The organism is Suilimivivens sp., assembly GCF_037359455.1.
In the GTDB taxonomy this organism is placed as follows: Bacteria; Bacillota; Clostridia; order Lachnospirales; family Lachnospiraceae; genus Suilimivivens; species Suilimivivens aceti.
Genome location: NZ_JAXXXI010000030.1, coordinates 57,672 through 98,656, shown reverse-complemented (window position 1 = coordinate 98,656; position 40,985 = coordinate 57,672). Strand labels below are relative to the sequence as shown.

Sequence of the window (40,985 nt, the reverse complement as noted above, 5' to 3'; positions counted from 1 at the left end):
ACTCTTTAACCTTTACTGCACGGAAATCTGACTTGCTGAATGTATCAAAATCAACAAATTCCTCAAATAAAGGCTCTACCTTTACCTTAGAAAAATCAATCTTTTCAGACTCAGTTTTTACATTTTTTTCAGGTGCTTCAGAAGCTGTATTATTTACATCATTTTTCTTATTTACACCATCTAAGGACTTCATTGTCGGGAACAACAATACATCGCGGATCGCCTGACTGTCTGTAAGCAGCATTACCAGCCGGTCAATACCATAGCCAATACCACCTGTCGGAGGCATACCGATGCTCAGTGCATTCAGGAAGTCCTCATCGGTATGGTTTGCTTCCTCATCACCGGCTTCAAATGCAGCATCCTGAGCAGCGAAACGCTCTCTCTGGTCGATAGGATCGTTCAGCTCGGAATACGCATTACACATTTCCCATGTATTAATAAATAACTCGAAACGTTCTACCTTATTCGGGTCATCCGGTCTCTTCTTGGTCAGAGGAGAAATAGCAAGTGGATGGTCAGTCACAAAGGTAGGCTGGATCAGGTTCTTTTCACAGTATTCTTCGAAGAACAGGTTTACGATATCGCCCTTGGTATGACGATCCTCAAATTCAATGTGGTGCTCTCTGGCAAGTGCCTTGGCCTCTTCGTCTGTTGCTACCGCATCAAAGTCAACACCTGCATATTTCTTAATGCAGTCTGTCATGGTGATACGTTCAAACGGCTTGCCGAAATCCAGCTCAATACCATTATATTCAAACTTTGTTGTCCCAAGGACTGCCTCAGCCAGATAACGGAACATGGACTCGGTAAGCTCCATCATTCCTTCGTAATCTGTATATGCCTGATACAATTCCATTAATGTAAATTCCGGATTGTGTCTGGTATCAACACCCTCGTTACGGAAAACACGGCCGATTTCATATACTCTCTCAAGACCGCCAACGATCAGTCTCTTCAGATATAATTCCAGTGAGATACGAAGCTTTACATCCTCATCCAGTGCATTGTAATGGGTATCAAACGGTCTTGCAGCCGCACCACCGGCATTGGATACCAGCATCGGAGTTTCCACTTCCATGAAGTTTCTGCCATCCAGGAATTTACGGATCTCCTTGATGATCCTGGAGCGCTTGATGAATACCTCCTTACTGTCGGCATTCATGATCAGATCCACATATCTCTGACGATAACGGGTGTCGGTATCAGTCAGACCGTGGAACTTCTCCGGCAGGATCTGCAGGCTCTTGCTGAGCATGGTCATTTCCACAGCATGAATGGAGATCTCGCCGGTCTTCGTACGGAAAACATATCCCTTAATACCATAAATATCACCAATGTCAGATTTCTTGAAATCTGCATAGGATTCTTCGCCGATGGCATCCTTTGCCACATAAACCTGGATTGTTCCCTTCAGATCCTGGATATTGCAGAAAGAGGCCTTACCCATAACACGCTTGAACATCATACGTCCCGCAATGGATACCATGATGGGCTCTGCATCCATGATGGCTCTTCTCTCATTATAATCTGCATTCAGGACTTCCCTGGCCTGTACTTCATCCATGCCCTCTACGCTGGGAGTCACATGGCCTGCCAGAAGCTTTTCCTCATGCGCTGTATATAATTCCTTCGCTTCATCAGTATGATGCGTCTGGTCAAATTTGGTGATCTTAAACGGATCCTTGCCTGCCTCCTGCAAAGCTGCAAGCTTCTCTCTACGAACCTTCAGAAGCTGATTTACGTCCTGCTCCTGCTGTGGTTGATTATTCTGCTGTGTAGCCACAATAACTTCCTCCTTAGTTGGAACGCTGGATCTCAAGTACCTTGTACTTCAGGATACCTGCCTGCGTTTCTACCTCTACAATATCTCCGGTCTTTCTGCCAAGCAGAGCCTTACCGACAGGAGACTCATTGGAGATCTTACCCTTTAAGCTGTTTGCCTCTGTGGAACCAACGATCTTGTAATCCAGCTCCTCATTATATTCCATATCCAGAATCTTAACACGGCAGCCGATGCTGATCTTGTCGAGGTCAACCTCATCTTCAACAACGACTTCGGCGTTCTTTAAGATTTTTTCCAGTTCTTCGATTCTTGCTTCGATATCTCTCTGCTCATCCTTTGCAGCATCGTATTCAGCGTTTTCAGAAAGGTCACCCTGCTCTCTTGCTTCCTTGATCTTCTGCGCTACTTCTTTTCTCTTAATGACCTTCAGATCATGGAGCTCATCTTCATATTTGCGAAGTCCTTCATAAGTAAGTATGTTCTTCTTCTCTTCCATTGCTATTCGCCCTTCCATCCATACAGAAAGCCTGCCCCCGGCAGCTTATCCTGCATACTTTGTTATAAAAATAAAGACAGAACGTCTTAATCAACTTTCGTATTATAACCACTTTTCACCGTAGTGTCAAGAAAATTCAGCATTTGCGCATCATTTGAAAACTTCAGATAAAAGCTCCCCACCTCCGGTTCCTCTGCCTGTCCTGAGAGGATCCCATACTCCCCATAGAAGTAATCTGCCAATTCATCCATTATCCCAGTTCCCATCCCCGGAATGATTGCTTCTTCTGCCACGGACCTGCGCTTAATAAAGGTGATCCGGTTAATGCGTTTCAGATAGGGCTGCAGCAGAAAGAGTACCTTTTCTCTCATCAGAAACCCGTATTCCCCCGGCAGCTCCAGACTGAAATGAGGAGCTGTCCTTCCCTTCAGCTTCTGAAAAAGCCACGCGGCATACAGTTCGTCAGACACACTCTGCTCTCTGTTAAAAATCCTGCACAGATTGTCCGAAAAAAGGATTTCCACATTTTCATCCGTCAGCTCCAAGGCCCGTTCCATCGCTTCCAGTAGCAGCTGCTCCCGTTTCTTTCTTTTCCTTTTCTTTTTTAATTCTTCTTCCAGACCGTCTGGAAGAGTGCTGAAAAAAATATGGATCTCACCACCCGGATAAGGCAGTGTCCTGTCACAGTGATAAACAGGAAGGCTTTTCCGCTCTGAAATCGTTTCTTTGCCTGTTGTTACATAATAAACTGTTCTGCTTTCCTTTTCCATAAGAAAGCATATGTGCCTGTCTGGTTCTTTATGCATTTCCCTGGCAGGAATCTTTTCATCTGTCCCTATCAAAAACCCGGATTACCTCTTCCTGCAGCTCCTGATAGTCCTCAATCTCATTAACCTTTCTGCGCAGCATGGAAGAATCCGGATAGCCTGCCGTATACCAGGCGATATGCTTCCGCATCTCCCTGACTGCCGTATACTCTCCCTTCACAGAAAGTGCCAGCTCCATATGTCTCAGGATCATATCGCAGACCTCTTTTCCAGATGGTCTGTCAGGCATTTCTCCTGTTTTCAGGTATTCTTCGATCTCTCCAAAGATCCACGGGTTTCCTCTGGCACCACGGCCGATCATGATACCGTCACATCCGGTTTCTTCTACAAGCCTTTTTGCGGAAGGTCCATCCACTACATCCCCGTTTCCGATCACAGGGATCGACACTGCCTCCTTCACCTGACGGATGATATCCCAGTCTGCACTGCCGGAATAATACTGCTCCCTTGTCCTGCCATGAACCGCAATTGCCGCCACACCACAGTCCTCTGCAATCCTCGCCATCTCCACAGCATTCACATGTGCTTCATCAAAGCCCTTTCTGATCTTCACCGTTACCGGCTTCTGCACTGCCTTTACCAGGGAAGAAAGGATCTCTGCTGCCAGAACCGGATTTTTCATCAGTGCTGACCCTTCCCCGTTGTTCACGACCTTTGGAACCGGACAGCCCATGTTGAAATCCAGAATGGCAAATGGTCTGTCTTCGATCCTCCTCGCCATCTCACTGATGATCTTCGGATCAGATCCAAAAAGCTGTAGGGATGCCGGTCTTTCCTTTTCGTGGATCTTCAGAAGATCCTCTGTATTTTTATTATGATAATAAATGGCCTTGGCACTGACCATTTCCATGCAGACAAGTCCTGCTCCCTTTTCCCGGCACAGTAAACGAAAAGGCAGGTCTGTCACACCTGCCATCGGAGCGAGTATCAAAGGATTTTCGAGAGTTACCTGTCCGATCTTCAGCCCGCTGAGTTCCATCTTATGATTTCCTTCCTGTATTTTTTTCGTAAATGATACGAAGTCCTTCCAGTGTCAGATTTCTGTCATAGATCTGGATCATGTCAGTTGCATCCGCAATGATCCTTCCAAGGCCACCGGTTGCCACAACCTTCAGATTTTCATAGCCTGTTTCCTTCATCACCTGTCTGATGATATATTCTGTCTGGCCGATCTGTCCATAAACAAGACCTGCCTGCATACTGGTGATCGTTTCCTTTGCCAGAATGGAATCCGGCTTTTTGATCTCGATCTCCGGAAGCTTTGCAGTATCTTCCCACAGTGCCTTGGCTGAGATCCTGATGCCGGGTGCTGTAATACCAACCCCGAAGCATCCATCCTCTGTTACAAGATCGTATGTGGTTGCCGTACCAAAATCAAGAACCAGCACCGGTCCCCCATACAGCTCATAGGCTGCTACCACATCCACGATACGGTCAGGTCCGATCTCTCTTGGATTATCAGAGGTGATCCTGATTCCTGTCTTCACACCAGGTCCCACAATGACAGGTGTTGTCCCGATATATCTGACAAGTGCACCTGTCAGAGAATGCATCACGCCCGGCACCACGCTGGCAATGATCGTTCCTTCGATATCCTTCTTTTCAATATGATTCAGTCGGAGCAGCTCCCGAAGGCTGATGCCATACTCATCTGAGGTTCTTGGCTGCTTGCTCATCATCCTGAATGTTGTCACAAGCTCTTTCTTATCATACACACCAAAGGTGATATTGGTATTCCCTACATCAACTACTAACAGCATTTTTTATTCCTCCGTAAACAGTTCTCCCATATCCTCATGCAGGATAAACACCCGGTAATACAGGCTTAAGGATTCAAAAAGCTCTGTCCTCTTCCTCCGGATCTCACCCACCAGAAGTCCACTGGCGATCTCATCATACAGAAAATCCTCATCGCTGTACTCCGTCCGCATGGATACACTTCCATCCTCCTCAAATTCTATGGTAAAAATACCGCCCACCTCTTCCGTGAACAGTACGCAGATAATGTGCAGCTCATTCTTGATGGATTCCGGGATCCCGTTAAATTTTTCATTAAAATAATATTTCTTATCGTATGCATTGGCGCCACAGAGCACCATTCTTCCTTCTTCAGACATAGCCATAAATCCCTCTGACTGATACTTCTCCTGCGTAGACATTTTCCACGCTGCCATCTTCCTTCTCTACGATCAGCTCTCCCTTTTCATTGATACCATGGGCAATGCCCTCATACTCTCCTCTAGGATCCAGCACCCTGACTGTCACTTCCTTATTCACAAGAAGGGTATTGTAGAGCCCTATCAGTCCCGTCATATCATCTGTCCTGCAGAAAATTTCATAATTTTCATCAAAATGCTCCATGGACTTCTGCACCAGAAGCGCCCGGTTCACCTTCTGTCCCTTTTCCAGATACAGGGAACTTGCTGTAGCACTGATCTCCTCCGGGAAAGAGGTCTGATTCACATTGATTCCAACACCGCTGACCATATACTGGACATAATCTGCTTCCATCGTCAGCTCTGTCAGGATCCCCACGACCTTCTTTTTATTCACTACAATATCATTGGGCCACTTGATCCTGACAGGCAGCTTTGAAACCTCTTCGATCGCCTGTGCAACGCTCAGTGCCATCACAAGCGTTACCATAGATACACAGTCAGCTGAATAGGAGGGTCTGAGCAGCAGCGTCATGAAAATATTGGCACCTGCTGGAGATTCCCAGCTTCTGCCTCTTCTTCCCCTGCCGGCCACCTGCTTGTCAGCCACGATCAGAAGTCCCTCAGGTGCACCCTCCTCAGCCCGCCTTTTCGCCTCCAGATTAGTGGAATCAATAACGTCAAAATAAAGCAGTTCCTTTCCCGCCATTCTGGTTTTGACCCTGCTTTGTAATTCTGCAAGAGACAACACATCAGGGGTACCGTTTAAGCGATACCCCTTATTCTGTCCTGCTTCTATTTCATATCCCTCTTCCTTAAGCTGGTTCATGATCTTCCATACTGCAGTTCTGGAAATACCAAGTGTCTCACAGATCTGCTGTCCGGAAACATAATCCCCGCTGTTGCGAAGAAGCTGTAATACCTCTGTTTTTCTTGAGGATGTCATCTGTTTTCCCTGTCCTTACAGTGTTGCTGCCATAACAGCCTTGATCGTATGCATGCGGTTCTCCGCCTCATCAAATACCACTGACTGTTCTGACTCAAATACTTCGTCTGTTACTTCCATTTCGGTAATGCCGAACTTCTCTCCCATTTCCTTACCGATCTTCGTCTTCAGATCATGGAATGCCGGGAGACAGTGCATGAAGATTGCCTGGCTTCCTGCATTCTCCATCACCCTTTTATTGACCTGATAAGGACTAAGCTCCCTGATCCTCTCTGTCCATGCAGCATCAGGCTCACCCATGGATACCCATACATCCGTATAAATAACATCAGCGCCCTTTGTGCCTGCTTCCACATCCTCTGTCAGGGTAATGGAACCGCCACTCTCCTTTGCCAGTGCTTCACAGATCTTTACAAGCTCTGCATCCGGGAAATATTTCTTCGTGGTACATGCAGTGAAATGCATGCCAAGCTTTGCGCAGACAACCATCAGGGAATTTCCCATATTGTAACGGGCATCTCCCATATAGGTCAGCTTCACGCCTTTAATCCTGCCAAGCTTCTCACGGATGGTCAGCACATCTGCCAGCATCTGGGTCGGATGAAATTCATTGGTCAGACCGTTCCATACAGGAACCCCCGCATACTTTGCCAGCTCCTCTACGATATCCTGTCCAAAGCCACGGTACTCGATACCATCATACATTCTGCCAAGGACTCTTGCTGTATCTGCAATGCTCTCCTTTTTTCCAATCTGGGAGCCTGACGGATCCAGATATGTGGTTCCCATTCCAAGATCATGGGCTGCCACCTCAAAGGAGCATCTGGTTCTGGTACTGGTCTTCTCAAAGATCAGAGCTACATTCTTACCACGATGCATATCCTGTGTCAGCACGCCATCCTTCTTTTTCTTCTTCAGATCTGCTGCCAGATCGATGAGATACAGGATCTCTTCCTGTGTAAAATCAAGCAGCTTCAAAAAATTTCTTCCCTTTAAATCTACGTTTGCCATACTGCTGTCCTCTGTTCTTTCGTTCTGTCTGCTTTTATTTGTCAGAAACAAGCTCTTTCACGGATGCTGCAAGTCCTGCAATTCCCTGGATCTCAGAGGGGATAATGATCTTGGTTGCCTTACCGTCTGCAGCCCTTTCAAAGGCTTCCAGGCTCTTAATGCGGAGTACTGCTTCATCCGCACCGGCTTCACGGATCATACGGATACCATCTGCCGTTGCCTGCTGTACCTTCAGGATCGCTTCCGCTTCACCCTCTGCCTCACGGATCATCTTTTCCTTCTGTGCCTCTGCACGGAGGATTGCTGACTGCTTCTCTGCCTGCGCTTCCAGAATCGCTGCTTCCTTCTTACCCTCTGCTACAGTAACGTTTGCTTTCTTTTCACCCTCTGCACGTGTTACTGCTTCTCTTCGCTCACGTTCTGCCTTCATCTGTCTTTCCATGGCGTTCTGTATCTCTGCCGGAGGAATGATATTCTTAAGTTCTACACGGTTCACCTTGATGCCCCATGGATCTGTGGCCTCATCAAGGCTTGCCCTCATCTTGGTATTAATAGTCTCTCTGGATGTCAGTGTCTGATCCAGCTCCAGATCTCCGATGATATTACGAAGGGTTGTTGCTGTCAGGTTCTCGATCGCCATGATCGGGTTCTCCACTCCATAGGCAAACAGCTTCGGATCCGTGATCTGGAAAAATACAACAGTATCAATCCTCATGGTTACATTATCCTTGGTAATAACAGGCTGCGGTGCAAAATCCACTACCTGTTCCTTCAGATTGATCTTCTTCGCCACTCTGTCGATCAATGGCATTTTAATATGAAGACCAACAGACCAGCTTCCCTGATAAGCACCCAGTCTCTCTACTACATAAGCATATGCCTGCGGTACGATCTTTACGCAGGATGCCAGGATCAGTACGATAAGTATCAATAATACAAGCACTACAACTCCCATAAAAAACCTCTTCTTTCTCTGTCAGAACTATCTGACGCTCTATTTACTGTTCATTCTCCGCTGAGAGATCCTTCTCCTCCACGATCAGCTTCACACCGCTCACGGACCGGACAACCACAACACTCCCTACTGGCAGCTGTACATCATCCTTCACACTCCTTGCGCTCCATTCCTGACCACCCACAGTAACCTGTCCGATCCCCTGCAGATTATCAATCTCGCTGATCACAATGGCCTGTCTGCCGATCAGGCTCTCCACATTAGTCTTTACTCTGTCCTTATTAAAATACTTCACTGCAACAGGTCTTGTCAAATAAAGCAGGATCAATGATACCGCAAAGAATGCCACGATCTGAAGCCAGAGCGGTGCATTCAGAGCCGCCAGTATGGCACTCACAAGTGCTCCTCCTGCAAACCATATAGTCGTCAGCCCCATGGTTGCAATCTCAATTCCCACACATACAACAAGAACTGCAAGCCAGATTGTTACCTCACTCATAGACTCCTCCTTCTCCTACCAGAAAACATGATCCCCGATCACGTAACCCTCATGCTTGCCTGCCCGGCGGAAATGTGTTGCATCCCCGATAGTCGTTTCCCCGTTAATAGCAGCCTGGGCTGCCTGAAGACATGACTCCGGTACATTTCCTTCGTAGGCTCTCGCCACCTTGCCTGTCATGGCAGGTGTAAACTGACCTGACGCATAAATAACGGCATGAATAGTATTGGGATAGGCACCGCTTCTGACACGGTTCATAACAACTGCACCTACGCCAAGCTTTCCTTCATAAGGCTGATTTCCTGCCTCACAGTAGATCAATGCCCCAAGAAGCCGGGTCTCATCCGCATCTGCCGATACAGCACCACGGTTTGCCTTACGCTTCCGCTCTGCTTCCTCCTGCTCCCTGACCTTGATGACCTCCATGGTTTCTCCTTCATCAATATGGAATTTCACATTGATAAAATCGGTATTGACGTATCCCACTTCATCATTATAATCTACACTGATCCAGCTGTTATTCACTTCGTCAATAAATTCCACAGAATCATCATAGGCAAGCAGACCGTAGATCTCAGCATCCATGCTTGGCTCCTTGCGGACTCTTACCGCCGAAACATCCAGGGTAACGATCCAGTTGCCCACATCCTCAGCCATAGCCTTGGCCTCTTCCCCAAACAGCAGATATTCGTCCTTGGCCCAGCCAATCACATTGCCTGATTTGATCCTGGTCCATCCATCCTTTCTTTCAAGGATAGTACCGCCACAGTCCTTATAAAGGTAACCTACCTTCTCGGACTTTTCGTCAGCCTCTGCACGGATGTTCAGGGCATTCTGGACATTTGCCATAGCCAGCTCCTTCTCCATTCGTGCCTTTTCATTTTCAAACTTCTGGTTTATGTTCAGTTCTTTCTCTTCCTCTACAGGTGCATCATTGCTAAGTGCACTGGGATCCAGCACCTCTGCCACACCTGATACGGGAAACTCATACTCCTCCTTCTTCTCCGCCGCTTGTGATCTCATGGATACAAGGAAAAAGCAGGTCAGGAAAAGCACTACTGCCGCACACAAAAAATACAGCTGTTTTCTCTGTATCATTAGGATACCTCCGTGATACGATTGATACTGATTGTTCTTCCATCGTCTATTTGGTAATTTATTACATTTTTATTACGATAAATATGCGAACAATCATAGCAAATTGACCTAATCTTGTCAAGTTTCCCAAGAAAGCACAGATTTTTTGGTCGACAAAATTACCGTTTTTTAGTAATATTGTTACATAAAAATTACATATTTTCAGATTTTTCAACAGATGCTTTTACGGCATCGATCACTGCACCGCGAAAGCCCTTCTCCTCCAGAACCCGGACACCTTCAATGGTCGTTCCGGCAGGGGAGGTTACCATATCCTTCAGTTCGCCCGGGTGCTTTCCTGTCTCCAGCATCAGCTTTGCACTGCCAAGAACCGCCTGCGCAGCAAAGGTATATGCCTGCTTTCTTGGCATACCTGCAAGCACTGCTCCGTCTGCCAGTGCCTCAAGGAACTGGAATACATATGCAGGTGAGCATCCACTGACTCCGGCCACTGCATTGATCAGCCGCTCCGGCACTTCTTCAGCTACTCCGAAGCTTCTAAGCAGCTTCATACAGACTTCCATCTCTTCATCGCTGACATGCCCGTTCCGGCAGACGCCGGTACAGCCTTCTCCGACAAGAGCCGGGGTGTTTGGCATACAGCGTACCAGCTTGATATCCGCAGACAGCAGTCCTTCGATATCTGCAATGGTCTTGCCCGCTGCAATGCTGACGATCAGAGCCTCCTTCCGAAGGACTCCCCTGATCTCAGGAAGCACCTCCCCGAAAAACTGCGGCTTGATGGCAAGGAAAAGGATATCCGCTTCTTTTGCTACAAGCTGATTATCTGATGTTGTCATGATTCCATACATCTGGTTCACCTGATCCAGTGTATGCTCCGTTTTTGCTGATCCGATGATATCCTCTTTTCTGACGATCTCTTTGGAAAGCATACCACCGATCATGGCCTTTGCCATATTACCAAGTCCGATAAATCCAATTTTCATCCCAGTTCCTCCTTTTTATCATTTTCAGTGCCATGCACTGTCTGCTCCTCCATACCGGCTCTGATACATCAGAAGTCCTGCTGCCATAGCCGCATTTAATGACTCCAGCTTCCCCTCCATGGGGATCTTCAGATAGGTATCCGCCAGATCCGCTGTTTCCTCCCGCAGGCCATTTCCCTCATTTCCAATCAGGAAGGCACTGCCTCCATGGTAATCTATTTCATGGAAAAATTTCTCGCCCTTCAGGTGGGCTGCATAGGTAGTGATCTTCTCCCTTTTCAAAAGAGCTGTCACCTCCAGAAGAGATGCTCCGCATACAAAAGGCATCCGGTACAGTGATCCCATTGTTGAACGGATGGTTTTGGGATTATATACATCCACGCACCCTTCTGTCATAAAAATCCCGTCTGCCCCGGCTCCTTCTGCTGTACGGATCATCGTTCCAAGGTTCCCTGGATCCTGCACATCCTCAAGAAGCAGGAACAAAGGATCCCTTCCTTCCTGTTCCCTTCTCTTTACTGCCTCTAGGATCAGCTCTTCCGGCTGATAAGCAAACATCTCTGCCACCACCAGTACTCCCTGTGGTGACATGGTATCCGCCATCTTTTTCATGACCTCACTGCTGACTGTTTCGACGAAAATACCAGCCTGTCTGCAGGCTTCGATTTTTTCAGAAAAATCTTCTGTCTGCGGCCGTTCCGCCAGTGTTTCTTCTATATATAATTCCCTGATCCTGCTGGCTGGTGTTTCCTGAAACATTCTGATACCCTCTGCCAGAAAAACACCTTCCTTTTTTCGCTCTCTGCCCTTTTCACGAAGCTGTACTACATGCTTCACCCGGCTGTTTGCTGTACTGGAAATCATATAATCCTCCTGTAGAAAAAGGCGGAGTAAAAACTCCGCCTCATTGCGTTGTGTCAGATTATCTACTATATCCGTCTTACAGGGACAGGATCCTGCTGACCTGATACTGATATTCCGGGATCGTCTTCTGCATAGCCAGCGCATCCTCAATATCAAAATCAACAAACTCACCATGCTGATAGCCAACTACACGATTGCTCTTTCCCTCGCAGATAATATCAGCTGCATACGCTCCCATAATAGAGGCATAGAAACGATCCTTACAGGTAGGACTTCCTCCACGCTGCATATAGCCAAGAATCGTAGCTCTTGTCTCGATTCCTGTTGCTGCTTCAATCCTTCTCGCCATGGATGTAGAATGTCCGATACCCTCCGCATTGATGATAATGTGATGGGTCTTCCCACGCTTTCTGTTATTGATAATATTATTAATGATATTCTGTTCGTTAAAGTCATATTTCTCAGGAAGCAGAATATCCTCCGCCCCATTGGCAACACCGCACCACAATGCAATATATCCGGCATTTCTGCCCATTACTTCAATAATACTGCATCTTTCATGGGAGGAAGAGGTGTCCCTGATCTTATCGATTGCCTGCATGGCCGTGTTGATCGCTGTATCAAATCCGATCGTATATTCTGTACAGGCAATATCCAGGTCGATAGTTCCCGGAAGTCCAATAGTATTGATCCCATGTCTTGCCAGTGCCTGTGCTCCTCTGTAAGAACCATCACCGCCAATGACAACCAGACCGTCAATTCCATGCTTCTGGCAGATCTCTGCTGCCTTCAGCTGGGTTTCCTCTGTCTTGAACTCCGGACATCTTGCTGTTCCAAGGATCGTTCCACCACGCTCAATGGTATCGGAAACATCCTTCTTTTCCATATCAACGATCTCTTCATTTAACAGGCCCTTATAGCCCTTCTTGATTCCCTTAACCTTAACACCGTTTGCAATTGCTTTTCTGACAACTGCACGGATTGCTGCATTCATACCCGGGGCATCACCGCCGCTGGTCAGAACACCAATGGTCTTAATTTCCTTTGCCATATGCTCCCAATCCTTTCCGTATCTTCAGATTCCTCTCTGATTTGAGGTTATTTTAACCCTTTTTTCTGCCTATTTCAATCTTTTTTCACGTCCCATGCTATTTTTATGTTATCTTTTCCATACTTTTTACATAAGGCATCATAAAGAGCCTCATCTGCATTTACGTTTCTTCCCGGAGGCAGTTTTTTCATCTGCTTTTTATCTTCTATATAAAGAACAACACTGTCATTCCCTTCTGACTCCGAGATATCCCTTAAAAGATCCTCGATCCCTGCTTCATATGCCTCCATAGTGGGGAATCGGATCCATAGCTTCTTTGGGATTTCATCAAAGGAAGTAATCCTTTCACAGATCAGCTTGCCATCCCGGTCCTCCTCAAGAGATACCCTGCCTTTAATAAAGACCTTACCATCTTCTACAAGCCTGCTGTTGTATTTTTCATAGTCCCTTGGAAAAACAATGACCTCCACGCTGCCAAGCAGATCCTCGATCTGCAGAAATGCCATGATCTTGTCATTCTTTGTATACTTGATCTTTCTATCTGCGATCAGGCCGCCGATCGTGGCGCTGTCACCATCCTTCACTATCGGAATACCCGTTTCCTCATTCAGTACAAAGTCTGCTGTGGTATTGGTGATCCCTTTTTTCCAGAGCTCCTCCTGTTCTTCAAGCGGATGCCCGCTGACATAGACACCAAGCACCTCCTTTTCAAAGGCAAGGAGCATCTCCTTTGGATACTCCCCAACATCAGGAAGGCGGATATCAAACTCCTCCTTTTCTTCTGTGGAAACCAGGTCAAAAAGACTCATCTGTCCTGCCATATTGTTCTTCCGGTCCTTCACGATATGATCCATGATCTTCCCGTAAGCTACCATAAACTGTTTTCTGGTACCGGGCAGACTGTCAAAGGCCCCGGCCTTGATAAAGTTCTCAATCGCCTTTTTGTTGATCTCCTTATCGGACATACGGCTGATAAAATCCTTCAGATTCAGGAATTCACCGTGCTCATTCCTCTCCTTCACAACAGCTTCGATCACAGGCCGTCCCACGCTCTTGATTGCTGTCAGTGCATAGCGGATGGATCTGTCCTTTACAGAAAAGCCGCTTTCTCCCTGATTGATGTCAGGCGGCAGGATGCTGATCCCCATACTGCGGCACACCATAATATATTCTGCCACCTTTCCGGGATTATCAATCACGGAAGTCATAAGCGCCGCCATAAATTCTACCGGATAGTAATATTTCAGGTAAGCTGTCTGATAGGCAACCACCGCATAACAGGCCGCATGGGACTTGTTAAATGCATATTTGGCGAAATCCATCATGTCATCATAGATTCCGGAAGCCACCTGCTCTGAAATACCCTTTGCCACACAGCCGGGCACACCCTCCTCTTCATTTCCGTAAATGAAGTTAGCACGCTCCTTTTCCATGACCGCCTGTTTCTTCTTACTCATGGCACGCCGCACCAGATCGCTTCGTCCAAGGGTATAGCCCCCAAGATCCCTCACGATCTGCATAACCTGCTCCTGATATACGATACAGCCATAGGTCGGTGCCAGGATCGGCTTAAGCTGCGGACAGCTGTACACGATAGATCCTTCACTGTTTTTACCTTTGATGTACTTTGGAATAAAGTCCATGGGGCCCGGACGATACAGGGAAATTCCCGCGATCACATCCTCCAGATTCTCCGGCTTAAGCTCCTTCATGAAGTTCTTCATGCCCCCGCTTTCCAGCTGGAACACACCGTCCGTCTTTCCCGTGGAAAGGGATGCAAACACCTTTTTATCATCATAATCGATCTGATCGATATTAATAGAAACACCCTTACTCTTCTTCACAAGGGCTACCGCATCCCGGATCACAGTCAGGGTACGGAGTCCCAGAAAATCCATTTTCAGAAGCCCCAGCTCTTCAATGGTCGTCATGGTAAACTGGGTCGTGATCGAACCATCGGCACCTCTCGAAAGCGGTACCAGCTCCTCTGCGGGTCTGGAACAGATCACGACACCGGCTGCATGCATGGATGTGTGCCTTGGCAGACCCTCAAGACGCTTGCTCATATCGATCAGTTCCTTCACCTTGGGATCACTCTCATACAGTCCCCGCAGCTCCGGATTCATCTGCAGTGCCTTATCAATGGTGATATTCAGCTCCTGCGGGATCATCTTGGCAAGACTGTCTACATAATTATAAGGAAGATCCATCACTCTTCCCACATCACGGATCACACCCTTTGCCGCCAGTGTACCGAAGGTTACGATCTGAACCACCTTTTCCTTGCCATATTTGCGGCTGACATAGTCAATAACCTCCTGTCTTCTTTCGAAGCAGAAATCAATATCAATATCGGGCATGGACACACGCTCCGGGTTCAGGAAGCGTTCAAACAGCAGATTATACTTGATCGGGTCAATATCCGTGATCTTCAGCGTATAGGAAACAATACTTCCCGCCGCAGAACCACGCCCCGGTCCCACCATGATCTGATTGGACTTGGCATAATTGATAAAATCCCACACGATCAGGAAATAATCCACGTACCCCATAGTCTTGATAACAGAAAGCTCATAATCAAGGCGTTCTCTTAAGGTCTGTCCCGTTTTCCCGGCTGGTGCATTCTCATCCCCATAACGCTCCTTCAGTCCGTCTGTACAGAGCTTGTTTAGATACGTCCAGGAATCATATCCCTCCGGCACTTCAAAATGGGGCAGCTTGGTCACGCCAAACTCGATCTCCACGTTACATCTGTCCGCAATCCTCTGGGTATTCTCCACGGCTTCCCATGCATAAGGGAAAAGAGCCTTCATCTCCTCTTCACTCTTCACATAGTACTGACCGCCCACGTAACGCATTCTGTCTTCATCTGCCAGCTTCTTGCCGGTCTGGAGGCAAAGCAGGATATCGTGTGGCTTTACATCCTCCTTATAGGTATAATGCACATCATTGGTCGCTACCAGCGGAATATCCAGCTCCTTACTCATCTGCAGCAGCGCCGTATTGACCATCTTCTGCTCCGGCAGTCCGTGATCCTGCAGCTCCAGAAAATAATTGCCCTTGCCAAAGCATGCCTGATACTTCAGTGCCGTCTTCTTTGCCTCATCATAAAGCCCTTTGGTGATATAGCGCTGCACCTCTCCTGCCAGACAGGCAGAAAGGGCTATAATGCCCTCATGGAATTCCTGTAACAGCTCCATATCTACCCTGGGCTTATAGTAATACCCCTCGGTAAATCCACGGCTTACGATCCTGGTCAGATTATTATAGCCGGTATTGTTTTCTGCAAGGAGCACCAAATGATAATATCTGTCATCCCCTCCAGTCAGCTCCTTATCAAAACGGGAATTGGGTGCCACATAGACCTCACAGCCAAGGATCGGCCTGATCCCCTCTGCCCTGCACGCTTTATAAAAATCGATCACCCCATACATAACGCCATGGTCTGTGATCGCTGCACTGTCCATGCCAAGCTCCTTAACACGCCTGACATATTCCTTTATTTTGTTGGAACCGTCCAGAAGACTGTATTCTGTATGTACATGAAGATGCGTAAATGCCATATCTGTTTCCTTTTATTTTCATTCGTTGAAAAAGAGTACCATGATCACTATGATCATGATACTCTTTTATTCTAGCAAAAAAAGATATTCTTTTAAAGTATCTGTTCCGGTTTAAAGCAGAATTGCAAGAAGCCAGTTTATCAGGGCAATAACAACACCGATGACACTGAGCACCTTTCCGATATTGGCCTGCTTTGCCATGCTTGAACCTGAACCAAGTCTGGCACGGTTCATGCCAAGACTCCCAAACAATATGCCGGCAAGCGGAATCAGAAGTGCTGTCACGATACTGAGAATACCAAACACAAGTGCAATTTTGGCTGCTCCGGCATTATCTACCGTATTGACTGCTACTGTTACAGAACCATCTGCACCTTCTGCACCCTCAGGAATCTCAACATCCTGCTCTAACAGGGTATAGAGCTGCTCAAGGCTCTCCTTATAAGGCTTCTTCTGCAGACAGCCAACGAATCCGTCAAGACCCATTTCTTTTCCCATGCTCTTCATCCATGCTTCTATATGGAAATTTCCGTCCTCAAATGACCATTTCAGATATTTGAAGCCCTCCAGCATGGCATCTCCGGCACGGTATACCTGCTCTCCTTTATAATCAAAGGGTGTGAACCTGTTCTTTGCCAGATAATCGTTCATCATAAAGCTGACAAATTTAGGATCCTTGTTTAACGGCATATCTTTTACATATCGTGACATTCTCTTCCCTTTCCGGCTGCATGACAGCCTTTCCCTCATTTTTTCGTGTTGGTGCCGGTTTTTATAAATATTTCTTCAGAGCATCTGCCTTGTCAAGCTTCTCCCAGGGAAGATCAAGGTCGTTACGGCCAAAGTGTCCGTAAGCTGCTGTCTGCTTGTAGATCGGACGACGAAGGTCAAGCATCCTGATGATCCCTGCAGGACGAAGATCGAAGTTCTCTCTTACGATCTCAACCAGCTTCTCATCAGAAACCTTGCCGGTTCCGAAGGTATCTACTCTGACAGAGGTGGGCTGTGCAACGCCGATCGCATAGGAAAGCTGGATCTCACACTGATCAGCCAGTCCTGCTGCTACGATATTCTTTGCTACATAACGTGCTGCATAAGCTGCAGAACGGTCTACCTTAGTGCAGTCCTTACCAGAGAAAGCACCGCCGCCGTGACGTGCATATCCGCCGTAGGTATCTACAATGATCTTACGTCCGGTAAGACCTGCGTCTCCGTGAGGTCCACCGATTACGAAACGGCCTGTAGGATTGATGAAGTATTTGGTATTCTCATCCAAAAGCTCCTTGGGAAGGATGGGATCAAATACATGCTTCTTGATATCTTCATGGATCTGCTCCTGTGTAACATCAGGATCATGCTGTGTGGAAAGGACAACTGCTTCCAGACGGATCGGCTTGCCATTCTCATCGTATTCTACAGAAACCTGACTCTTTCCATCGGGACGCAGATAAGGCAGAGTTCCGTTTTTACGGACATCTGTGAGCTGCTTTGCAAGCTTGTGTGCAAGGGCGATGGAATAAGGCATATACTCCTCTGTTTCGTTGGTTGCATAACCAAACATCATACCCTGATCGCCGGCGCCGATTGCCTCGATCTCCTCATCAGACATCTTGTTCTCTTTTGCTTCCAGCGCCTTGTCAACACCCATGGCGATATCTGAGGACTGCTCATCAATTGCCACAAGAACCGCACAGGTGTTGCCATCAAAGCCATATTCTGACTTTGTGTAGCCGATCTCCTTCACGGTATCACGTACTACCTTCTGAATATCCACATATGCATTGGTGGTAATCTCTCCTGTTACCAGCACAAAGCCGGTACAGGTAGCTGTCTCACAGGCTACGCGGCTCATGGGATCCTTGGCCATGCAGGCATCCAGGATCGCATCGGAAATGGCATCGCAGACTTTGTCGGGATGGCCTTCTGTTACGGATTCGGAAGTAAATAATCTTTTCTCCATTTGTGTTCTCCTTTTCTAAAAATATGACCAGTTACTGTACTATGCATGACAAAAGAAAATCCGCTTATTTACGGGAAATAAGCGGATCGACGTTCGATTATCAAATCCTCTTATTGTTCGATGATACTCGCTCAGGTTGGCACCTTCCATCTCGGGGTTGCCGCAGCTTCTCAGGTCCTATGTACCTCCACTGCTCTGAATAAGAGATTTCACAATATTGAATTCTTCACTCGAATGCCGTCTTCTGACTGACATCTGTCTATAGGCTACACCATGCCTGTTTATTTGTCAATGGAATAGATCCCATTTATAGCTTGTTTATAGCTTAGCTACAATCTGCTTTGCATACCAGTTCAAACCTTTATGTGCCAACGCTTCATTAGATGAATCCCAATTAGCTGCTGCAGTTCTCGCTCTATCCTCTGCCTCTTCTACCGTCAATTTCCCAAAGGAAAATCTTAACAGTGCATTGGTAAGTTCACTTTCAATTGTATATCGTTTTTCTTTTACCATATTCAATTTTCCTCCTTTTTATTAAATTCTACCAGATTAGAAATATGAAGCATATTACAAATTGCCTGATTACCTATATATAATTGTTTCATACTTTGTGGTTTTTGTAAAGCTTTGATCGCATTTTCATAAGTAATTTCATTATTCAGATACGACATAATAATTTCAGGTGGAATACTATCACTCATTACTCCCCAGATAATATCATATCCATGTGGATTCTCATTGTACACATTTTTCAGTCTGTTTTCAAATACAAATTTTGCAAATTTTTCATCATGCACAGGAAAGTTACAATATTTATACTGATTTTCTGTTTCAAACAGTAATTTAAATGGATTAAATTCAAATTCTATGACACACCATTCTTTTCTTTCTACTAATTTACCTGATATATCTAATTCCGGCAATCGATCCATATACCGACTTGCTGCATCAAGACTTTCCGTCAGATAAAAACCAGTTCCAAAATCCAACTGTGTACCTATATTATACGAATACAAAACACCCTGCATACATATATTTTTATAAGATTCTAACGTTGTTCCATGATACCATTTATCACGATTGAGTCTATTCAGCTGTTTTATAGCTATTCCGGTTTCCCTCGACAGCTGTTCTATGTTGGTCAATATTTTTCATAACCTCACTTTCTCTTTTGGAAACAACAAGAGAAAGTCAATTCCGATCATTCCCTTATCATCTTAGCTGTTGTAATTTTAATATCTATATATTTATATTACATCGCAACTATTGACCAACGCAACTGCTATTCATTAATGTTTCCCAAGATAAGTAAAACCATAGAGCTGCAGTGCCTTTTCTGCCTCATCACTGCTCTTTATATATTCGATCTCATGGATATCAAACAGAATACAGCCGCAGTGTCCGGGGAAGGTAGGGAAGCAGATCACCTTCAGATAGGTATCAATCTCCGGACTGTAATCGGTAAGCTCCAGTGTCTCTCCGTTATTCAGATATACTCTGTCTGTAATATCATGGATGACCCTCACAGCCACAAGGCATCCTCTGTGTATCCTGATAAAACCCTCCGTAAGCTGCCCTGCAAGCTCCGTGATGGAAACTCTTGTTTCGTACACCTTATCTCCCAGAACATGAATCTCCGTATTCCTTCCATTCACCAGAACATGCAGAATCCCGGGAGGGAAGCCCGGGATTCTGCTGTGTAAAATAAACACTGATATAATAAGGGGAATTAAGATGTTGTCAAATTTATGATTTCTTCTTTCTTGTTGCTGTTACTACGTTGATGATCATAATTCCAATCAGTACAAGTCCCCAGATCAGGTTCTTGTAATAATCGGAAATGGACGGGAACATGGCAAATCCTGAAGAAAGAGACTGCAGGATAATAACTGCCAGTACAATTCCACTGACCTTACCCACACCGCCGTTAGGATTCACGCCTGCCAGTACACAGATCAGAATCGCCGGTGTCAGGTAGGACTTTCCAAAGTCAGAACGGGCTGAATTGAAATGCCCGCACATCAGAAGACCGGATACTGCTGATAGCATGCCGCTGATCATATAGGTAAGTGTCAGGATCTTCTTGTTATCACTTCCGGAATATTCGGAAGCTGTCGCATTGGATCCAATCATATAGATCTTGAATCCGGTTGCGGTCTTATTCAGAAGAAATGCTACCAGTGCAGCGCAGATAATAAATACGATCGTTGTACCCGGGATCAGCCCGAACAATTCAAAATTGACTACCCTGTATAAAATAGACGGCAGCTCCTTAATGGAGGATCCATTCGTAATACCTACTGCAATTCCAAGGATAATATCTGATGCGCCGAGGGTTGCCACCATGGCAGGAACACCAACTCTTGCGATCAGGGTTCCGGTAAACAATCCGCAGACCGCCCCGATCAGAAGGGCAAAGGCCAGTGTCACAAGCAGTACCAGGATCTGAACCGGCATAGAAGCATCTGCCGGCATGATCGCCTTCATCAAAAGACAGCTCAGTATCCCGGCAAGATCGGCTACTGCAATAACTGTCAGGTCAATACCTCCACTGACCATGGCGAGCATCATGCCAAGGGCAAGCACACCCATTTCAGGAAACAGATAAGCGATCAGCTGAAACTGACCGATCTTAGCAAAGCTGCCGCCTGTAGCGATCGACAATACAATGATAACCAATATAAGCATTCCTAACAGTTTTTTATTGTTGGAACTGATCTTCAGAAGGCTCTTTACGTCAAAAGTCTTTTTCTTTTCCATGGTTATGCCTCCTCCTTATGTCCGTTTTCCAGTATATTGGATGCAATCCTGCGTTTTGCAAGCACACTCTTATAGGATGACATACTTACACCTGCGATGATGAGGATACCTGTCATAAACTTGCTCCAGTTAGTCGGGATTCCAAGCAGGATCAGGTTATTTGAGATCATCTTCATCAGGAGCACACCGAGGAACGTTCCGATCACCGAGCCGGAACCACCTGCAATATTGGCACCGCCAAGCACTACCGCTGCGATAATAGTCATTTCATAGCCATCAAAGAAATTGATCTGGCACATTCCTGAAACGGTAACCTGCGTGATACCTGTGATCCCGCCGATGGCACCCATAAAGGTAAATACAAAAATACGGATAAAGCTTACGTTGAATCCTGCTCTTTCTGCTGCCACAGGATCACCGCCAACTGCATAAATACCACGTCCAAGCATCGTATATTTCATAATAAACCCGACGATCAGATAAATCGCAGCAAGAAACAGAATGCTGACTGGCATGGAGCTTCCAAGTCCTGTCTCTCCGTTTACTACACTGAACAGATTTGTTGTTACCATCTTTGCCATGGGTACCGGCAGCACAGAGATAACACTACTCTGCAGAACACCCTGGGTAATGCCAAGGAAGATCGTACAGGTACCAAGCGTGATGATCAGGGTCGGAAGCTTTAACCATGCAGCAAGCACGCCGTTCAGGAGTCCAAGAACCATACCGATCACTCCTGCGATCAGAAACGCCAGGAATACCGGTCCCTGATAATCAATAACAGAAAACCATTTTGTTACCGCAAACATGCAGAGCATTGCTGTATACGGGAAAGAAACATCGATGTTTCCGGATACGATGACCATAAACAGACCTGCTGCCATCATCCCCGGTACGATCATGCTCCGCAGCAGATCCACCAGGTTGTTGGAAGTAAAAAACTGTCCACTGATCACCTGAATGATACAGGCCAGCACAATAATAATGACCGTTATATAAAACTCATTTTTCTTCAGTAGATTTCTGCCTTTCATGCTGTTTCCTCCTTACCGCCTGTAACCAGCTCCTGCAGTTTGTGCGGATCCAGTTCTGTATTGACATGCTCACTGACGATCCGTCCATTCTTGATGATCAGGATCCTGTTGCAGTTATTGAGCACTTCTGATATATCATCAGAGATCAGAAGAATAGCAAGGTTCATTTTTTCTGCAAGTGTTCTTAAATAAGCATGTATGTCAAATTTAGCTGCAATATCCACACCAACGGTCGGTCCGTTCAGGATCAGTACACGGGGCTCTGTCTCCAGCCATTTACCAAGGACAACCTTCTGCTGGTTTCCTCCGGAAAGCGTCTGGATCCCGTCACCCAGCTCGTTCAGCTTGATTCCAAGGTTCTTCACCCAGGAAAGACTGTCCTGATGCCCCTTCTCATAATCCACCATTTTCTTTGCAGTCCTGAGCCTGTCAATATTGGATACGATCATATTATTCTCGATCGACTGTGTCAGGAAAAGCCCTTCCGTCAGACGGTCTTCCGGTACATAGGCAATTTTATGCCGGATCGCATCCATTGGTGTTTTGATCCGTACCTCTGTACCATCAATATAAATATGGCCTTCCGTAGCACTGTAAAGTCCGAACAGTGTCTTGGCAAGCTCTGTACGCCCAGATCCGAGAAGTCCTGTAATGCCAAGGATCTCACCCGGATGGATCTCAAAGCTGATCTTTTCAAAGCCATTAGTCAGACCCAGGTTTTCCACCTTCAGGATTGCTCTGTCATGGTCGATCTTCTCCGGTGTGAAGGCTGCTTCCTCCAGCTTTCTTCCGGTCATATAATAAACAAACTGTTCATCATTGATATTCTTTGCCGAATCAGCTACCACAAGCTTTCCATTTCTGAAAACAGTAAACTGATCTGCAATTTCAAATACTTCATCCAGTTTATGACTGACAAACAGTGTGGAAATTCCTTCTTTCTGCAGCTGTCTGATTACCTTGAACAGCTTGTCAACTTCCTTTCTTGTCAATGCAGAGGTAGGTTCATCCATAATGATCAGCTTGGAATTGTTCAGGATCGCTCTGGCAATGGCGATCAGCTGCTTATCCGCCACAGAAAGCTCACCAACAACAGCCTGCAGCGGCAGTTCAATACCAATATGATCCAGTGCCTCTTTCGCAATGCTCTTTACCGATTTCCAATTCACAAGTTTCCTGTGATTGTAAAGCTCATTGTTGATCGCAATATTTTCTGCAACCGTCAGATTCGGGAAAATGGACATATCCTGATAAATTACCTGGATTCCCAGTCCGATCGACTCTGCAATGGAAAGTCTATCATATTCCTTTCCTTCAAATGTAATACTTCCCCCATCCGGCCTGTAAAATCCGGAAATAATCTTGATCAGCGTTGATTTACCACATCCGTTTTCTCCCATCAAGCAATGGATTTCTCCCTTTTTTATGGTCAGATCCACCTTGTCAAGAGCAGTCACTCCGCCGAAATGCTTCGAAATCTGTTTCGCCTGTAATAAGATTTCACTCATTTGCGTACCATACCTTTCTCTCAGAGATATAATGCTTGCGTATCCCGCCTTTGGAATATGCAAGCATTATATGTTTCTCTCTTACTGTCTTCTTTAGAACTTGTATTCAGACATGTTATCCTTATTAATAACAAGGATCGCATTACCGCTGATATCTGTGCCATTTACATTGACACTGTTATAACCATCGATACCAAGATCAAGGCCGGTCTGAATCTTATCCTTCTCTCCATTAAGCACCATTACTGCCAGCTGGCACATAGCCTTTCCTGAAAGAGCAGGATCCCAGCAAAGAACACAGGGATTGGATCCGGATTCCAGATAAGGACCTGATACAGATGCCACACCGGTTCCTACTGCAAAGATCTGACCTGTCATGCCAAGCTCGTCAATTGCCTTTGCTGCTCCGGGCGGATCATAGCTGGAAGCCCCAAGGAAGCCCTTGATATCCGGGTACTTCTTTATGATTTCCTTGGCCTTCTCGTAAGCCATGTTCATGTTATCTTCGCATTCCAGTCTTTCTTCAGGAATCAGCTCCATATTGGGATATGCTTCCTTCTGATGTGCTACTGCTGCATCCATCCAGTCATTGTGGGATACAGAGGAAAGGAACGCAACCATGGTCACATATTTTCCTTCATAATTCATAGCCTTGGCAAGCTCATCCATCATGGCTTCGCCATATTCCTTATTATTGAAAGCTTCCAGATCATAATCACATGCCTCAAAGCCTTCTGCTTCATGGGTGATCACTACAATACCCTTATCTCTTGCCTTCTGCAGTACAGGTGTACATGCTTCCGGATCAATCGGGACAACGCACAGGGCATCAATATCCTGAGAGATCAGCTGCTCGATCACCTGGATCTGTTCTGCCGAATCTGTCTTTGCAGGTCCCTTTGCATAACAGTTATTTCCTGTTTCTGCCGCATATTCCTTTACACCCTCTTCATGACGCAGAGCCCATGGATCTGACATATCCTTTACAACTGTGGCGATCGTATAACCACCTCCAGAGGCCGTTGTCTCATCCGCATTTTCTGTCGCCGCATTTTCTGTTGATGCTGTTTCTGTGCTGCTTCCTCCGCAGCCCATAACCACTGAAGTCAGCATGGCAAGTGTAAGTGACAGTGCTACCAGTTTCTTTTTCATAAGCATTCCTCCTTTGCTCTCATTTCCGGAGATTCTTCATAAAAGAATCATCCTTGCCAAACATATCATATAGTTTCTTATAAGCTTCATAGACCTTTGCATAAGCCTTCGTCTTTTCTGCATCCGGTCTATAAACCTGCCTGTCCTTCGGGATCATGACCTCTGTCGCTTCCTTAAAGGTAGCAAAGCCCTCTCCCTTTCCTTCTTTTCCAAGGGCTACTGCCCCACATACCGCCGCCCCGTGAGCCGGTACATTATCAACAAGCGGCACGATCACTTCTTTTCCAAAAGCATCCGCACACATCTGCATGATCCAGGGGCTCTTTCTGGCGATCCCACCTACCGCATAGATATAGGAAATCGGAACACCATTCTCTTCGTAATTATCCAGGATTCTTTTGGAACCAAATATATTGGCTTCTACCAGTGTACGGTAGATTTCTTCTGTTCTGGTATCCAGCGTAAGACCTACGATAAGTCCGGACAGATTATAATTGGAAAGGATACTTCTGTTTCCATTGAACCAGTCCAGTGCTACCAGTCCCGTTGTACCCGGTTCTATCTTAGCAGCAAGCTCACCTAAGTACTGTAAAATACTTTGCTTTTTCTCTTCTGCTTCCCGGTAATACCTTTCCGGTACCCCCGTATCTGCAAACCACTGAAAAATATCTCCTGTGGCAGGCTGTCCTGACTCATATCCATAGAGCCCAGGCACCATACCATCCGCCGCGATCGAGCACAGCCCTTCAAATGCATGGTAGTCCTTGTACATCATCTGATGACAGGTACTGGTTCCCATTACCAGTATCATACTTCCGCTTTCTGTTACACCAGCGCCGCATCCTGCCACTGCTCCGTCACTGTGTCCTGCTGCTACTACTGCCTCTGTGGTGAGCCCCATCCGGGCAGCCATATCCTCTGTAAGATGTCCGGCAGGATCTCCTACGGTAAGGATCTCCCCTGCCAGCTTTGTTTCTGTAACATCTGTAAGACCGGGATCAATAGCCTTAAGGAACTCCGGATCAGGATATCCCTGCCCCTTTACCCAGAAGCAGTTAACCCCCAGTGCTGCACTGCACCTTGTTACCCTTCCGGTCAGAGCCATTACGATATAATCCACAGCTTCCATAAAATAATCTGCTGCATCATATATTTCCGGATTCTCCCTGAGCACCTGCAGAAGCTTTGGAAATACCCATTCTGAGGAAACCGCTCCGCCGAAATAATCCTTCAGCCAGGTAGTATGCTCCTTTGCATACGCTTCAATTTCCTCTGCATATTTCTGTGCCCCATGATGCTTCCAGAGCTTAGGCCAGGCATTTGGCTTATCCCGGAACTCTGCCAGCTCACACAAAGGCGTTCCATCCTTTTTTACAGGAAGCAGCGTACAGCTCGTAAAATCTGTACCTATGCTTTTTACCTCTTCCGGTCTGATATTACCATCCTTCAGCATCCTTTTTGAGATCTGGCAGATACAGAACAGCCAGTCCATGGGATCCTGCAGATTCCAGTCCTTCTGCAGAGGAATATCTGCATGATACATTTTCCCATTGATCACACCATGTGCATATTTTTCTTCTGCTGTCGCTGCCACCTGTCCGGTTTCCAGATCAATGGCAATCCCTCTGCAGGACAGCGTTCCAAAATCAAAACCAAATGCGTAACTTCCCATACTTTTATGCCTACTTCGTCAGTTCATACAGATCCTTATCAACAATCACTGTTGCATCCTCACAGATATGAAGGATGCTGCAGGGAAGCTGCGGATCCACATGATCACTTTCCAACAGTTTCTTGATCGCCGGGGCTTTTGCTGCTCCGGTTGCCACCAGTATTACCTTCGCTGCGGTAGCAATTCCATACATACCCATGGTAATGGCACTTCTTGGCACGTCTGATTCCTTTTCAAAGAACCTTGCATTTGCCTTGATCGTTTCCTCTGCCAGTTCTACCTTGTGTGCAGATGCCGTAAAATAGCTGTCCGGCTCATTAAATCCAATATGTCCATTATTGCCGATTCCCAGTATCTGAATATCGATCTTATTATCCTTCAGAAAATCATTGAATCTTTTTTCCTGTTTCGCTGCATCCGCCGCACCATCTACCAGAAAGATATTTTCTTCCTTCAGGTTCACTTTTGAAAAAAAGTGCTGATCCATGAAATAACCAAAGCTCTGGTCATGGTCTCTTGCCAGTCCTTCATATTCATCCAGGTTTACGGTTCTGATCTCTGAAAAATCAATCAGTCCCCTTTTATAGTCATCGACCAGACATTCATACATTCCAATCGGCGTACTTCCTGTTGCGAGCCCTATCAGCGCATTTCTTTTATGCTCAATGACATTTTTGTAAAGATCTGCTGCCACACGGCTGCTTTCTTCATAGCTTTCCGTAACGATCAGTTTCATGCCTCTGCCTCCGCAGCCAGCATAGCTCCGACACCGCCAGCAGGATGAACTACCTTGAAGTAATCCTTGTCAATACCGTTATACAGCATACAGCCAATGGAAATCGCATCAAACAGTGCAAATACAGCTGTAACTGATGTGGTGGAAAGACACTGGTAAGGACATGCCTCCGGTCCTGTATGAAGGATCAGATTCAGGTCGCTTTCTTTAGCGATCGGAGAATCCGGATTTTCTGTTACTGTAATGATCTTCGCCCCGCGAAGCTTTGCAACGGGGATCAGATTGATCATTTCTGTTGTCTTACCGCCTTTGGAAATAATAATAATGATATCTCCTTCACGGATCATACCATAATCACCATGGGGTGCATCTGCAGGATTTAAAAACTGGGAAGCCCTGTCCACACAGTTAAATACCTGGGATACCTTCTTTGCACAGGCACCTGATGTACCGCATCCGGTTGTGATGATCCTGCCCTTGCATTCTGCGATCATCTGTACTGCCTTAATATAGTTGTCCTTATCTACTGTATTTGCCAGCTCCGCTACGGCATGTGCTTCATTGGCAAAGGTATGTAATGCACTCTTGTAAATTTCTTCTCCTGAAATCATGTATTTCTCCTTCCACTTCTGTCTTACTAGCTTCTCGTCTTTTTAACCACATCCATAAATGCCTTGACACGTGTACGGTCCACCTGATTCTCGAACTTACCATCATATTTAAACGTTGTTCCAACCACTGCACCATCTGCAATCTGAAGAAGCTTTTCGATAGTATCGATCCTGCAGCCAGTATTAGCAAGCACTACCGTATCCGGAACCGTCTTCTTTACCTCATCCAGAATTCCCGCATCCGTTGCGCTTCCTGCAGTCAGTCCTGATACGCAGAGGGCATCCGGTCTGCAGTTAAATACTGTTGATTTGGCAATCTGCTTAATATCACGTGCTGCAAGATAGGCTGCTGCCTCCGGTACGATATTGAATAACAGCTTTACATTTTCTGCACCGATAGCTCTCTGATGTCTGACGGTCTCACCACAATTGGTATCCCAGATTCCAAAATCACTGGCATAAACACCGGTAAAGATCTCTCTGATGAATTTCGCATCTGTTGCGGCTGCCAGATCCAGGGATGCTTTCGGATCCCATAACACATTGACTCCATAAGGAATCCTGATCTCCGGCTGAAGCTCACCAATGACTCTCGCCATGGCTGCTACTGTTTCCTTCTTAACATCTGTCAGGTAAGGAAGACTGTATTCGTTACTAAACATAATGGCATCTACGCCACCCTCCTGCAGGGCATCCAGATCCTCCCTTGCCTTTTCAATTACCCATTTCATTCCTTTCGCTTTATCAAAATAAGGATCTCCGGGCATGGGCTGCATATGCAGCATGGCAATAATTGCCTTTTCTGTTCCGATGACTTCTTTTAACCAGCTCATAACCTTCCTTTCTTATACCACGATCAGCCGTGGTATCTTTTCTTCCAATACTTTTCGTTTTTCCTCCCCGATGCCTTCGTCTGTGATAATACAGTCAAAATCTTCGATGTCACAAACCTTCGCAAGTGCTTTCTTCGAAAATTTACTGCAGTCAGAGATCATGACCCTCTTCTTTCCACAGTTCAGAATACTCTTTTTGATTCCGATCTCCAGAAAGTTTGAGTTGAATACTCCTTTCTCTACATTGACTGCATCGGCTCCCAGAAAGGCAATGTCCACGTACAGCTTTTTGATGAATTCTTCTCCTATATCTCCGACCAGCACATTGTAGCCATCCCGTCTGAAGCCACCGGTTACGATCATCGTGGAACTCGGATCCATTTTTGCAGCATATGCAATGTCCAGATTGTTCGTTACGATAGTCAGACGTTTCACTGTTGACAACTGCTCTGCCAGCATACAAGCGGTTGTTCCGGAATCAAGGAAGATACTGTCTCCATCTCTTACCAGCTCAGCAGCTGCTTTGGCTATTTTCTTCTTTTCCGGTATCATGACGGTCTGTTTCTCGGCGTGGATCGCCTCAAAGCCGGTTCCCCGGTGAAGAATCGCTCCTCCATGGGTTCTCTCTACAAGATCTGTGAGTGCCATATCATCCAGGTCTCTTCTTGCTGTCGCCTCTGACACATTGCAGAACTCTGCTGCCTCCTTGATAGAGATGCTGTCATTTACAGATAAGAAATCCATGATCCTCTGCTGACGTCCTGCTGGTATTGAATTGTTTGTTTGTACCATGTTTTGTTTTCCTTTCTTGGGTTTAATTTATCACACATTGCAATCTTTTGCAATATTTTATTTTAAATACTTTCAAATTCTTTCAAACTATTGCAATATTAACCATGATTGTTTATGATAGTATATGATAGATTTTAACTCAAATATTGCAAAATTCATAGTAAACGGAGGTATTTATGCAATTTTCTTTTATTTTTGACATGGATGGACTGATTTTGGATACAGAAACTATTGCAAGAAAGGTCTGGCCGATTGTCTATAATTTCATAAGTGAGCAGGAAGCTGATGACGATTATCTGCACGTTGTTGGAAAATCCAACGCTGCAATCATCTCGTATCTCTCTGCCAAATATCCTGATCAGCCAATCAAGGAGATCAACAGCCATATTGATGAAGAGATCGTAAGGTATGTTTCTGCCCATGGTGCAGGCATTAAAGGAGGTGTCCTTACGCTTCTGGATTTTCTGGATGACCACCATATCAAAAAGGCAGTTGCAACCTCCAGCCACAGAGAAGTTGCATCTGCCCTTTTGTCAAAGGAAAATCTGCTGCACCGCTTTGATACGATCGTGTGCGGCAACGAAGTAGAAAGATCCAAGCCATACCCGGATATCTTTTTAGAGGCTGCCAGAAGGCTTAACACACCGCCTTCCCACTGTTATGTCTGCGAGGACTCCTACAACGGGATCCGGGCTGCCCATAATGGGGACTTTATTCCGATTATGGTTCCGGATCAGATTGCCCCCGATAAAGAAATGCAGGAAAAAGCATTCCGCATTTATTCCTGCATCTCAGATATTATTCCCTATTTAAAAGAAACCTACCACCTGGTATGATGGTTTGTTTTATTTTGACATACTCTGTCAGAAATCGTCTGCAGGGAGGCTTCACGAAGGCCGCTTCACAAACTGAAGCAGCACCCGCAGGGTGCGGAGCACGTCGATCACGAAAGCAAACCGGAGACCGTTCTCCTTCAGTGCCTGGTGTCCCTCCTTCAGGGATGCCAGATAGCTGCCCGTACTGGAGGTGCTGGTTCCCCCGTAGTACATGCGGATAATATTCTCCGGAAGATAAGCAAGACGGTTCCGGCCATCCTTCAGAAAGCGGATCATGAATTCATAGTCTGCAGCGATCCTGTATTCGGTCTTATAAAGACCATAGTTCTCATAGACCTCCCTTTTCAGGAAGAGCGTAGGATGACCTGGCATCCAGCCGGCATACAGGCTCTTCTGCGGCCCCATCTTCCAGTATCTGACGATTTTTTCTCCGTCAGCATAAATAAGGTCTGCATGTGCTCCGACGCAGCCGGTATCTCCTTCGATCAGAGCCGCCATTTTGGATACAGCATCATGACATAAAAAAAAATCATTAAAGAATACAATAATATCACCACTAGAAAGAGCATAGCCCTGATTCATGGCATCATAAATGCCCTCATCAGATCTGGATACCCAGTTCACCAGGTATCTGCTCCTCTCTTTGTATTCTTTAATCATTTTTATAGTGTCATCTGTCGAACCGCCGTCCTTGATATTTACCTCTATATCAGGATAATCCTGCTTCTCGATGCTCTCCAGGGTTGAAGCAAGATTTTTCCCACTGTTATAGGTAGTAAGGATCAAAGATACTGTTTTCAAAATGGTTCCTCCGGATATAGAATTCACCCGATCTTCAGGCGGAATTTCTGCAGCTCTCTCTCTGTTACAACCTTTTCGATCTGTGCGCCAAGGCTCTGCAGCTTTTCAGGGAAATCCTCATATCCTCTTTCAATAAATTTAATATCATCAATCGTAGAAACACCCTCTGCTGCAAGTGCCGCCGTCACAAGTGCTGCACCTGCACGGAGATCTGGTGCAGTAAGGCTTGCACCGGTGTACTTCTGTACACCATCAATGATCGCTGTGTTACTCTCTACCTTAATATTGGCTCCCATCCGGGTCAGCTCATCCACATATTTGAAACGGTTTTCAAAAATACTCTCTGTTACAATGCTGGTGCCTTTGGATAATCCAAGTGCCACGGTGATCTGCGGCTGCATATCTGTTGGAAATCCGGGATAGGGAAGTGTCTTGACATGAGTATGGGTCAGTGGCTTGCTTGCAACTACTCTGACCGCATCATCAGATTCCTCCACTTCACAGCCGATCTCTATCAGCTTTGCACTGATGGACTCCAGGTGCTTGGGAATGACATTCTTTACAGTAACATCTCCTCTTGTCACTGCAGCTGCAAACATAAAGGTTCCGGCCTCGATCTGATCCGGAATAATTGCGTATTCCGTACCATGAAGCGCCTTTACTCCCTTGATCCTGATCACATCTGTACCTGCTCCTTTAATAGAAGCTCCCATACTGTTCAGGAAATTGGCCACATCTACTACATGAGGTTCTTTGGCTGCATTTTCAATGATCGTCTGACCTTCTGCCATCGCTGCCGCCATCATGATATTAATGGTAGCGCCTACAGTAACTACATCCAGATAAATATGGCTTCCCACAAGTCTGTCTGCTTCAGTGATGACAAGTCCTCTCTCGATCCTTACATCAGCACCAAGTGCACGGAATCCCTTGATATGCTGGTCAATGGGCCTGAGCCCGATATTGCATCCGCCGGGAAGTGCCACCTCCGCCTTCTTGAACTTACCAAGAAGTGCCCCCAAAAAATAATAAGAGGCCCTGATCTTCTTAATACTGTCGTCCTCAACGACCAGACTTTCAATCATGCCTGCATTAATCTTTACTGTATGTCTGTCCAGCTTCTCTATTCTGATGCCTATGCTTTCCATGGCTTCCAGCATTGCCGCTGTGTCACGGAGATCCGGCACATTTTCTATCACTACGGTTTCTTCCGTCATGGCTGCTGCCGCAAGGATCGCAAGCGCCGCATTCTTCGCACCGCCGATCTCTACCTCGCCAACCAGAGGATTGCCGCCCTTGATTGCATACTGTTCCATCGTATTCCCTCTATCTATATCAAAATCAAACGAAAAATCTCATTGTCAGAGCCCGGAGATACCCTCTGGGCTCATTGCACGCTTGTTCTAAGTATAACATATTTCCGCATTTTGTAAATCTCAAACATCCGTTCTGACATATGCCGTTCTGACATCTGGTCATAGTTTCCTGTCAGTTAAGATACTTGAGCGGATTCACCTGACTGCCACCGATCAGGATCTCAAAGTGAAGGTGTGGTCCCGTACTGATACCGGTATTACCGCTCAGTGCGATCTTCTGTCCCTGGGACACCGTCTGTCCTGCCGATACCAGAACCTTACTCAGATGTCCATATCTGGTCTGTCTGCCATCTGGATGATTGATGTATACCACGTATCCATAACCGCTTCCCCATCCGGCCTTGGCAACCGTACCACCAGAGGATGCCACTACTGCAGTTCCTGTCGGTGTTGCCCAGTCAACGCCCTTATGGTAGGTGCTCGCTCCACGCTTTGGCGCACTTCTTCTTCCGAAATTGGAGCTTAACCGTCCACCGGAAATGGGCTTAATATAAGTAGGCGGTATCTTGGTCCCGCGCTCCACGATCTTCGGTACAGCCTGATACGTGATCTCTTCCTTGATGATCTCTGTACCGACCTTCTGATCGTTTTCAAAAGAAACTATGGCCACCACCTTCCTGTGTCCGGCAGAAGGCTCCTGTAATGTCTTCTTCTCGGTCGTATACCATTCATCATTATCTATATAGATAATGTCTGCTTCATAATCCTCTTCGTAGTAAAGCTCCTCCTGCCTGGTTACAGTAAGCTCAGGCCTTGGCACCATGATCACCAGCTCTTCCCCGGCACGGATCATGGAATTTTCATCTTCCAGTGAAGCATTCATTTCCACCAGCTTGTCCAGTGGAATGTCTGTTTTCAGCGAAATGCCGGAAAGCGTATCTCCGGACTGTACCTCGTAGACCTCGTTTTTCTCCTGATCCTTGGTTACCATCTCAATAGCATCATTTACATCCGTCAGTTCCTCAGCTAAAAGATAAGCCTCCGCCACCTCTACGGTATCTCCAAAATCCATGGAGATCAGCCCGAGATCATAATCTTCAAAATCCTTTTCCACCTTCGGCTGTACTGCTTCAAATACAGCATCCAGCTCCGCATCCATACCGGCGCTTAAGCTGACTGCCTCCTTGATTTCTTCCTGTTCCTTTGCTTCTTCCTCAGATACTACTCTGGCTGTCAGTACCGGCAGCTCTCTCGCAGGATCCAGCAAAAGCTCAGCCTTATAGCTTCCAGTTTCTGCCGTATCATATTTGTCAAGTGCTGCCTGAAGAACCTGCGTCACTTCTTCCTTGCTGGCCAGATTGATCATAAAATCATTGATCTTGACAACATAGGAACGGTTCATGGTCTCACGGACATTATCTGCCAGTACCATCGCCATCCTGGATACGATCTCATCAGGATCATCTGTCCTTCCAAAAAGAACTTCCTGTCCCTGCAGTTCAATATTACTCTCCACCAGAACCAGCTCACTGCTGTCGCTGGCAATCTGTCTGCGTGCTTCTCTGGCATATTCTTCCGCCTCTTCAGGCGAAGCAACTGTTCCTACTGAAACGCCATCCAGAAGTACTCTAAACATATTATCCCCGCTTCTTTCAAATTTAACAAACACGGGCAGAAAAAACATGCTGACAATTACTGCCAGCACTGCAATTTTAATTCTTCTAACATGTAATCTTTTATAATAACTTGAATAATGCTTCATAAACCTTTATTTCTTTCTTACACTGTATCCAAATGTTCCCAGCTCTTTGCCAAGACCATAGTATGTTCCATGAGAATACACCATTGGATTTGCTTTGGCAAGGGAAAATTTTTCCTTTTCATCCATATAGGCTTCGTCCGCATGGACTGCCACTACCTCTGCCAGAAACATATCGTGGGTTCCAAGGGGAATTCTCCTTGTTACTCTGCACTCCAGATTTACAGGGCTCTCTGCCACAAGCGGTGCCTGTACCTTATCTGCCTTAACAGGAGTCAGCTTTACCTCTTTCCATTTATCTACATCTCTGCCGCTTCTCACACCGCAATAATCCGTGGCATAGGTCAATTCCTCTGTTGTCAGATTAATGACAAACTCTCCTGTCTCCACGATCATGGAATAGGAATAGCGTTCCGGACGGACAGAAATCGAAACCATCGGCGGATCACTGCAGATTGTCCCTGTCCACGCTACTGTAAAAAGATTCGTGCCTCCCTTTTTGTCTGCTGTACTGACAAGCACTGCAGGCAGTGGATATAACATATTTCCCGGCTTCCAGCTTTGTTTTGCCATAGGGGATCTCCTTTATAATCAGAATAAACCAAGGATCTGTGCTACCAGGATCCCTGTATTTGCCAGTGTCAGAATCATGGAAATAATAACGAAGGGAAGCAATACCTTACTGCCTCTTGCAGTCTTTTCCTGTACTTCCTTCAGTTCATTTGTCTGCTTCTCCAGTTCTTCGATCACAGCCGCCTGTACATTACGATATACCTTCACATTGTCAGTATGGAGGAAATCTTCCAGGGACTTAAATGCCTCATCCTGCATATTCTTCAGCCCGGAAACGGTCTCTGTCATCTTCTCCAGATTGTCCTTTCCGGAATTATCCTGGATCTCCGCAATCTTGGCAAGACTCTCCGCTACGGTCTGGTTGATACCTGCGATAGAAAGATCCGAGGTCTGTTTGATGCGGCTTACAGAAGCACTCTCCACTTCCCCGGCTGTCTTCTCAAGGCTCTCTCCTGCCTGTCTGGTCAGATCCTTCACTTCCTTGGCGCTTTCAATATTTCTCAGATTCAGCTGTCTCATTTCCTGCAGACAGTCATCATATTTCTCTATCTGTTCCTTAAAAACGGTTACCTGATTTTCCAGATTTTCAAGCTCTGCTGCATCGGCTGCCGCATTGGCTCTGATCATATCCTGTGAATTTAGCTTCTGCGTGATCTTATCCATAAAATTGTCCATCGTTTTCTTCCTCCCGGGCGCGAAAAACATTATAACGTTTTTATTGTAGCATTTTTGATGCCATTTGACAATATGAGCTCATTTTGTGCAATATGCACAATTTTTGGCATCATCTTTTTATATCATTGTTATAATTAACCGTATTTTCACAATACGTTCATAATTTATTCATAATTATGCTGTATAGTATAAATAAATCAAGAGCAAGACTAATGTAGATAAATTTTTTCATAATAGCCCGGGTGCAGCAATGTATCCGGGCACTCCTCATTTTATGGACTGCACATACGGATGATCCCCCTGGAACGCCTACGAAAGGGGCTGCACCTCCTGGTACAGCCCCTTTTTTATTTCAATTCTCATTCCTGATACTTTCATCACAAAGCCTTTTGCCTCTGACTTCAGACTATTTCTTCTTCTGTCTGGCTACCCTGGTGGATCATCTGGATCTCCTCATTCAGGGAAAGCATCCTTTCATCCAGTTCAGCTACCATCCTGGCACACTCTACCAGCTCATTCCGGATATGATCCGGTGCATTTCCTTCGAACTTGTAATTAATCTTATGCTCCAGGCTTGCCCAGAAATCCATGGCAACTGTCCTGATCTGGATCTCGACCTTGGTATCTACGATCCGGTCTGACAGATACACCGGTATGGTGACCAGCATATGATAGCTTTTATAGCCGCTTTTCTTAGGATTCACAATATAATCCTTGATCGAGATCACCTTGATATCACTCTGGTTCCTGATCATCTCTGCAATCTGGTAAATATCTGAAGTAAAGGAACATATTACTCTGATCCCTGCGATATCATTGACATATTCGACCATATTCTGGATCGTTGATTCATAGCCGTGCTTCTTTAATTTCTTGACGATGCTCTCCGGTGTTTTCACCCTTGATTTGATGTGCTCAATAGGATTATACCTGTGCACATGCTGAAACTCGTCATTCAATATTTCCAGCTTGGTAGAGATCTGCTTCAGTGCTGAACTATAGATCAGCATGACCTCTTTCCAGTTGTCAATATCGCTGTCTCTCTGTACTACTAATTCCATTCTGTTTTCATCCGCCCCTATACATTTTTAACGGGATTTCCCGTCCTGCTTCTGCCCCCTGCATTCCTTCTGTTTTCTGTCAGGTTTCTGCAGCCCCCTGCTGTCACCCGGCAATTCTATTTTAACACAGTTTGTCAGCAATGTACATTCCGTTAATTCCCGCACTTTTATATATATGAGCAAAATAGATTTTTATTCCTGTTAATCTTCTTCTATCATCTGGATCTCCAGATAATCAAAATCAATCTGTTCGATAAAGCTGTCCTGCGTAAACCTTGCCCTGGAGTGCTTCCTGAAATCTGCCACACAGGAATCCAGCCAGATCGGTTTGCCAAGATCAAAAGCATAACAGATCTCATCCAGTGCTTCAAACACCTTATGTGTCCTGGTGTCTTCCTTATTATTTTCAATGACAATATCCCTCAGAAGATGATTGTCCTTCCATATTTTTCCCCACATCCGGAACATACTGCCACCTCCGTTTTCAATGAATTTCAGTATATCGGATTTTCCAAAGCAAGTAAAGAATAATTCTGTTGACATGTCTCATAATATGTTGTAGTATTCATGTATGTCATATGTAGTTTTAATTACTACTTATTGTATCAAGGAGGTATCAATTATGCAGATAACTATTCGTGAACCAGGAAGTGCCATTACCCACTTTATCGCAATGATGCTGACTGTTTTCGCAGCAGCACCTCTTCTCGTGAAATCCGCTTTATCCGATACAGCCAATATGCTGCCGGCCATGACAATATTCATACTCAGCATGGTTCTTCTTTACGGTGCCAGCGCAACCTATCACTCTCTGAATATCGGAGGCCGGGCGCTCCGTATTTTCCGGAAGGTAGATCATATGATGATCTTTGTGCTGATCGCCGGATCCTACACACCGGTCTGTCTGATTGTCCTTGGCGGAAGGATGGGCTACACACTTTTTGCCGTAGTATGGGGGATTGCCATTGCAGGCATGCTGTTAAAAGCCTGCTGGGTCACCTGTCCCAAATGGTTTTCTTCTATTATATATATTGCCATGGGCTGGGTCTGTGTTTTCGTGTTTGGTCCTTTATGGAATACATTGCCCCACAATGCTTTTCTCTGGCTTCTGGCAGGCGGGATCATTTATACAATAGGCGGTGTGATCTACGCGCTGAAGCTCCCACTGTTTAACAGCAGACACACCTTCTTCGGATCCCATGAGATCTTCCATCTTTTTGTCATGGGCGGGAGTCTCTGTCACTTTATCTTTATGTACCATTATGTAGCGTAAATGACGCAAGGAGGCAGATGCGTGTGGCATCTGCCTCCTTTTATGCTTATATTACTTTAATCGTCATATCCGTTTGGATTGTTCTTCTGCCATCTCCAGGAATCTGCACACATATCCTTAATCCCATATTCTGCTTCCCAGCCAAGCTCTCTCTTCGCCTTGCTTGCATCAGAATAGCAGGTAGCAATATCACCGGCACGGCGGGGTTTGATCACATAAGGAATCTTAACACCGGTAGCCTCTTCAAAATTCTTCACAATATCCAGAACACTGTAGCCCACACCAGTTCCCAGGTTGTAGATCTCAAGTCCTGTTTTCTCTTCGATCTTCTTCAGCGCTTTTACATGTCCTTTTGCCAGATCTACTACATGGATATAGTCACGAACCCCTGTCCCATCCGGGGTATCATAGTCATTGCCAAATACTCCAAGCTCTTTCAGCTTGCCTACAGCAACCTGCGTAATATAAGGCATCAGGTTATTGGGAATACCGTTCGGATTTTCTCCCATGGTACCGCTCTTATGTGCACCGATCGGGTTGAAATAACGAAGCAGGATCACATTCCATTCCGGATCTGCCTTCTGGATATCTGTCAGGATCTGCTCCAGCATGGACTTGGTCCAGCCATAGGGGTTGGTGCACTGTCCCTTGGGGCATTCCTCTGTGATCGGAATCACTGCCGGATTACCATATACCGTTGCAGAGGAGGAGAAGATAATGTTCTTCACACCATGCTTTCTCATCACATCTACCAGTGTAAGAGTACCGGAAATATTATTTTCATAATACTCCCACGGCTTCTGTACGGATTCTCCAACTGCCTTAAGTCCTGCAAAATGAATACAGCAGTCTATCTTCTCTTTATCAAAAATCTCATTCATAGCCTCTCTGTCAAGGATATCTGCTTTATAAAAAGGAACCTTCTTTCCTGTGATGGCTTCCACTCTCTGAAGGCTCTTCTCACTGGAATTTGCCAGATTGTCCACTACTACCACATCATATCCTGCATTCTGAAGCTCTACTACTGTATGGCTGCCAATATATCCGGCACCACCTGTAACTAAAATGGTCATATTCGTTACTTCCTTTCTTCCGGCGGAAAATTCCCGCTGTATTTTCAGGTATGAAAGATTCCTGATCACTCTCTGTTTCAAAGAAAGTGTACTTCAATTTCTTAAAAGCTGGCAAGTCAGTAATGTTATTCAAACCTGTCAAAATGTTAACTAGAGTTTAATACCGTTTTCTTTACACAGCTCTCTCGCGGTCTCTACGGAATCTACGCCTGTCTTATTTTTAATCGGTGCAAATTCCTTCCTTCTGTCTACCTCAAAGGGAAGACAGCTGTCAAGCTCATGGATCATATCCAGTACAAGCTGCTCATATTTATAGCCGTTTGGCTTCTCCGGCTTCACCTGTTCCCCATTTTCATCCAGACAGGTGATCTTCTTTTCTACTACATGAAGCGGAAGCTTCTTTTCCCGGATGGTTTCAAGATCTGACACACGGAACAGATAATTCAGGATAACGCCAAAATAATATGCAGGATCCCCATTTTCATCCTTCGCTGCTGCCAGCTCCTCTGTCAGCTCATAATACTCTATGATAGATGGTCTGCCATCTTCCAGACACATAACCCCAACCTTTTCATCTGGTGCACACTTCTTAACTACCTTGGCTCCTACACTGCACCCGGCGGTAAGGACAGCACCGATAAAGCATGGATCCGCGATTCTCTGCAGGACATTGTCCACAGAAAAAACATTCAGCCATTCCACACCGTCTGCGATCGCCTTCTGTGCAATTCCCCACTTGTACATGGAAGAATACCATCCGCCATTTCCATTGGGAGAGGTGGCGATCCTGCCCTTTTCTTCCATATAAGCCTTACCGTTATAATCAGAAGCAGGTGCCATTTCCTGTTTAAAAAATGTCACATAGTCACTGTTATAGCCAAAATAATCATGATCATAAAGGAACTGGCAGGTTGCTTCATGATTCTTCTCACTTGTCATGATATACAACGGGATCCAGCTTTCCGCCACCCTGACCACATCCATCAGGTTCTCGATCAGCCTCTGGAAAATATATACCTTTTTCGTGATACCAATATCGTACATTCCCTTGGGATCATCAGAACCAAGCCTGGTTCCCATGCCACCCGCAAGAAGCACCGCTCCGACCTTTCCTTCCCTGATCACCTGAAGACCACAGGCTCTGAACTCTTCTTTCTTTGCTTCGATCTCCGGCAGCTGCATGGCTGTCAAAGGGGTGATCACTCCCTTTTTATTCTCGGTTGCTGCTTCCCTTCCACTGACCAGAACAGAAAAGTCAGTCTCATCAATCTGAGTAAGAAGTGCCTCCTGCTGCTCTTTCGTCAGTTCGTTATAATACATAAGGACATGCTCCTGTCCATAGCTTTTCAGTTTCGCAAGGGCTTCCTGATAATTCATTCCGTACCTCCTGTATTTTACACATTTTGTTATATACCAACAGTATACTGACTATCCACCCATTATGCAACCATTAACCACTCTGTCATTATTTTCCATCATTTTCTGGCAGGAACTGGAATCCCTTCCTGTGTAAAGATTCCGTTAATAACCTGTTAAACTGTCGTTAAGAATAGCCTGTCTCTCTTTTATCCGGAGGTTCTTTCCTGCTAGAATGTCAATGTGTAAAAGGTGATCTATAAAAAAACAGAGAGGTATAAGCTATGAACATTGGAATTTTATTAATCATGATCATCGGTGGTGTTGCCGGCATTTTTTCAACTCTTTATCTGACAGTTTCCATTCCTGTTGTACTTGGATGGAAGATCTACAGACGTTTCGCGAAAGGTATCCCGCTGACCAAATAACTGCGTTTTTCAGGACAGTCTTCACTGTCCTGTTTCAGGAAGTATTTTCAGAAAATAATTCAGGAAATTCTCTCCCATGATCTTTCTGACCGTCTCTTGTGAAATCCCCTGCTGCAGCAGCGCTGCGGTCAGAAGGACAGCATCACCGTGATCCTTCAGGCAATCCTCTGCTTCAGAGCTTTGCTTTCCCTGCTGTCTGCAGGATGCGGTGGTGTAGGAGTCACAAAGATCGAATCCATAGCCGATATGCTCCTCTCCCATGATCTCCAGCTCCTTCTGTACGTGCCTGCACAGCATTTCCAGATGGTTACCAGAAAGGGAACCAGTGATATATTTACAGGCATTCAGTCCGGCGATCCCTCCCTGCCCTGCCAGCTTCCGCAGCTGCTCATCAGTCAGATTCCGGTAGCTGTCATAAACACTTCTGCTGTTTGAGTGGGTGGCGATGAAGGGTCTTTCCGTAATCGCCTGAATATCTTCAAAGCCTTTGTCATTCAGGTGGCTGACATCCAGAAACAGGGAAAGCTCCTCCATCTTC

General features: G+C 45.8%; 42 protein-coding genes and 1 riboswitch (1 of these 43 only partly in view). Of the genes, 3 read left to right on the top strand and 39 right to left on the bottom strand.

All coding sequences use genetic code 11. From position 1 onward, the window contains the following. From lysS to WJQ40_RS04325, 29 genes are all read right to left on the bottom strand, one after another. The coding region (gene lysS / locus WJQ40_RS04465) for a lysine--tRNA ligase (protein WP_337538124.1) at window positions 1–1,786 on the bottom strand (1,786 nt) is incomplete at its 3' end. Window positions 1,787–1,799: 13 nt separating this feature from the next. Next, complete coding sequence (gene greA / locus WJQ40_RS04460) at window positions 1,800–2,282, bottom strand: transcription elongation factor GreA (RefSeq protein ID WP_262574948.1); 483 nt, start codon at window positions 2,280–2,282, stop codon at window positions 1,800–1,802. A gap of 86 nt (window positions 2,283–2,368) precedes the next feature. Beyond that, a complete protein-coding gene (locus tag WJQ40_RS04455; RefSeq protein ID WP_337538122.1) occupies window positions 2,369–3,124 on the bottom strand; it encodes a hypothetical protein in 756 nt (251 codons plus the stop codon). After that, window positions 3,108–4,088 (bottom strand): tRNA dihydrouridine synthase DusB, encoded by a 981-nt coding sequence (gene dusB / locus WJQ40_RS04450; RefSeq protein WP_337538120.1) that lies wholly within the window; start codon window positions 4,086–4,088, stop codon window positions 3,108–3,110. The genes WJQ40_RS04455 and dusB overlap by 17 nt, the downstream gene beginning before the upstream one ends. Before the next feature lies 1 nt (window position 4,089). Then, entirely contained in the window at window positions 4,090–4,869 is a 780-nt protein-coding gene (locus WJQ40_RS04445; protein ID WP_262574944.1) for a type III pantothenate kinase, read from the bottom strand. 3 nt (window positions 4,870–4,872) lie between these two features. After that, window positions 4,873–5,226 (bottom strand): DUF6145 family protein, encoded by a 354-nt coding sequence (locus WJQ40_RS04440; RefSeq protein WP_118798054.1) that lies wholly within the window; start codon window positions 5,224–5,226, stop codon window positions 4,873–4,875. After that, window positions 5,219–6,211, bottom strand: coding sequence for a biotin--[acetyl-CoA-carboxylase] ligase (locus tag WJQ40_RS04435; RefSeq protein ID WP_337405040.1), 993 nt, complete (start codon window positions 6,209–6,211; stop codon window positions 5,219–5,221). Before WJQ40_RS04435 ends, WJQ40_RS04440 begins: the two co-directional genes overlap by 8 nt. Window positions 6,212–6,226: 15 nt before the next feature. After that, window positions 6,227–7,222, bottom strand: a complete 996-nt coding sequence (gene argF, locus WJQ40_RS04430) for an ornithine carbamoyltransferase (RefSeq protein WP_337538117.1) — start codon at window positions 7,220–7,222, stop codon at window positions 6,227–6,229. A gap of 34 nt (window positions 7,223–7,256) precedes the next feature. Then, a complete protein-coding gene (locus WJQ40_RS04425) occupies window positions 7,257–8,177 on the bottom strand; it encodes a stomatin-like protein (RefSeq protein WP_337538116.1) in 921 nt (306 codons plus the stop codon). Between the two features lie 43 nt (window positions 8,178–8,220). Continuing rightward, complete coding sequence (locus tag WJQ40_RS04420) at window positions 8,221–8,676, bottom strand: NfeD family protein (protein ID WP_337538114.1); 456 nt, start codon at window positions 8,674–8,676, stop codon at window positions 8,221–8,223. Window positions 8,677–8,691: 15 nt separating this feature from the next. After that, window positions 8,692–9,774: a cell wall hydrolase gene (locus tag WJQ40_RS04415; protein ID WP_337538113.1), complete on the bottom strand. Its 1,083-nt coding sequence runs from the start codon at window positions 9,772–9,774 to the stop codon at window positions 8,692–8,694. Window positions 9,775–9,965: 191 nt separating this feature from the next. Continuing rightward, window positions 9,966–10,760, bottom strand: a complete 795-nt coding sequence (gene proC / locus WJQ40_RS04410) for a pyrroline-5-carboxylate reductase (protein WP_337538111.1) — start codon at window positions 10,758–10,760, stop codon at window positions 9,966–9,968. A gap of 24 nt (window positions 10,761–10,784) precedes the next feature. Continuing rightward, window positions 10,785–11,624 (bottom strand): RNA methyltransferase, encoded by an 840-nt coding sequence (locus WJQ40_RS04405; protein ID WP_337538109.1) that lies wholly within the window; start codon window positions 11,622–11,624, stop codon window positions 10,785–10,787. Window positions 11,625–11,700: 76 nt separating this feature from the next. Next, window positions 11,701–12,675: a 6-phosphofructokinase gene (pfkA, locus tag WJQ40_RS04400; RefSeq protein ID WP_118798047.1), complete on the bottom strand. Its 975-nt coding sequence runs from the start codon at window positions 12,673–12,675 to the stop codon at window positions 11,701–11,703. A gap of 74 nt (window positions 12,676–12,749) precedes the next feature. Beyond that, a complete protein-coding gene (locus tag WJQ40_RS04395) occupies window positions 12,750–16,238 on the bottom strand; it encodes a DNA polymerase III subunit alpha (protein ID WP_337538106.1) in 3,489 nt (1,162 codons plus the stop codon). 111 nt (window positions 16,239–16,349) lie between these two features. Next, a complete protein-coding gene (locus tag WJQ40_RS04390) occupies window positions 16,350–16,949 on the bottom strand; it encodes a DUF4190 domain-containing protein (protein WP_337538104.1) in 600 nt (199 codons plus the stop codon). Between the two features lie 61 nt (window positions 16,950–17,010). Continuing rightward, window positions 17,011–18,198, bottom strand: coding sequence for a methionine adenosyltransferase (gene metK / locus WJQ40_RS04385; RefSeq protein WP_337405028.1), 1,188 nt, complete (start codon window positions 18,196–18,198; stop codon window positions 17,011–17,013). A gap of 107 nt (window positions 18,199–18,305) precedes the next feature. Continuing rightward, window positions 18,306–18,404: riboswitch (SAM riboswitch) on the bottom strand. A 112-nt stretch (window positions 18,405–18,516) separates the two neighbouring features. Further along, window positions 18,517–18,711, bottom strand: coding sequence for a hypothetical protein (locus tag WJQ40_RS04380; RefSeq protein ID WP_262574930.1), 195 nt, complete (start codon window positions 18,709–18,711; stop codon window positions 18,517–18,519). Between the two features lie 2 nt (window positions 18,712–18,713). Then, a complete protein-coding gene (locus WJQ40_RS04375) occupies window positions 18,714–19,343 on the bottom strand; it encodes a DUF3990 domain-containing protein (RefSeq protein WP_262574928.1) in 630 nt (209 codons plus the stop codon). Between the two features lie 144 nt (window positions 19,344–19,487). Beyond that, window positions 19,488–19,910, bottom strand: a complete 423-nt coding sequence (locus WJQ40_RS04370; protein ID WP_337538101.1) for a LytTR family transcriptional regulator DNA-binding domain-containing protein — start codon at window positions 19,908–19,910, stop codon at window positions 19,488–19,490. A 34-nt stretch (window positions 19,911–19,944) separates the two neighbouring features. Then, window positions 19,945–20,958, bottom strand: a complete 1,014-nt coding sequence (locus WJQ40_RS04365; RefSeq protein WP_262574926.1) for an ABC transporter permease — start codon at window positions 20,956–20,958, stop codon at window positions 19,945–19,947. Window positions 20,959–20,960: 2 nt separating this feature from the next. Then, window positions 20,961–21,992: an ABC transporter permease gene (locus WJQ40_RS04360; RefSeq protein WP_337538098.1), complete on the bottom strand. Its 1,032-nt coding sequence runs from the start codon at window positions 21,990–21,992 to the stop codon at window positions 20,961–20,963. Next, complete coding sequence (locus WJQ40_RS04355; RefSeq protein ID WP_337405022.1) at window positions 21,989–23,500, bottom strand: sugar ABC transporter ATP-binding protein; 1,512 nt, start codon at window positions 23,498–23,500, stop codon at window positions 21,989–21,991. The genes WJQ40_RS04360 and WJQ40_RS04355 overlap by 4 nt, the downstream gene beginning before the upstream one ends. 93 nt (window positions 23,501–23,593) lie before the next feature. After that, the gene (locus tag WJQ40_RS04350) at window positions 23,594–24,652 is read right to left on the bottom strand and encodes an autoinducer 2 ABC transporter substrate-binding protein (RefSeq protein WP_118798040.1); all 1,059 of its coding nucleotides are present in this window, start codon (window positions 24,650–24,652) and stop codon (window positions 23,594–23,596) included. A gap of 19 nt (window positions 24,653–24,671) precedes the next feature. Continuing rightward, on the bottom strand, window positions 24,672–26,324 hold the full coding sequence (locus WJQ40_RS04345) for a ribulokinase (RefSeq protein WP_262574924.1): 1,653 nt from the start codon (window positions 26,322–26,324) through the stop codon (window positions 24,672–24,674). Between the two features lie 10 nt (window positions 26,325–26,334). Further along, entirely contained in the window at window positions 26,335–27,060 is a 726-nt protein-coding gene (locus WJQ40_RS04340; RefSeq protein ID WP_118798038.1) for a glucosamine-6-phosphate deaminase, read from the bottom strand. Continuing rightward, complete coding sequence (locus tag WJQ40_RS04335; RefSeq protein WP_262574923.1) at window positions 27,057–27,671, bottom strand: SIS domain-containing protein; 615 nt, start codon at window positions 27,669–27,671, stop codon at window positions 27,057–27,059. The genes WJQ40_RS04340 and WJQ40_RS04335 overlap by 4 nt, the downstream gene beginning before the upstream one ends. Before the next feature lie 26 nt (window positions 27,672–27,697). Beyond that, window positions 27,698–28,504, bottom strand: coding sequence for a BtpA/SgcQ family protein (locus tag WJQ40_RS04330; protein WP_118798036.1), 807 nt, complete (start codon window positions 28,502–28,504; stop codon window positions 27,698–27,700). Between the two features lie 12 nt (window positions 28,505–28,516). Further along, window positions 28,517–29,296 (bottom strand): DeoR/GlpR family DNA-binding transcription regulator, encoded by a 780-nt coding sequence (locus WJQ40_RS04325; RefSeq protein WP_337538095.1) that lies wholly within the window; start codon window positions 29,294–29,296, stop codon window positions 28,517–28,519. 176 nt (window positions 29,297–29,472) lie between these two features. On the opposite strand from WJQ40_RS04325, the gene WJQ40_RS04320 reads away from it, so the two are divergent. Then, the gene (locus WJQ40_RS04320; protein WP_337538093.1) at window positions 29,473–30,132 is read left to right on the top strand and encodes an HAD family phosphatase; all 660 of its coding nucleotides are present in this window, start codon (window positions 29,473–29,475) and stop codon (window positions 30,130–30,132) included. A 51-nt stretch (window positions 30,133–30,183) separates the two neighbouring features. On the opposite strand, the gene WJQ40_RS04315 is transcribed toward WJQ40_RS04320, so the two are convergent. The 7 genes from WJQ40_RS04315 to WJQ40_RS04285 form a co-directional block, all read right to left on the bottom strand. After that, entirely contained in the window at window positions 30,184–30,933 is a 750-nt protein-coding gene (locus tag WJQ40_RS04315) for a glycosyltransferase family 2 protein (RefSeq protein ID WP_262574919.1), read from the bottom strand. A 23-nt stretch (window positions 30,934–30,956) separates the two neighbouring features. Next, window positions 30,957–32,249: a UDP-N-acetylglucosamine 1-carboxyvinyltransferase gene (locus WJQ40_RS04310; RefSeq protein ID WP_118798032.1), complete on the bottom strand. Its 1,293-nt coding sequence runs from the start codon at window positions 32,247–32,249 to the stop codon at window positions 30,957–30,959. 172 nt (window positions 32,250–32,421) lie between these two features. After that, entirely contained in the window at window positions 32,422–33,885 is a 1,464-nt protein-coding gene (locus WJQ40_RS04305; protein WP_262574917.1) for a M23 family metallopeptidase, read from the bottom strand. Window positions 33,886–34,017: 132 nt separating this feature from the next. Continuing rightward, on the bottom strand, window positions 34,018–34,581 hold the full coding sequence (locus WJQ40_RS04300) for a flavin reductase family protein (RefSeq protein ID WP_262574916.1): 564 nt from the start codon (window positions 34,579–34,581) through the stop codon (window positions 34,018–34,020). An 18-nt stretch (window positions 34,582–34,599) separates the two neighbouring features. Continuing rightward, window positions 34,600–35,256, bottom strand: coding sequence for a hypothetical protein (locus WJQ40_RS04295; RefSeq protein ID WP_118798029.1), 657 nt, complete (start codon window positions 35,254–35,256; stop codon window positions 34,600–34,602). Window positions 35,257–35,657: 401 nt separating this feature from the next. Further along, window positions 35,658–36,317 (bottom strand): GTP pyrophosphokinase family protein, encoded by a 660-nt coding sequence (locus WJQ40_RS04290; RefSeq protein ID WP_337403381.1) that lies wholly within the window; start codon window positions 36,315–36,317, stop codon window positions 35,658–35,660. 201 nt (window positions 36,318–36,518) lie between these two features. Further along, window positions 36,519–36,785 (bottom strand): hypothetical protein, encoded by a 267-nt coding sequence (locus tag WJQ40_RS04285; protein ID WP_262575011.1) that lies wholly within the window; start codon window positions 36,783–36,785, stop codon window positions 36,519–36,521. A gap of 154 nt (window positions 36,786–36,939) precedes the next feature. Between WJQ40_RS04285 and WJQ40_RS04280 the strand changes: the two genes are divergently transcribed. Further along, window positions 36,940–37,590, top strand: coding sequence for a hemolysin III family protein (locus WJQ40_RS04280; protein ID WP_337538087.1), 651 nt, complete (start codon window positions 36,940–36,942; stop codon window positions 37,588–37,590). 56 nt (window positions 37,591–37,646) lie between these two features. Here WJQ40_RS04280 and galE read toward each other — a convergent pair whose 3' ends face one another. Both galE and WJQ40_RS04270 read right to left on the bottom strand, forming a co-directional pair. Then, a complete protein-coding gene (galE, locus tag WJQ40_RS04275; RefSeq protein ID WP_118798111.1) occupies window positions 37,647–38,663 on the bottom strand; it encodes a UDP-glucose 4-epimerase GalE in 1,017 nt (338 codons plus the stop codon). Between the two features lie 150 nt (window positions 38,664–38,813). Further along, window positions 38,814–40,040, bottom strand: coding sequence for a UDPGP type 1 family protein (locus tag WJQ40_RS04270; RefSeq protein WP_337403377.1), 1,227 nt, complete (start codon window positions 40,038–40,040; stop codon window positions 38,814–38,816). A gap of 263 nt (window positions 40,041–40,303) precedes the next feature. Here WJQ40_RS04270 and WJQ40_RS04265 point away from each other — a divergent pair, with 263 nt between their 5' ends. Further along, on the top strand, window positions 40,304–40,447 hold the full coding sequence (locus WJQ40_RS04265) for a hypothetical protein (RefSeq protein WP_262574914.1): 144 nt from the start codon (window positions 40,304–40,306) through the stop codon (window positions 40,445–40,447). Window positions 40,448–40,468: 21 nt separating this feature from the next. Here WJQ40_RS04265 and WJQ40_RS04260 read toward each other — a convergent pair whose 3' ends face one another. Next, a protein-coding gene (locus WJQ40_RS04260) for a membrane dipeptidase (protein ID WP_337403374.1) crosses the window boundary here: on the bottom strand, window positions 40,469–40,985 show its end. 542 nt of this gene lie beyond the right edge of the window; the window shows 517 of its 1,059 coding nt (coding positions 543–1,059); its start codon lies beyond the right edge, outside the window; the stop codon is at window positions 40,469–40,471.

What these genes read in the sequence shown, in the direction of transcription:
- greA (WP_262574948.1), bottom strand. Translation starts at nt 2,282, where the DNA reads ATGGAAGAGAAGAAGAACATACTTACTTATGAAGGACTTCGCAAATAT.
- dusB (WP_337538120.1), bottom strand. Translation starts at nt 4,088, where the DNA reads ATGGAACTCAGCGGGCTGAAGATCGGACAGGTAACTCTCGAAAATCCT.
- WJQ40_RS04445 (WP_262574944.1), bottom strand. Translation starts at nt 4,869, where the DNA reads ATGCTGTTAGTAGTTGATGTAGGGAATACCAATATCACCTTTGGTGTG.
- WJQ40_RS04440 (WP_118798054.1), bottom strand. Translation starts at nt 5,226, where the DNA reads ATGTCTGAAGAAGGAAGAATGGTGCTCTGTGGCGCCAATGCATACGAT.
- WJQ40_RS04435 (WP_337405040.1), bottom strand. Translation starts at nt 6,211, where the DNA reads ATGACATCCTCAAGAAAAACAGAGGTATTACAGCTTCTTCGCAACAGC.
- argF (WP_337538117.1), bottom strand. Translation starts at nt 7,222, where the DNA reads ATGGCAAACGTAGATTTAAAGGGAAGAAATTTTTTGAAGCTGCTTGAT.
- WJQ40_RS04425 (WP_337538116.1), bottom strand. Translation starts at nt 8,177, where the DNA reads ATGGGAGTTGTAGTGCTTGTATTATTGATACTTATCGTACTGATCCTG.
- WJQ40_RS04420 (WP_337538114.1), bottom strand. Translation starts at nt 8,676, where the DNA reads ATGAGTGAGGTAACAATCTGGCTTGCAGTTCTTGTTGTATGTGTGGGA.
- WJQ40_RS04415 (WP_337538113.1), bottom strand. Translation starts at nt 9,774, where the DNA reads ATGATACAGAGAAAACAGCTGTATTTTTTGTGTGCGGCAGTAGTGCTT.
- proC (WP_337538111.1), bottom strand. Translation starts at nt 10,760, where the DNA reads ATGAAAATTGGATTTATCGGACTTGGTAATATGGCAAAGGCCATGATC.
- WJQ40_RS04405 (WP_337538109.1), bottom strand. Translation starts at nt 11,624, where the DNA reads ATGATTTCCAGTACAGCAAACAGCCGGGTGAAGCATGTAGTACAGCTT.
- pfkA (WP_118798047.1), bottom strand. Translation starts at nt 12,675, where the DNA reads ATGGCAAAGGAAATTAAGACCATTGGTGTTCTGACCAGCGGCGGTGAT.
- WJQ40_RS04395 (WP_337538106.1), bottom strand. Translation starts at nt 16,238, where the DNA reads ATGGCATTTACGCATCTTCATGTACATACAGAATACAGTCTTCTGGAC.
- WJQ40_RS04390 (WP_337538104.1), bottom strand. Translation starts at nt 16,949, where the DNA reads ATGTCACGATATGTAAAAGATATGCCGTTAAACAAGGATCCTAAATTT.
- metK (WP_337405028.1), bottom strand. Translation starts at nt 18,198, where the DNA reads ATGGAGAAAAGATTATTTACTTCCGAATCCGTAACAGAAGGCCATCCC.
- WJQ40_RS04380 (WP_262574930.1), bottom strand. Translation starts at nt 18,711, where the DNA reads ATGGTAAAAGAAAAACGATATACAATTGAAAGTGAACTTACCAATGCA.
- WJQ40_RS04365 (WP_262574926.1), bottom strand. Translation starts at nt 20,958, where the DNA reads ATGGAAAAGAAAAAGACTTTTGACGTAAAGAGCCTTCTGAAGATCAGT.
- WJQ40_RS04360 (WP_337538098.1), bottom strand. Translation starts at nt 21,992, where the DNA reads ATGAAAGGCAGAAATCTACTGAAGAAAAATGAGTTTTATATAACGGTC.
- WJQ40_RS04355 (WP_337405022.1), bottom strand. Translation starts at nt 23,500, where the DNA reads ATGAGTGAAATCTTATTACAGGCGAAACAGATTTCGAAGCATTTCGGC.
- WJQ40_RS04350 (WP_118798040.1), bottom strand. Translation starts at nt 24,652, where the DNA reads ATGAAAAAGAAACTGGTAGCACTGTCACTTACACTTGCCATGCTGACT.
- WJQ40_RS04345 (WP_262574924.1), bottom strand. Translation starts at nt 26,324, where the DNA reads ATGGGAAGTTACGCATTTGGTTTTGATTTTGGAACGCTGTCCTGCAGA.
- WJQ40_RS04340 (WP_118798038.1), bottom strand. Translation starts at nt 27,060, where the DNA reads ATGAAACTGATCGTTACGGAAAGCTATGAAGAAAGCAGCCGTGTGGCA.
- WJQ40_RS04335 (WP_262574923.1), bottom strand. Translation starts at nt 27,671, where the DNA reads ATGATTTCAGGAGAAGAAATTTACAAGAGTGCATTACATACCTTTGCC.
- WJQ40_RS04330 (WP_118798036.1), bottom strand. Translation starts at nt 28,504, where the DNA reads ATGAGCTGGTTAAAAGAAGTCATCGGAACAGAAAAGGCAATTATTGCC.
- WJQ40_RS04325 (WP_337538095.1), bottom strand. Translation starts at nt 29,296, where the DNA reads ATGGTACAAACAAACAATTCAATACCAGCAGGACGTCAGCAGAGGATC.
- WJQ40_RS04320 (WP_337538093.1), top strand. Translation starts at nt 29,473, where the DNA reads ATGCAATTTTCTTTTATTTTTGACATGGATGGACTGATTTTGGATACA.
- WJQ40_RS04310 (WP_118798032.1), bottom strand. Translation starts at nt 32,249, where the DNA reads ATGGAACAGTATGCAATCAAGGGCGGCAATCCTCTGGTTGGCGAGGTA.
- WJQ40_RS04305 (WP_262574917.1), bottom strand. Translation starts at nt 33,885, where the DNA reads ATGTTTAGAGTACTTCTGGATGGCGTTTCAGTAGGAACAGTTGCTTCG.
- WJQ40_RS04300 (WP_262574916.1), bottom strand. Translation starts at nt 34,581, where the DNA reads ATGGCAAAACAAAGCTGGAAGCCGGGAAATATGTTATATCCACTGCCT.
- WJQ40_RS04295 (WP_118798029.1), bottom strand. Translation starts at nt 35,256, where the DNA reads ATGGACAATTTTATGGATAAGATCACGCAGAAGCTAAATTCACAGGAT.
- WJQ40_RS04290 (WP_337403381.1), bottom strand. Translation starts at nt 36,317, where the DNA reads ATGGAATTAGTAGTACAGAGAGACAGCGATATTGACAACTGGAAAGAG.
- WJQ40_RS04285 (WP_262575011.1), bottom strand. Translation starts at nt 36,785, where the DNA reads ATGTTCCGGATGTGGGGAAAAATATGGAAGGACAATCATCTTCTGAGG.
- WJQ40_RS04280 (WP_337538087.1), top strand. Translation starts at nt 36,940, where the DNA reads ATGCAGATAACTATTCGTGAACCAGGAAGTGCCATTACCCACTTTATC.
- galE (WP_118798111.1), bottom strand. Translation starts at nt 38,663, where the DNA reads ATGACCATTTTAGTTACAGGTGGTGCCGGATATATTGGCAGCCATACA.
- WJQ40_RS04270 (WP_337403377.1), bottom strand. Translation starts at nt 40,040, where the DNA reads ATGAATTATCAGGAAGCCCTTGCGAAACTGAAAAGCTATGGACAGGAG.
- WJQ40_RS04265 (WP_262574914.1), top strand. Translation starts at nt 40,304, where the DNA reads ATGAACATTGGAATTTTATTAATCATGATCATCGGTGGTGTTGCCGGC.